Origin of the sequence: Cognaticolwellia beringensis, from assembly GCF_002076895.1 — a bacterium.
In the GTDB taxonomy this organism is placed as follows: Bacteria; Pseudomonadota; Gammaproteobacteria; order Enterobacterales; family Alteromonadaceae; genus Cognaticolwellia; species Cognaticolwellia beringensis.
The window spans coordinates 403,700-461,370 of sequence record NZ_CP020465.1; the positions used below are offsets into that span (position 1 = coordinate 403,700).

The 57,671-nt window shown below is 37.4% G+C and carries 52 protein-coding genes (1 of these 52 cut by a window edge); 47 read left to right on the top strand and 5 right to left on the bottom strand.

Going from position 1 to position 57,671, the window contains the following annotated elements:
* The 9 genes from B5D82_RS01705 to B5D82_RS01745 all read left to right on the top strand — a co-directional run.
* A protein-coding gene (locus B5D82_RS01705; protein WP_081148720.1) for a chemotaxis protein CheA crosses the window boundary here: on the top strand, positions 1-597 show its 3' end. 1,506 nt of this gene lie to the left of the window's left edge; only the last 597 of its 2,103 coding nucleotides appear in the window; its start codon lies beyond the left edge, outside the window; its stop codon occupies positions 595-597.
* 46 nt (positions 598-643) lie between these two features.
* Positions 644-1,765: a protein-glutamate methylesterase/protein-glutamine glutaminase gene (locus B5D82_RS01710; protein WP_081148722.1), complete on the top strand. Its 1,122-nt coding sequence runs from the start codon at positions 644-646 to the stop codon at positions 1,763-1,765.
* Entirely contained in the window at positions 1,758-2,504 is a 747-nt protein-coding gene (locus B5D82_RS01715; protein WP_081148724.1) for a flagellar motor protein, read from the top strand. Before B5D82_RS01710 ends, B5D82_RS01715 begins: the two co-directional genes overlap by 8 nt.
* Positions 2,501-3,499 (top strand): flagellar motor protein MotB, encoded by a 999-nt coding sequence (locus B5D82_RS01720; protein ID WP_081148725.1) that lies wholly within the window; start codon positions 2,501-2,503, stop codon positions 3,497-3,499. The genes B5D82_RS01715 and B5D82_RS01720 overlap by 4 nt, the downstream gene beginning before the upstream one ends.
* 9 nt (positions 3,500-3,508) lie before the next feature.
* The gene (locus tag B5D82_RS01725) at positions 3,509-4,285 is read left to right on the top strand and encodes a ParA family protein (RefSeq protein WP_081148727.1); all 777 of its coding nucleotides are present in this window, start codon (positions 3,509-3,511) and stop codon (positions 4,283-4,285) included.
* A gap of 4 nt (positions 4,286-4,289) precedes the next feature.
* Positions 4,290-5,171 carry a chemotaxis protein CheW gene (locus tag B5D82_RS01730; RefSeq protein WP_081148728.1) on the top strand — a complete coding sequence of 294 codons (882 nt, stop codon included), beginning with the start codon at positions 4,290-4,292 and terminating at the stop codon, positions 5,169-5,171.
* Between the two features lie 75 nt (positions 5,172-5,246).
* Positions 5,247-5,741: a chemotaxis protein CheW gene (locus tag B5D82_RS01735; protein WP_081148730.1), complete on the top strand. Its 495-nt coding sequence runs from the start codon at positions 5,247-5,249 to the stop codon at positions 5,739-5,741.
* A gap of 57 nt (positions 5,742-5,798) precedes the next feature.
* Positions 5,799-6,266 carry a DUF2802 domain-containing protein gene (locus B5D82_RS01740; RefSeq protein ID WP_081148731.1) on the top strand — a complete coding sequence of 156 codons (468 nt, stop codon included), beginning with the start codon at positions 5,799-5,801 and terminating at the stop codon, positions 6,264-6,266.
* Between the two features lie 177 nt (positions 6,267-6,443).
* Positions 6,444-7,244 (top strand): MlaA family lipoprotein, encoded by an 801-nt coding sequence (locus B5D82_RS01745; RefSeq protein WP_245807536.1) that lies wholly within the window; start codon positions 6,444-6,446, stop codon positions 7,242-7,244.
* A gap of 42 nt (positions 7,245-7,286) precedes the next feature.
* Here the strand turns inward: B5D82_RS01745 and B5D82_RS01750 are convergent, their stop codons facing one another.
* Positions 7,287-7,595: a DUF6170 family protein gene (locus tag B5D82_RS01750; protein WP_081148733.1), complete on the bottom strand. Its 309-nt coding sequence runs from the start codon at positions 7,593-7,595 to the stop codon at positions 7,287-7,289.
* A 760-nt stretch (positions 7,596-8,355) separates the two neighbouring features.
* Here B5D82_RS01750 and B5D82_RS01755 point away from each other — a divergent pair.
* From B5D82_RS01755 to B5D82_RS01775, 5 genes are all read left to right on the top strand, one after another.
* Positions 8,356-8,808: an REP-associated tyrosine transposase gene (locus B5D82_RS01755; RefSeq protein WP_081148734.1), complete on the top strand. Its 453-nt coding sequence runs from the start codon at positions 8,356-8,358 to the stop codon at positions 8,806-8,808.
* A gap of 298 nt (positions 8,809-9,106) precedes the next feature.
* The gene (gene ribH / locus B5D82_RS01760; protein ID WP_081154239.1) at positions 9,107-9,571 is read left to right on the top strand and encodes a 6,7-dimethyl-8-ribityllumazine synthase; all 465 of its coding nucleotides are present in this window, start codon (positions 9,107-9,109) and stop codon (positions 9,569-9,571) included.
* A 12-nt stretch (positions 9,572-9,583) separates the two neighbouring features.
* A complete protein-coding gene (gene nusB / locus B5D82_RS01765; protein ID WP_081148736.1) occupies positions 9,584-10,000 on the top strand; it encodes a transcription antitermination factor NusB in 417 nt (138 codons plus the stop codon).
* Between the two features lie 18 nt (positions 10,001-10,018).
* The gene (thiL, locus tag B5D82_RS01770) at positions 10,019-10,990 is read left to right on the top strand and encodes a thiamine-phosphate kinase (RefSeq protein ID WP_081148737.1); all 972 of its coding nucleotides are present in this window, start codon (positions 10,019-10,021) and stop codon (positions 10,988-10,990) included.
* 2 nt (positions 10,991-10,992) lie between these two features.
* Positions 10,993-11,466, top strand: coding sequence for a phosphatidylglycerophosphatase A family protein (locus B5D82_RS01775; RefSeq protein WP_081148739.1), 474 nt, complete (start codon positions 10,993-10,995; stop codon positions 11,464-11,466).
* A gap of 254 nt (positions 11,467-11,720) precedes the next feature.
* Here B5D82_RS01775 and serA read toward each other — a convergent pair whose 3' ends face one another.
* The 3 genes from serA to B5D82_RS01790 form a co-directional block, all read right to left on the bottom strand.
* Complete coding sequence (gene serA, locus B5D82_RS01780; protein ID WP_081148741.1) at positions 11,721-12,950, bottom strand: phosphoglycerate dehydrogenase; 1,230 nt, start codon at positions 12,948-12,950, stop codon at positions 11,721-11,723.
* A gap of 96 nt (positions 12,951-13,046) precedes the next feature.
* Positions 13,047-13,703: a ribose-5-phosphate isomerase RpiA gene (gene rpiA / locus B5D82_RS01785; RefSeq protein WP_081148742.1), complete on the bottom strand. Its 657-nt coding sequence runs from the start codon at positions 13,701-13,703 to the stop codon at positions 13,047-13,049.
* 171 nt (positions 13,704-13,874) lie between these two features.
* Complete coding sequence (locus tag B5D82_RS01790) at positions 13,875-14,510, bottom strand: 5-formyltetrahydrofolate cyclo-ligase (RefSeq protein WP_081148744.1); 636 nt, start codon at positions 14,508-14,510, stop codon at positions 13,875-13,877.
* A gap of 565 nt (positions 14,511-15,075) precedes the next feature.
* Between B5D82_RS01790 and B5D82_RS01795 the strand changes: the two genes are divergently transcribed.
* Positions 15,076-15,528, top strand: coding sequence for a hypothetical protein (locus B5D82_RS01795; RefSeq protein WP_081148746.1), 453 nt, complete (start codon positions 15,076-15,078; stop codon positions 15,526-15,528).
* Between the two features lie 72 nt (positions 15,529-15,600).
* Here the strand turns inward: B5D82_RS01795 and B5D82_RS01800 are convergent, their stop codons facing one another.
* On the bottom strand, positions 15,601-17,136 hold the full coding sequence (locus B5D82_RS01800; protein ID WP_081148747.1) for a peptide MFS transporter: 1,536 nt from the start codon (positions 17,134-17,136) through the stop codon (positions 15,601-15,603).
* 679 nt (positions 17,137-17,815) lie between these two features.
* Here B5D82_RS01800 and B5D82_RS01805 point away from each other — a divergent pair.
* The 32 genes from B5D82_RS01805 (at position 17,816) to B5D82_RS01960 (ending at position 57,577) form a co-directional block, all read left to right on the top strand.
* On the top strand, positions 17,816-20,539 hold the full coding sequence (locus B5D82_RS01805; RefSeq protein WP_081148749.1) for an SLBB domain-containing protein: 2,724 nt from the start codon (positions 17,816-17,818) through the stop codon (positions 20,537-20,539).
* Positions 20,540-21,066: 527 nt separating this feature from the next.
* Positions 21,067-22,347: a Vi polysaccharide biosynthesis UDP-N-acetylglucosamine C-6 dehydrogenase TviB gene (gene tviB, locus B5D82_RS01810; protein ID WP_081148750.1), complete on the top strand. Its 1,281-nt coding sequence runs from the start codon at positions 21,067-21,069 to the stop codon at positions 22,345-22,347.
* 701 nt (positions 22,348-23,048) lie between these two features.
* Positions 23,049-24,095: an NAD-dependent epimerase/dehydratase family protein gene (locus B5D82_RS01815; RefSeq protein WP_081148752.1), complete on the top strand. Its 1,047-nt coding sequence runs from the start codon at positions 23,049-23,051 to the stop codon at positions 24,093-24,095.
* A gap of 178 nt (positions 24,096-24,273) precedes the next feature.
* Positions 24,274-27,063 (top strand): SLBB domain-containing protein, encoded by a 2,790-nt coding sequence (locus tag B5D82_RS01820; RefSeq protein ID WP_081148753.1) that lies wholly within the window; start codon positions 24,274-24,276, stop codon positions 27,061-27,063.
* A gap of 371 nt (positions 27,064-27,434) precedes the next feature.
* Positions 27,435-28,472: a Wzz/FepE/Etk N-terminal domain-containing protein gene (locus B5D82_RS01825; RefSeq protein ID WP_081154240.1), complete on the top strand. Its 1,038-nt coding sequence runs from the start codon at positions 27,435-27,437 to the stop codon at positions 28,470-28,472.
* 12 nt (positions 28,473-28,484) lie between these two features.
* On the top strand, positions 28,485-29,522 hold the full coding sequence (gene wecA, locus B5D82_RS01830; protein ID WP_081148755.1) for a UDP-N-acetylglucosamine--undecaprenyl-phosphate N-acetylglucosaminephosphotransferase: 1,038 nt from the start codon (positions 28,485-28,487) through the stop codon (positions 29,520-29,522).
* Positions 29,523-29,606: 84 nt separating this feature from the next.
* Entirely contained in the window at positions 29,607-30,083 is a 477-nt protein-coding gene (locus B5D82_RS01835; RefSeq protein ID WP_081148757.1) for a GDP-mannose mannosyl hydrolase, read from the top strand.
* A 28-nt stretch (positions 30,084-30,111) separates the two neighbouring features.
* Positions 30,112-31,512: a mannose-1-phosphate guanylyltransferase/mannose-6-phosphate isomerase gene (locus B5D82_RS01840; RefSeq protein ID WP_081148759.1), complete on the top strand. Its 1,401-nt coding sequence runs from the start codon at positions 30,112-30,114 to the stop codon at positions 31,510-31,512.
* Positions 31,513-31,522: 10 nt separating this feature from the next.
* The gene (locus tag B5D82_RS01845; RefSeq protein ID WP_081148761.1) at positions 31,523-32,944 is read left to right on the top strand and encodes a phosphohexomutase domain-containing protein; all 1,422 of its coding nucleotides are present in this window, start codon (positions 31,523-31,525) and stop codon (positions 32,942-32,944) included.
* A gap of 29 nt (positions 32,945-32,973) precedes the next feature.
* The gene (gene gmd / locus B5D82_RS01850; protein ID WP_081148762.1) at positions 32,974-34,107 is read left to right on the top strand and encodes a GDP-mannose 4,6-dehydratase; all 1,134 of its coding nucleotides are present in this window, start codon (positions 32,974-32,976) and stop codon (positions 34,105-34,107) included.
* 4 nt (positions 34,108-34,111) lie between these two features.
* Positions 34,112-35,083 carry a GDP-L-fucose synthase gene (gene fcl / locus B5D82_RS01855; RefSeq protein ID WP_081148764.1) on the top strand — a complete coding sequence of 324 codons (972 nt, stop codon included), beginning with the start codon at positions 34,112-34,114 and terminating at the stop codon, positions 35,081-35,083.
* A gap of 51 nt (positions 35,084-35,134) precedes the next feature.
* A complete protein-coding gene (gene pseB / locus B5D82_RS01860; RefSeq protein ID WP_081148765.1) occupies positions 35,135-36,148 on the top strand; it encodes a UDP-N-acetylglucosamine 4,6-dehydratase (inverting) in 1,014 nt (337 codons plus the stop codon).
* Positions 36,149-36,246: 98 nt separating this feature from the next.
* Complete coding sequence (gene pseF, locus B5D82_RS01865; protein ID WP_081154242.1) at positions 36,247-36,945, top strand: pseudaminic acid cytidylyltransferase; 699 nt, start codon at positions 36,247-36,249, stop codon at positions 36,943-36,945.
* A 372-nt stretch (positions 36,946-37,317) separates the two neighbouring features.
* Positions 37,318-38,172: a dTDP-4-dehydrorhamnose reductase family protein gene (locus tag B5D82_RS01870; protein WP_157673822.1), complete on the top strand. Its 855-nt coding sequence runs from the start codon at positions 37,318-37,320 to the stop codon at positions 38,170-38,172.
* A complete protein-coding gene (locus B5D82_RS01875) occupies positions 38,162-39,238 on the top strand; it encodes an N-acetylneuraminate synthase family protein (protein WP_216629009.1) in 1,077 nt (358 codons plus the stop codon). Before B5D82_RS01870 ends, B5D82_RS01875 begins: the two co-directional genes overlap by 11 nt.
* Complete coding sequence (locus tag B5D82_RS01880; RefSeq protein WP_081148769.1) at positions 39,220-39,870, top strand: glycosyltransferase family 2 protein; 651 nt, start codon at positions 39,220-39,222, stop codon at positions 39,868-39,870. Before B5D82_RS01875 ends, B5D82_RS01880 begins: the two co-directional genes overlap by 19 nt.
* A gap of 308 nt (positions 39,871-40,178) precedes the next feature.
* Complete coding sequence (locus tag B5D82_RS01885; RefSeq protein WP_157673823.1) at positions 40,179-41,684, top strand: lipopolysaccharide biosynthesis protein; 1,506 nt, start codon at positions 40,179-40,181, stop codon at positions 41,682-41,684.
* Positions 41,685-41,733: 49 nt separating this feature from the next.
* Complete coding sequence (locus tag B5D82_RS01890) at positions 41,734-42,792, top strand: hypothetical protein (RefSeq protein ID WP_081148772.1); 1,059 nt, start codon at positions 41,734-41,736, stop codon at positions 42,790-42,792.
* A gap of 34 nt (positions 42,793-42,826) precedes the next feature.
* Positions 42,827-43,903 (top strand): glycoside hydrolase family 99-like domain-containing protein, encoded by a 1,077-nt coding sequence (locus tag B5D82_RS01895; protein ID WP_081148773.1) that lies wholly within the window; start codon positions 42,827-42,829, stop codon positions 43,901-43,903.
* Complete coding sequence (locus B5D82_RS01900; RefSeq protein ID WP_081148774.1) at positions 43,896-45,056, top strand: hypothetical protein; 1,161 nt, start codon at positions 43,896-43,898, stop codon at positions 45,054-45,056. Before B5D82_RS01895 ends, B5D82_RS01900 begins: the two co-directional genes overlap by 8 nt.
* Before the next feature lie 19 nt (positions 45,057-45,075).
* Positions 45,076-45,984 carry a glycosyltransferase family protein gene (locus B5D82_RS01905; RefSeq protein WP_081148776.1) on the top strand — a complete coding sequence of 303 codons (909 nt, stop codon included), beginning with the start codon at positions 45,076-45,078 and terminating at the stop codon, positions 45,982-45,984.
* Between the two features lie 150 nt (positions 45,985-46,134).
* The gene (locus tag B5D82_RS01910) at positions 46,135-47,241 is read left to right on the top strand and encodes a glycosyltransferase family 4 protein (RefSeq protein WP_081148777.1); all 1,107 of its coding nucleotides are present in this window, start codon (positions 46,135-46,137) and stop codon (positions 47,239-47,241) included.
* Position 47,242: 1 nt separating this feature from the next.
* Positions 47,243-47,980 (top strand): WecB/TagA/CpsF family glycosyltransferase, encoded by a 738-nt coding sequence (locus B5D82_RS01915; RefSeq protein WP_081148779.1) that lies wholly within the window; start codon positions 47,243-47,245, stop codon positions 47,978-47,980.
* A 22-nt stretch (positions 47,981-48,002) separates the two neighbouring features.
* Complete coding sequence (locus B5D82_RS01920; protein WP_081148781.1) at positions 48,003-49,169, top strand: nucleotide sugar dehydrogenase; 1,167 nt, start codon at positions 48,003-48,005, stop codon at positions 49,167-49,169.
* Between the two features lie 49 nt (positions 49,170-49,218).
* Positions 49,219-50,097 (top strand): glucose-1-phosphate thymidylyltransferase RfbA, encoded by an 879-nt coding sequence (rfbA, locus tag B5D82_RS01925; protein ID WP_081148782.1) that lies wholly within the window; start codon positions 49,219-49,221, stop codon positions 50,095-50,097.
* Positions 50,098-50,298: 201 nt separating this feature from the next.
* The gene (gene rfbC, locus B5D82_RS01930; protein ID WP_081148784.1) at positions 50,299-50,847 is read left to right on the top strand and encodes a dTDP-4-dehydrorhamnose 3,5-epimerase; all 549 of its coding nucleotides are present in this window, start codon (positions 50,299-50,301) and stop codon (positions 50,845-50,847) included.
* Between the two features lie 35 nt (positions 50,848-50,882).
* Positions 50,883-51,779, top strand: coding sequence for a dTDP-4-dehydrorhamnose reductase (gene rfbD, locus B5D82_RS01935; RefSeq protein ID WP_081148786.1), 897 nt, complete (start codon positions 50,883-50,885; stop codon positions 51,777-51,779).
* 29 nt (positions 51,780-51,808) lie between these two features.
* A complete protein-coding gene (gene rfbB / locus B5D82_RS01940; protein ID WP_081148787.1) occupies positions 51,809-52,909 on the top strand; it encodes a dTDP-glucose 4,6-dehydratase in 1,101 nt (366 codons plus the stop codon).
* 298 nt (positions 52,910-53,207) lie between these two features.
* Positions 53,208-54,110 carry a UTP--glucose-1-phosphate uridylyltransferase GalU gene (gene galU, locus B5D82_RS01945; protein ID WP_081148789.1) on the top strand — a complete coding sequence of 301 codons (903 nt, stop codon included), beginning with the start codon at positions 53,208-53,210 and terminating at the stop codon, positions 54,108-54,110.
* Between the two features lie 154 nt (positions 54,111-54,264).
* The gene (pgi, locus tag B5D82_RS01950) at positions 54,265-55,911 is read left to right on the top strand and encodes a glucose-6-phosphate isomerase (RefSeq protein ID WP_081148790.1); all 1,647 of its coding nucleotides are present in this window, start codon (positions 54,265-54,267) and stop codon (positions 55,909-55,911) included.
* A 134-nt stretch (positions 55,912-56,045) separates the two neighbouring features.
* Positions 56,046-56,945 carry a sulfate adenylyltransferase subunit CysD gene (cysD, locus tag B5D82_RS01955; RefSeq protein WP_081148791.1) on the top strand — a complete coding sequence of 300 codons (900 nt, stop codon included), beginning with the start codon at positions 56,046-56,048 and terminating at the stop codon, positions 56,943-56,945.
* Between the two features lie 296 nt (positions 56,946-57,241).
* On the top strand, positions 57,242-57,577 hold the full coding sequence (locus B5D82_RS01960) for a four helix bundle protein (RefSeq protein ID WP_081148792.1): 336 nt from the start codon (positions 57,242-57,244) through the stop codon (positions 57,575-57,577).
* Positions 57,578-57,671 lie beyond the last annotated feature (94 nt).

Below are 57,671 nucleotides of genomic sequence, written 5' to 3' on the forward strand. Positions count from 1 at the left end.
GGTTTTTCAACCAAAACTGAAATTTCAGAAGTATCAGGGCGTGGCGTTGGTATGGATGTGGTTAAAACAAAAATCACCCAGCTAAATGGTACTGTCAGCATCGACTCAGAAATGGGCGTAGGTACCATACTTGAAATTAAGGTACCGTTAACGTTAGCAATATTACCCACTTTAATGGTAGTGATTGGTAAGCAGACCTTTGCACTACCTTTAGCCGCTGTGAATGAAATATTCCACCTTGATTTGACTAAAACTAACCAAGTCGATGGACAGCTAACTATTATTGTCCGTCAAAAAGCTATCCCATTATTCTATCTTGATCAGTGGTTAGTGAGAGATTATGTAGAAAAGCCACGAGAACGCGGTCATGTGGTTATTGTCCAGCTAGGTAATCAACAAATTGGTTTTGTTGTTGATAGGTTAATTGGTCAAGAAGAAGTGGTGATTAAACCGTTAGACAGATTATTACATGGCACGCCAGGTATGGCGGGTGCAACAATAACAAGTGACGGTGGTATTGCCTTAATTATTGATGTCCCCAACATGCTGAAATTTTATGCTAAAAAATCGGTATTGAATAAAAAATTACGTTCATAATATTTAGGTGTAACAACACTTAATCAAGACAGGAAATAGATTGTAAATGTCCTTTAAAGTATTGGTGGTTGATGACTCCAGTTTTTTTCGACGCCGAGTAACGGATATTCTCAACAGCGATCCTGATCTCGAGGTAATCGATGTTGCTATTAATGGCATCGACGCGGTTGAAAAGGCCATTGCTTTAAAGCCAGATGTAATCACCATGGATATAGAAATGCCATTATTAAATGGCATTGACGCGGTTAAACAGATAATGGCAAAAGCACCAACTGCCATTATTATGTTCTCTTCTTTAACCCATTCCGGCGCCCAAGCCACACTAGAAGCATTAGATGCTGGGGCATTAGATTTTCTGCCGAAAAAATTTAATGAAATAGCCAAAACGACTGAAGACGCAGGCAGCTTATTACGTCAGCGGGTTAAGCTATTAGCGAGAAAAAAAGGTGCCACTTTACCTCGAATATCGACTTTTCGATCACGAGCTGTGGTTGAAGCGAAAGCTAAAGCAGGTGATTCAACTCGACCGAGGGCTGCATCAACAATTAGCGCGCGCAAAAGTGTAACGTTAAGAAAAAGTTCTGGTAAACAATACAAATTATTAGCAATAGGTACTTCAACAGGAGGGCCTGTTGCATTACAAAAGCTCTTAACCCAATTGCCTCAAGACTTCCCTCTGCCAATTATTATGGTGCAGCATATGCCAGCGACTTTTACCTTAGCCTTTGCTAACCGATTAGATAGCCTGTGTAAAATAAAGGTAAAACAAGCAAGTTCTGGTGACATTTTAAAACCTGGTCATGCTTATTTAGCACCTGGTGGTAAACAAATGCTAATTGATGGTACAGAAAATGCAGCAAAACTGAGAATACTGGAAGACAATTCTGAGCGGATTGCTTTCAAACCCAGTGTAGATATTAGTTTTGCTTCAGCGGCTAAAGTGTTTGGCGGCAATGTTTTAGGCATTATATTAACCGGAATGGGCGCTGATGGTCGTGAAGGTTCACGATTATTAAAAAGTAAGGGGGCAACTATTTGGGCGCAGGACGAAGAGTCTTGTGTTGTTTATGGTATGCCCCAAGCGGTAACGGTTGCTGGAATATCTGAATTATCACTGGCGCTTGAAAGCTTTCCATCTGCAATTCTTAAGGAAATACAGCATGGATAAACTAAGTATAACGGGATTATTTGTTGCCATTTTGGCAATTTATTTTGGTTTTATTATTGATGGAGGCTCAATATCTTCCTTATTAGAACTTCCGGCATTTATTATCGTTTTTGGTGGCACGCTCGGCGCGGTCATGTTGCAGTCGTCACAAAGCCAATTTTCACATGCAATGACCTTACTCAAATGGTTGTTTTTCCCGCCTAAATATAATATTGAATTAGGCATTGAGTCTATTGTGCTATGGGCTGAGAAAGCCCGTGAATCTGGTTTTTTGTCTCTAGAACATATTGCCGAAGAAGAAAATGACTTCTATGTTAACAAGGGGTTAAACCTACTTGTCGACGGTGTAGAGGTTGAAAACCTAAGAGTGTCACTAGAATTAGATTTAGATTTATATCGTGAACATAACTTACGCTCTGCCCATGTATTTGAGTCAATGGGAGGCTACAGTCCAACCATTGGTATTTTAGGGGCTGTACTGGGTTTAATACATGCCATGTCAAATTTAGCCGATCCGCAATTATTGGGGCAAGGCATTGCCACCGCATTTGTTGCGACTATTTACGGTGTTGGATTTGCCAATCTCATCTACTTACCCGTGGCCAATAAAATTAAAGCCATCGTTCATCAGCAAACAATGTATCGTGAAATGATGACGGAAGGGCTAGTTTCTATTGCCTTAGCAGAAAATCCACATGCCATTGAAAATAAACTATCGGCATTTCGGTTAGAGCAATGAACCGCTTACGCTCAAGACGCCATCAAGTAGAACATGAAAATGTTGAGCGTTGGTTAGTTTCTTATGCTGACTATATGACGTTGCTGTTCGCGCTTTTTGTCGTGTTATATGCCATGGCGATGATTGATGAAGAGCCTTTTGAAACGGCGACAGAATCAATTGGCCGTGTTTTTCAAGCAAATAACGAGAAAACAAAAAATCGTGGTCATGGTGATGACATTTTACCGGTTAATAGTTCCAAAACTAATAAGCGATTATTTGGTAATGGCATTTTGGAAGACGCCGGACCTGAACTTGTTTCAGGTGAAGTCACTTTATCTAATGTGTCAGATGCACAAGTTGGCACAACGTTAACATCTTTGGAAAAAGATCTTCATGAAGCATTATACGAACTCGTTGAGTCGGGATATGCACAACTGCAAATAGACGGCGACTGGTTGGAAATTGAATTAAATAGCGGTTTATTATTTCCAAGCGGTTCTTCGTCTCCCACTAATGCTGCAAAAGATATTTTGACGGTTATATATCAAATTATTGCCGATTCAAGTAATTACATTAGGGTGAGAGGTTATACCGATAATCAAGCGATCGATACTGAAATTTTTTCCTCTAATTGGGAGTTATCCGTTTTTAGAGCAACGGCAATTTTACGTGTGCTAGAAGGGTTAAACTTAAATCCTGCGCGTATGGCTATTGAAGGCTATGGCCAATATTATCCAAGTGCAGACAATGCTACGGCCACAGGGCGAGCCAAAAATCGGCGTGTTGTTATTGCGATTTCTAAATATGGTTTAGAAAAAGCCAATTTATTGGCAACACCAACTATTTCAGTAAAAGATGTTGAAGCGATTAAAAACATTAGCACTGAAAAAGAAGATGACGAAATTCGTATTATCCGACTTGATAATGGTGGTATTCGCATTACCACAAGGGCTGAGCCTAACGTTAATAACGAAGTTGCTAATCCGCTCGAAGAAAAAAATAATGAACAATAGGAATTTCACTTGGTAGTTTGGACAGTTGCAAATCAAAAAGGTGGCGTAGGAAAAACTACGTCAACTATTGCCTTGGCGGGTTTATTAGCCGAACAAGGTAATCGAGTCTTGCTGGTTGATACCGATCCTCATGCCTCACTAAGTTATTATTTTGGTATTGAATCTGAAGACTTAGAGCTGAGCGTATACGACTTATTTATGCAGGTAGCTAACAAAGAACAAATCATGCAAAGCTTATGCCCTTCAAGTTATGATAATATCGATATACTGCCGGCTACTATGGGTTTAGCAACACTGGATCGCTCACTGGGCAATAAAGGGGGGATGGGCTTAGTGTTAAAAAAGGCCTTGCGTGTAATTCAAGATGAATATGACTATGTACTGATTGATTGCCCGCCAGTTTTAGGGGTATTGATGGTTAACGCGTTAGCGGCCAGCGATAGAATTATTGTCCCGGTACAAACTGAATTTTTGGCACTTAAGGGTTTAGACCGCATGATGAAAACCTTAGAAATTATGCAAGGACAGCAACCAACAGCATTCAAATATACCATTGTCCCGACCATGTTTGATAAACGCACAAAAGCTTCAATATTGTCTTATCAAAAACTACAGGCACTTTACGATGAGTCAGTTTGGCCAGGGGTAATCCCCATTGATACTAACTTTCGTAATGCTAGTGACGCACAAAAGGTACCTTCAGACTTTGCTGCAAAGTCTCGTGGTATCATTGCTTATCGCAATTTACTAAAATATTTAGTTAACTTAAACACCAAGAGTAAGTAAATCCATGTCAAAATCTTTAGCGGCAAGTAAAGAATTAATGCAAAGCTATTTGTCAGAATTGCTTACGGAAGAGGTAGAGCAAAAACCCGCACTGCCCGTTAAAGAGAAGCAAACTCATCCGCTTGAAAAATTACTCAATAGTGCAACCTTCCCACAGTTGGCTGAACCAGACAATACCAAGCCATTGACTTCAGCAAAATCGGCGCATAAAAAAATAAAGCAAGCTGCAATAAGTAGTGAGCAGACGATAACTGAAGTGGCTGTTAAACCCATTCAGTCAAAAGCTGCGTCGAAACCTACGCTTAAAGCACCTGAGTTAAAGCCAGAATTAAAATCAGAGTTAAAATCAGAATTACAGCCGATTGAAGTTAACGTAAATGAAATTAAAACCCAAAAAAGTGCCGGCGGTTTTGCGGCGGTCAAGAAGCTAAGTTATCGAGAAGGCGACTTTCAGGCGATGTTTTTTGACGTGGCAGGGTTACAGATCGCCGTACCGCTGGTCGAACTAGGGGGTATCCATAATACGGATAAAACCACGCCATTGATGGGCAAACCTGAATGGTTTAAAGGCGTAATGCTGCACCGAGACGAAAAAGTTAATGTGGTTGACACCGCCCTCTGGGTAATGCCTGAAAAATGTGATGAAGCTTTAATGTCGGCGCTAAACTACCAATATATTATCATGTTAAGTGACTCACCATGGGGGTTAATGGCTGAGAAGTTAGTCGATACGGTAACGCTCAAACAAGAAGATGTTAAATGGATAGACAAAACAAACAAACGTCCTTGGCTTGCAGGGTTAGTAAAAAATCGCATGTGCGCACTGTTAGATATTGAATCCTTAATTAAGTTATTGGAAAAAGGCGCAAATATAAGACAAGAATAATTGATGATCTGAGACTTGCCAGTATACTTAGTGCATAAGTATTTTAAGAAACCGAAATTTAAAGAGGTCAGCAGTATGTCTGATGAAAGACGCAATGCAAGTGAACGGGTAGACATCAATGATGAGTTACTACAATGGGTAACGTTTAAACTCGACAGCGAAACCTATGGTATTAACGTGATGCAAGTACAAGAAGTCTTGCGCTACAGTGAGATAGCACCGGTTCCAGGTGCGCCAATCTATGTTATGGGTATTATCAATTTACGCGGTAATGTAGTTACCGTAATAGATACTCGCACAAGATTTGGCCTTGAGTCAGCTGAAATAACCGACAATACGCGTATTGTGATTATTGAAGCTGAAACGCAAGTTATTGGTATTCTGGTCGATAGTGTCGCTGAAGTGGTATATTTAAAAGCATCAGATATTGATGTTGCGCCAAATGTTGGTAACGACGAAAGTACTAAGTTTATCCAAGGTGTTTCAAACCGAGAAGGAGAATTACTCATTTTAGTAGATTTGAATAAATTACTCTCTGATGACGAGTGGGATGAATTAAAACAATTCTAACGTCAGCCAATAAGCCTGCAGGTGCAGGCTTTTATTCCCAGCGAACTTAATTATACTATGGAAAATATCCCTGCAAACTTAATCAGCTTAATCGCATTCGCCATTGTGATGCTTGTTGCCATGCTGTTATTGGCACTAAAAAATCGTTTTACGAAGCAAATAGAAGCGTTACAACAACAGGTAACTAGTCAAGAAATACAGCTGGTAGAATTACAGGATTTACTTGCCAATAGCCAATCTCAGTTAGAAAGCAACCAACAACAATGCAGTGAATCGCAAATAGAAAATGAACAAGTTAGCAAGCAGCTAGAGCATCGCATCAAAGTAGCTCAAGAACAGTTCAATAGCCAACTCCAAACCATCGAACAGCTTTTACACCAGCAACCAGAAGATAAACTCTATACACGCGCACAAAAATTGGTTGAGCTCGGCGCCGACATTGCTGAAATTATGCGTGAGTGCGATATACCAAGAGCCGAGGCCGAAATGTTGCTTTCTGTGCATCGGCAAAAAACTGCAGAATAATCATCGTTATCAATACCGTTCAACTTGCTGCGCCGCTGTATAATAATTTTATTTTAAAGTTACATTTTAAAATAAAATTATTATACAGCTCGTGGTAAACTGCACGACTGAAAAAAAACTATATTATTTTTAGCCGTTAGACAAAGCGTTAAACGGCTAGTAAACAAGGACCGAGCAGTGAACAGAATAAAAAACATTGCATTGAAAACTCAAGCAATATTTAGTCTAAAACTTATATTAACCGTAACGTTTTCGTTATTTCTAACGGCGTGTTCCACAACCCCTTCGTCAGAGCAAACTGTCTCTGATCCCAAAGATCCGTTAGAAGCTATTAACCGACCATTTTGGACTTTTACTTGGGACTATGCAGATAAATACGTATTCAGACCAGCATCTCAAGGTTATGTTGAATATATGCCGACCGACTTACGTACAGGTGTTCTTAACATGGCACTTAACTTAAACGAACCTTCAACAATCATTAACCATTTGTTACAAGCAAAATTCACTGATGCAGCAAAATCAACCGGACGTTTTGTTTTGAATTCAACGGTGGGTTTATTAGGCTTTTTTGACCCCGCAAGTGACTTTGGTTGGAGTCGACAAGAAGAAGAATTCGGAGAAGTACTCGGCAGTTATGGTGTTGGTGATGGCCCTTTCTTAGTTGTGCCTGCGCTTGGTCCTTCATCAGTGCGTGAAGAAGTAGGGGATTTTGTTGATAGTTATTACTGGCCACTTGCGGTGATCGATTTTTGGCCTAATTTATTACGTGCCGGTATTATCGGTTTAGAAGCGAGAGCGTCGTTTGCTGATCAAGAAGCCATTTTAAGGGATGCCATCGACCCTTATGAATTTGTCAAAAACGCCTATTTTCAAAATATGCAATACAAGGTTTATGACGGTAATCCACCGATCGAAGTTAACCAAGCAGAAGAAGAAAATATTGACGCCTACCTAGAAGAGCTAGAAGGAATGTAGCCTTAATACATTTGTCATCATAAGTAGGAATAAAAAAGCGAACTAATGTTCGCTTTTTTTATATTGGGCAATCGCTTTATCAAGATGTTTTTGTGCAAAATACAACATAATAGGTCTTAACAGTACGAAATAGGCAATCAACACCACCGCCACAGAAGCTGCCAAGGCAAAGCCTTGTAAATTCGCGATAAACAGAAATGGCGGTAACAGCAGCATTAACTTAATAATATTCAATATAAATTTTTCAGGCGCAGAAAGCTTAGCTTGTGCCAGAGTTAAAATCGCTTGCCGTTGATGTAAGCTAAATTCATGCAGAGCCGGTATTTTATTGGAAGAAAAATAAATAGTCATAAAATTTTAAGTAAATATACAGATAAACACTAGAGGACCCTATGATACAAAAATGGCGCTTAATGTGCCATGAGCAAATACATTAGTTTAATAGATGTTTTGTAGGTCGGCATTTATGCCGTCGTTTTTGCTTTTTATTTACCTTGATGGGCTAAAGCCCAACCTACAAAAACCAGCAAGTTCCACAGTAGAATTTGATGCATGTTTTGTAGGTCGGCATTTATGCCGTCGTTTGAGGTTTATATTTACCTTGATGGGCTAAAGCCCAACCTACAAAAACCAGCAAGCTCCACAGTAGAATTTGGTGCGTGTTTTGTAGGTCGGCATTTATGCCGTCGGTTTAGGTGGGTTTAGGTTTTTATGTACCTTGATGGGCTAAAGCCCAACCTACAAAGGCCTGCAAGCTCCACGGTAGAATTTTATGTATGTTTTGTAGGTCGGCATTTATGCCGTCGGTTTAGGTGGGTTTATATTTACCTTGATGGGCTAAAGCCCAACCTACAAAGGCCTGCAAGCTCCACGGTAGAATTTGATGCATGTTTTGTAGGTCGGCATTTATGCCGTCGGTTTTGGTTTATATGTACCTTGATGGGCTAAAGCCCAACCTACAAAAACCAGCAAGCTCCACAGTAGAATTTTATGTATGTTTTGTAGGTCGGCATTTATGCCGTCGTTTTAGGCGACAAATACCTCTAAAGGGACTAACTTAATATGATGCGCTAAACTTAACTTACAGGAAAATAAACAACAAGGAGGTTTTATGTCATGGAGTGATTTACGTAAAGGACGATATACTCAAGAGCATGGTGAATACTTTGTTACTTTCAATACCTACAATAAAATCCCACATTTTACAGATTTCAATTTAGCTTGTGTATTTTCTCAGCAAATAAACATTAATGAAGCTAAATACAGTTGCACTTGGATGAGTTGGGTTTTAATGCCTGATCATTTTCATGGTTTATTGCGATTAAATATCAAGGGTTCAACATTACCTAGAATAGTTGGAGCGCTTAAAGGAAATAGTAGCTTTATTATTAACAAAGAACGCGGACAGAAAGAGAGGTTTCGGCAGCCATCATTTTATGATCATGCTCTGAGAGTTGATGACAACAGAAAGAAATTAGCTAGGTACATTATTGCTAATCCATTAAGAAAGGGACTGGTTAATAATATTGGTGATTACCCTTTTTGGAATTCAATTTATTTGTAGGTCGGCATTTATGCCGTCGGTTTTGCTTTTTATTTACCTTGATGGGCTAAAGCCCAACCTACAAAAACCTGCAAGCTCCACGGTAGAATTTGATGGATGTTTTGTAGGTCGGCATTTATGCCGTCGGTTTTGGTTTATATTTACCTTGATGGGCTCAAGCCCAAGTTACTGCAAACGACAATAAATGTTAAATATTGACTTTCGAAGCCTAATTTCAGATAAATTTGTTAAAACGAGTTCCTCAGTGGCGTGCAATTTGCTAGAATTGCGGCAATTTTTATCAGTAGGTAATTTTGAAATGAATGTCATAGAAGCTAACTTTGATGCAACCGGTAAGAAATTCGCAATTGTTGTCTCTCGTTTTAATAGTTTTGTTGTTGAAAGTTTACTTGAAGGTGCTGTAGATGCACTTAAACGCCATGGTAATGTTGCCGATAACGACATTACAGTAATCCGTGTACCTGGTGCTTATGAGTTACCAGTTGCTGCTAAGAAAATTGCTGCGAAAGGTGGATACGATGGCATTATTGCTATTGGCGCCGTTATTCGTGGTGGAACGCCTCATTTTGATTTTGTTGCTGGCGAATGTAATAAAGGCTTAGCACAAGTGGCAATGGAGTATACTTTACCCGTGGCTTTTGGTGTTATCACCACCGACACTATTGAGCAAGCTATTGACCGTGCCGGCCTTAAAGTGGGCAATAAAGGCGCTGAAGCAGCATTAAGTGCTTTAGAAATGGTTAACGTGCTTGATAAGTTATAACAGGAAAAATTTGTGAAACCATCACCTAGAAGAAAAGCCAGAGAGTTGGCAGTACAAGCTGTCTACTCTTGGCAGTTAAGTCAAAACAATATTGCTGAAATTGAGCTGAATTTTTTGACTGAAAATAGCGCACGTCGTTTTGATATTCCTTATTTTCAGGAATTATTTCGTGGTGTTTCAGCACAGGTTAGCAGCATTGATGAGAAAATATCTCCGCATGTTGCTCGACCACTTAAAGATGTTGATCACGTTGAAAAAGCGATCCTACGCGTTGCGGTATTTGAATTAACTGAATCTCAAGACGTGCCTTATCGCGTTATCATTAACGAAGCCATTGAGTTAGCAAAATCATTTGGTGCCGATGATAGTCATAAGTTCGTTAACGGTGTTTTAGATAAAGTCGTTAAGCTAGTTCGTCCGAACGAATAGTCAAAATTTGGTTGTAATATGAAAGAGTTTGAATTGATCAAGCGCTTCTTTAGTGAGCAGGCGATTAAACGCAAGGATGTTGTACTTGGTATTGGTGATGACTGCGCTATCGTCAGCCCCTCTGAGCGTCAAAATATTGCAATAACTACAGATACCTTAGTCGCTGGCGTTCATTTTCCACATGAAACCAGCGCACGCGCAATTGGCCATAAATCAATTGCGGTGAATTTATCAGACCTAGCAGCTATGGGAGCCGAGCCAACCTGGATTTCTTTGGCGATAACCTTGCCAGAAGTTGATTTAAAATGGGTCGAAGAGTTTTGTCGTGGTGCCTTTGATTTGTGCGAGTTTTATAACGTGCAATTAATTGGTGGCGATACCACGCAAGGACCTTTAAGCATTACAGTTACAGCTCAAGGTTTAGTGCCGGTAGGTAAGCATCTTATGCGCACAGGCGCTAAGGCCGGTGATTGGATTTATGTTACCGGTGAAATAGGTGATGCAGCATTAGCCCTGAAACATATTTTCAAAGAGGTGGACGTTGCCCCAGAATATAGAGAAAGTGTTCAGCGTAGCTTAGACTTTCCAACACCAAGAATTCTTGCGGGACAAGCACTCCGAGGCTATGCAAGTTCGGCAATAGACCTGTCTGACGGTTTAATTGCAGATTTAGGTCATATTTGTACTGCATCTAAAGTCGGCGCTAATATCGTGCTAGATGATCTGCCAATTTCCAATGCATTGCGAGATACGGTTGGCTTAGAAAAAGCGTTTGAAATGACCTTAGCCGGTGGCGATGACTATGAATTGTTATTTACGGTATCTGAAGATAATAAAGTCGGTATGGAAACGTCTTTAGCCAATACAACAAACACGATTACTTGTATTGGGCAGATTAACCGCAGTGAAAAAATAACCACTACATTAAATAATAAGCCTGTCGCTATTCATGCTAAAAGTTTCGAACATTTTTCTAATAGAAAAGATTAAGCATGAAAAAATCTACAGCAAACTTTCGACTGTCAAATCCCATTCATTTTTTGGCATTAGGTTTTGGCAGTGGCTTAGCGCCTAAAGCGCCTGGCACCTTTGGTACCTTAGCCGCCATTCCATTATTGCTATTATTTGCACCACTCAGTAATGCCCTTTATCTGGCTGTATTGGTATTGATGAGCATTGCCGGTATCTACATTTGTGATAAAGCGGCAAAAGATGCTGGGGTACCCGATCATGGTGCAATAGTATGGGATGAGTTTGTTGGCTTTTTGATCACCATGTTCTTAATGCCAATCACTTGGCAAACAGTACTTGTCGGTTTCGCATTATTCAGATTTTTCGACATTCTAAAACCTTGGCCCATTTCTTATCTAGACAAAAACTGCCATGGCGGATTTGGTATTATGATAGACGATATTGTGGCAGGTATTGCCGCCTGGGCATGTATGTTTTTGATCTTTAAGTTTTAGAATCTTAACTGATAACAGATAGCTATCAGCTGTCAGTAAATAGAATTAGTTCTAAGTTCTAAGCTGTCAGTATGTTCAAAAGAAAAAACACGAGAAAGTGCTCGGTTTTAAACTGTAAGCTTGGTTTGGTTTGGTTTTTAACTGAAAGCTGACAGCTCAAAACTGAAAGTTATGTCTTTCTGACAGCTATGTCTTTCTGAAAACTAAAAGCTGACAGCGATCGATACACTGTCAGCTTTAGATACTTCTTTAAACTAGTTTAACAATCTAACGCGTATAGTAGCGTCAATCTGTTTTAGCTCTTTCAATGCGAGTTCACGGTTTTCCACTTCAATATCAATAACCACATAACCAATTTGATCGGCTGTTTGTAAATATTGCGCGGCAATGTTGATGTTATGATTGGCAAACATTTGGTTGATTTGTGTTAAAACTCCAGGCTGATTACGATGAATATGTAATAAACGGCTGGTGCCAATATGCCCAGGTAATGATACTTCTGGAAAGTTCACTGCTGATAAAGTAGAGCCATTATCTGAATACTTGGCAAGTTTACTGGCGACTTCAAGGCCAATGTTTTCTTGTGCTTCTTTAGTGCTACCACCAATATGGGGCGTTAAAATCACGTTGTCGAAGGCACGTAAAGGGCTAATAAACTCTTCATCGTTACTTTTTGGCTCAACTGGGAATACGTCGATAGCCGCACCGACAACTTTTTTACTGCTTAAGGCTTCTGCTAAGGCATCAATATCAACAACAGTGCCGCGTGAAGCATTAATAAAGATCACGCCGTCTTTCATTACTTCAAATTCTGCAGCGCCCATCATATTTTTCGTTTGAGGGGTTTCAGGGACGTGTAAGCTAATAACATCAGCTTCTTTCAACAATGTCGTCATGGTTGGAGCTTGGCTAGCGTTACCTAAAGGCAATTTAGTTTCAATATCGAAAAATCGAACTCTCATACCTAAAGTTTCAGCTAATATGCCTAGTTGCATACCAATATGGCCGTAACCAATAATACCTAAAGTTTTGCCTCTGGCTTCAACTGAACCTGCGGCAGATTTATTCCAAACACCACGGTGTGCTTGAGCACTTTTTTCAGGAATACCACGTAATAATAGTAAGGTTTCGCCTAAAACTAATTCAGCGACTGAACGGGTATTTGAGAACGGCGCGTTAAACACCGGAATACCTAAAGATTGTGCAGCAGCTTTATCTACTTGGTTGGTGCCAATACAGAAGCAACCAATAGCAACAAGCTTTTTAGCGTGGCTTAAAACATTCTTATTTAAGTCAGTACGAGAGCGAATACCAATAAAATGCACATTGGCAATTTTTTTAATTAGCTCTGCTTCTGAAAGTGAGGTTTTTAGATACTCTATATTTGAATAGCCTTTGTTTTTAAGCTCTTCAAGGGCACTTTGATGAACCCCCTCTAGAAGTAGTATCTTAATTTTGTCTTTCGCTAGTGAATTGTTGCTCATGATAGTTTATCTTCTCTCGATCAAACATTTACTTATTAATATAAGTTTAGATGGCTAGATATCTAAACTACCATATAGGGTATAAACTCTAAAGTGTTATTTTACTATTTTTGCACCATCAGCAGTGCCGATAATTAAGACATCTGCTGGACGATTAGCGAACAAGCCATTAGTAACAACTCCTGCAATAGCATTAATGCTATTTTCTAGTGCTTTAGGATCGAGTATTTCTAAATTATGCACATCAATAATAACATTACCATTGTCGGTAATAACGCCTTGTCGATAAGCAGGATCCCCGCCTAATTTCACCAGCTCTCTAGCAACATAACTACGTGCCATAGGTATCACTTCCACCGGCAATGGAAAACGTCCTAACATAGGCACTTGCTTAGTATCATCAGCAATACAAACAAAAGTTTTAGCAACGGCAGCAACAATTTTCTCGCGGGTAAGGGCGGCACCGCCACCTTTTATCATATGCATATGAGGATTGATCTCATCAGCGCCATCAACATATACATCAATGCCGTCAACATTATTAAGATCAAACACTTCAATGCCGTAAGACTTTAAACGTTCGGTTGAGCCATCAGAGCTTGAAACCGCACCAATAATTTTATCTTTGATAGTCGCAAGGGCATCGATAAAGTGATTCACCGTTGAGCCAGTACCGACACCAACAATAGTATCTGCTTTGATATAGTCGAGGGCTTTGATAGCCGCCGCTTTTTTCATGTCATCTTGAGTCATAAAAATCTCTTTAAGTGTTAAATTAGAAGCTGTTAGTAAATAGAATTAGTTCTAAGTTTTAAGCTGTCAGCTATCAGTAAGTGATGGTTAGTCTTTACTGAAAGCTTAAAACTGATAGCTTACAGCTATTCTTTCCTACTATTATAACAACAGTATTAACTAAATTAGCGTTTATTTATGTATGTTGAATTTATATTGCATAGTTGGAGTTACTATTTCAGGTAGTGGGATATCCCAGAGCTGAGAGGGTATTGCGGCTATTAATTGAATGTCATGCGCTAGACCTATAGGGTAAGGTTTAGTTAACTTTCTTTCATTAAAATTTTTCCCTTCATTCTCAAGGCGATATTGCGAATACCACGATGACAATGTCCTATCGTAAAACCCACCTCCCATGCCTAAACGATTGCCTGTTTGATCGAATGCGACCAAAGGCGTGAAAATTATATCTATTTCGTTAACTTTTTTTATCAGGCGTATATCGAGCTTAGGTTCTAAAATACCGTAGGTATTGGCTCTCATATCACTGTTTTCTTCATAATGAAGAAATAATAAGTGTCCTGGGCTAAAGGGATGAATAACCGGTAAATAGATGTTTTTTTTCTGCTGCCAACACCATTGTATAAATGGCATAGCGTCAAGCTCACTGTCGTTTGCTAAATAAATGGCAATGCTCTTCGCCGCTTGTACATCTGCCCTTGCGGTTAATTGGGAGAGTAAATCGTTCGAAAACTGCTGCTGCTCAATGTTAGTTAGACTCTGGCGTTTTGTTCTGATCAATTGTCTTATTTTATTTCGTGTGGGCATAATTAATGACGTTTTTTTCTTAAGGAAAATAATTTTAATGGCTAAATTATACTGTCATCCAAATGATGGCTAAAGCTCAACCTACAAGAAACTGACAAAAAAAGAAATAGCCATGTTCGAGTATATCTTTGTAGGTCGGAATTTATTCCGTCAGGTTAAATGAAATTTAGCTGTGTTTTGTGTTTTGTATTTTGTGCTGATTTTGTTTGGGTGAATTATTTGAAAATGTTTTATCTATAACGGGGATTGGCTTTGACGGCCTAAAGGCCGACCTACAAAAATGCGAACGCTATATTGTTGGGTGTATTTTTTGTAGGTCGGAATTTATTCCGTCAGGTTAAATGGAATTTAACTGTGTTTTGTGTTTTGTATTTTGTGCTGATTTTGTTTGGGTGAATTATTTGAAAATGTTTTATCTATTGTGGGGATTGGCTTTGACGGCCTAAAGGCCGACCTACAAAATGTGAACGCTATGTTGGGTGTGTTTTTTGTAGGTCGGAATTTATTCCGTCAGGTTAAATGAAATTTAACTGTTTTTGTGTTTTGTATTTTGTGCTGATTTTGTTTGGGTGAATTATTTGAAAATGTTTTATCTATAACGGGGATTGGCTTTGACGGCCTAAAGGCCGACCTACAAAAATGCGAAGGCTGTTTTGTTGGATTGGGGATTGGCTTTGACGGCCTAAAGGCCGACCTACAAAATGCGAACGCTATGTTGGAGGGTGTGTTTTTTGTAGGTCGGAATTTATTCCGTCAGGTTAAATGGAATTTAACTGTGTTTTGTGTTGATTTTGTTTGGGTGAATATCTTTGAAAATGTTTTATCTATTGTGGGGGTTGGCTTTGACGGCCTGAAGGCCGACCTACAAAAATTCGAAGGCTGTTTTGTTGGATTGGGGATTGGCTTTGACGGCCTGAAGGCCGACCTACAAAAATGCGAAGGCTGTTTTGTTGGATTGGGGTTTGGCTTTGACGGCCTAAAGGCCGACCTACAAAATGTGAAGGCTATTTTAGGTTGATGATGATTTTTTATAGGCAAAAAAATAGCCAACGTGTCGTTGGCTATTTTTAATATTTATTATATAAAATAATTATGCAGTAGATCTTGCGCTGCTAGTATCTTTCATTGGCGCTGCAGTGTCATCTTCTTCTGTTTTTAACGCTTCCCAGAATCTAGATTTCAAGCCAACCAGTAGAATAATAATACCAATACCAATACTAAATAAACTGATTTGAATATATAACGATGGAATTTGTTCAACGTTATTTGGATCATAATTACCAGCAAGTAAACCAGAAATAATATTACCAATTGAGTACGTTAAAACAAATATCCCCATCATTTGACCAGCAAATCTTCTTGGAGACAATTTACTTACCGCACTTAAGGCGATAGGGCTTAAACATAACTCACCAACTGTATGAAGGAAGTAAGTGGTAATTAACCAACCCGGCGCAACTTGTAAGCCCGTTGCTGCATATTGTGCGGCAAAAAACATCACAATAAAGCCACTTGCCATAATAATTAAACCGGCAGCACATTTAATACCGTACGCAGGTGTCACCATTCTTTGACCTAATTTAATCCAAAATGCGGCGAAAAAAGGTGAAAGCAGAATAATAAACATAGAATTTGAGAACTGAAACCATGCCGTTGGAATTTCAAAAGAACCTATCATACGGTCAGTATAATCACGTGCGAATAAGTTTAATGAAGAACCCGCTTGTTCAAAGCCAGACCAGAAACAAGCCGAGGCAATACAAATAAGTAATAGTGCCCACAATTTTTTCTTTTCATTACCGGTTAAATCGCTGAAAAAATAAATAATGGCGTAATAAACCACGAAAATTAAGGTAAATGCCATGGCAACATATTGTGCAGTGGCAATAGGGTCTATAACCACAATACCTTCAAACGTTAATACGGTGATTATCGCAATTGCAATTAACGTTGCCGAAATAATTAACCAACTATTACGCTGACCTTTTGCAGATAAAGGTGCTACAGGCTTAGCGCCTACGCCTTCTAATTTTGGTGTGGTCAATCTATATTGAATAAGACCTGCTGCCATACCGATTGCAGCAGCACCAAAGGCATAATGCCAACCAAAATCTGAAGCTAAATAACCACAAACTAAATAACCAATGAAAGAACCTAAGTTAATGCCCATGTAATAAATGGCGTAGCCACTATCACGGCGCTTATCGTTTTCACTGTATAATTGGCCAACCATAGCGCCAATATTTGGTTTTAATAAACCCGTACCTAAAATAACTAAAATTAAACCGATAAAGAATGTTTTGTCATTTGGAATGGCTAATACTATGTGGCCGAACATGATGATAATACCACCATACCAAACCGCTTTTTGACCACCCAGTAATCTATCAGCTATCCAACCGCCAGGTAGACCCATGAAATACACGGTACCGGTATATAAACCATAAATAGCAGTTGCCGACGCAATTGTTATCGCTAAACCACCATCTTGTAACGACGCGGTCATAAAAAGAACCAGTAATGCGCGCATGCCGTAATAGCTCATACGTTCCCACATTTCTGTGACGAAAAGTGTTTTCAACCCCCCCGGATGGCCAAAAAATGCCTCTGAATTATGGGTACTCATATAATATCCTCGATAGGTAAGACCAAACACGGCTTAAAATTGTTTTTGTTTCAACATGAATATATACCCGTTCCACTGCAATATGCAATTTCAGCGCTAAGCGGGTATATATCGGGTTGATTGTGTTTAGGTAAATTAGAAATTTTATTAATCAGCCCGTTTTATACCTTTGCTAGCCTCGAAAGGCAAGTCTGACAGGTTAATCTTTTGTTAATGACGGTTAACTGCTCAATTTTTGTTATGTTAAATCATTACTTTCCGTTATCGCTAAAGACCTCACAGAAAAAATAAGCAATTAACTCAATATATTATTGTTGCCGTTAACGAAGAAATTCTAGGTTGTTGCAAGTTTAGTGCGGTTGATGGTGCTAAGGTTTATATTAACTTTTAAGTTAAATTTGTTACCAAAAGCAAGATATTGTAAACAAAGTTATCCGTTGCCAGCAGCTTATAATGCAGAATGTTATTAAAAGTACCTGATTGAAAGTAAATGTTAATTATTTTTTAACATAATTTTAGCGATTAAAGCACAAAGTCTTATACATTTAACCAAGCTTTATCATGATGATGCTGTTAATAAAAAGTTACTTTAATCAAAGTACACTTACTGGTAAACTCCATGCTGTTTTACTTTTAAATCTAAGTACTATCCCCCGTATATAGGAAGAAATACGCGCCAATGATTCACTTTATTCGTTTACTGATCAGCCTTTTTATTGTTTTTACATGCTCTTTTAGTTCATTCGCGGCGCAAATTAGCCAACAGCAAATTGAGCAATTTAAAAACTTGCCAAAAGCACAGCAACAGCTTCTAGCGCAAAGCATGGGAGTTGACTTAGATACCGTCCTGGGGCAAATATCGGACAATAATAATCAACAAACAAAGTTGTCATCTACGCAGGTCATGCCAAGACCACAGGCTGAAAGTGACGAAGAAAAACAAGAAGACGCCATTGTATTTGAAAACGATACAGAATTATTAAAACCGCTTGAAAGGTTTGGTATGGACGTTTTTGCTAATGCGCCAAGTACCTTCTCCCCTACCATGGATATCGCTATTCCGAAACACTATATATTAGGGGTTGGCGATCAATTATCGATACAAATATACGGTAAAGAAAATGCTGAATACGTACTGCCAATATCACGAGAAGGCAATATATTAATTCCTAATGTTGGACCCATAAAAATTGTGGGTCTAGCGTTTGAAGAAATGAAACAGTTTCTTGCTGAAAAAATTCAACAACGCATTATAGGTGTTAATGTTGTTGTTAGCTTAGCTGAATTGCGTTCTATGCGTATTTTTGTCTTGGGTGACGCATACAAACCAGGTCCTTACACCTTAAGTTCACTTTCAAGTGTTACCCACGCTATATTTGCCGCCGGTGGTGTTAGCGATATTGGTTCATTACGTAATATTGAAGTAAAGCGTGCGGGTAAAGTCGTACAAAAGGTTGACCTATACGACTTGTTAATAAGCGGCGATTCCTCAAGTGATATTTTATTGCAATCGGGCGATGTTGTGTTTATTCCAACACAAAGTCAAAGTGTTTCAATATTAGGTGAAGTAAGACGACCAGCGATATACGAACTAAAAGCCGGAGATAACTTCAATAATATTATAGAAATGGCGGGTGGCCTATTACCGTCAGCTTATCCACAATCAACCATGGTTGAACGTTACAACGAGCAAAGTTTACGTAACATCATCAATGTTGATTTAACCGATAGCAAAGCGCGTGCAAAATTACTGAAAAGTGGTGACTATATTCGCGTACTAAAAAGTTCGGGGATGTACGAACAATCAATTACGGTTATTGGCGCGGTTTCACGCCCAGGTAAATATCAATGGCAGCAAGGCCTTAAAATAGCTGATTTATTACCGAGTTTAGATACGCATATATTACCTTCGGCAGATTTAAGCTATGGCTTAATTGTGCGTCAAAAAGATAAAGCCAGAAACATTGAAGTATTACAATTTAATTTAGCGAAAGCGCTGAATAAATCAACATCAGACCCAGTTGAAAACTTAACACTATTGCCGAACGACAAACTACTCATCTTTTCTAACGTCACTAAATCAGTCGATGAAAAAATATCGCTAGACGAACTCGCTTATACCCAAGAGCAACTTTTTGCCAAAGAGCGTCAACAAGCGAAAGTATCATTTAAAGAAAAATCATTTTGGCAACAATACGGCGGTAATGCATCTCAGCTTTCAGCCGACACTAATGCAACAGAAGAAGCAGAACGATTAGTTAATCAATCTTTAGTGCAAATAACGAGTGGCGCTTTAGACGGCGAAATTGATATTCGTGAAATGGGCCTGTTTTCTCGACCGCGTTTATTAGCCCCCGTGTTAAGAAAACTTCGTCAACAAGGTGCTTCTGGCCAACCCATTCAATTGGTTGAAGTCGATGGCCAAGTTAAGTTTCCGGGTATTTATCCGTTAGCAAAAAATGCAAAAATCAGTGATTTATTATCAGCCGCTGGTGGTGTGAAAGAGTCGGCTTATTTAGCGCGAGCAGAAATTACTCGTAATGCCCTAACGGTAGAAGGTGCAACAAAAATATCATTAGATGTCGATTTAGGCTTAGCCTTAAAAGAAAATAAAGACTTTAATATAGCGTTGCAAAGTAAAGACCGATTGAATGTGCACAAAATTCCAGCCTGGAGCGAAAATCATGTGGTTGAACTACGTGGCGAATTTGTATTTCCGGGTAAATATACCATTCGACGCGGCGAAACCTTGGCTGATTTAGTCATTAAAGCCGGTGGTTTAACTGAATATGCTCACCCTGATGCCTCAGTATTTACTCGTCAAAAGTTAAAAGAATTAGAGCAGAAAAACCTCATCAAACTGGCCAGTGACCTACGTATTGAAATGGCGTCTAAATCGTTAACCGAAAAAGGCACTTCAGCATCCTACGACGATGCCCAAAAACTACTGGCTGATATTACTAATGTAGAACCTATCGGCCGTTTAGTGATTGACCTACCTCATTTAATGGCAGCAAATAATACGGAAGTATTGCTCGAAGGCGGCGACGTGCTTTTTGTGCCAACGAAGAAAAATTCAATTAATGTTATTGGTCAAGTACAAGTAGGCTCATCGCATTTATATAACAGCGCCATGTCAGCTGAAGACTATATTTTACAAAGTGGTGGCATTAAAAAACGTGCTGACGCTGAGCGTATTTACGTTATTTCAGCCGGTGGTAGCATTAAAATGGTAGAAAATAATAACTGGTTTGCAGGCACCGCAGACAACTCATTAAAACCAGGCGACACCATAGTAGTACCTCTAGACTCTGAATATATGAGTGACTTAACATTATGGTCGACAGCAACACAAATTATTTATAATTCAGCTGTAGCCGTCGCAGCAATAAACGGTATTTAGCAAGGTTAATAACTGTAGGTCGGGCTTCAAGCCCGTCAAAAGAACAAATTTAAAACCTGTATTGTAGGTCGGCCTTTAGGCCGTCAAACGAACAAAATTTAAAACCTATATTGTAGGTCGGCCTTTAGGCCGTCAAAAGAACAAAATTTTAAAACCTGTATTGTAGGTCGGCCTTTAGGCCGTCAAAAGAACATATTAAACCTGATGGACTAAAGTCCAACCTACAAGGGCAAAAGCAATACAATGTAGGTCGGGCTTCAGCCCGTCAAACGAACAAAATTTAAAATCTGTATTGTAGGTCGGGCTTTAGCCCGTCAGCAGTTAAGCAGGCATTTACCTTGATGGACTAAAGCCCAGCCTACAGATGACAGATGAGAAAGGATAGAATTTAAATATTGGTCATTTAAGTTGGCATATATACCCACAAAACGATGGGCTAAAGCCCAACCTACAATGTGATCAACGTATATTGAATAGATAAATAACATAAAAATATAATCGGCTAATATAGGTAAAGGATTCGCAAAATGATACGTGACTTAAAAAATGTAAAAATTGCCATCATCGGCTTAGGCTATGTTGGTTTACCCTTAGCAGTAGAATTTGGCAAAAAATATCAAACCTTAGGTTTCGATATCAATCAAGCACGTATTGCGGAATTAAATAATGGCACCGACAGTACGCTTGAAGTTAGCGATGAAGAGTTAGCCGAAACAACAAACCTGACTTACTCTTGCCAACCAGAAGACTTAAAAAACTCTAACGTTTATATTGTTACTGTCCCAACGCCTATCGACGATCATAAGCAACCTGATTTAACACCTTTGATCAAAGCCAGCGAAATGCTAGGTAAAGTGGTAAGTAAAGACGATATTATTATTTATGAATCTACAGTTTACCCAGGTGCAACGGAAGAAGCTTGTATCCCTGTAGTCGAAAAAGTATCAGGTTTAGTGTTCAATAAAGACTTTTACGCAGGTTATTCACCTGAACGAATTAACCCGGGCGATAAAGAACACCGTGTCACCAATATTTTAAAAGTTACTTCGGGTTCAACGCCAGAAATAGCCACCATAGTTGATGACTTATATCGCTCTATCATTATTGCCGGTACCCACAAGGCCAGTTCAATTAAAGTGGCCGAAGCTGCAAAAGTTATTGAAAACACGCAACGCGACGTTAATATTGCCTTAATTAACGAATTATCGATTATATTTAACAAACTCAATATCGACACCTTAGAAGTGTTAGAAGCTGCCGGCACAAAATGGAACTTTTTACCATTCCGTCCAGGTTTAGTAGGCGGTCACTGCATAGGGGTTGATCCTTACTACTTAACACACAAAGCTCAGTCAGTAGGTTATCACCCTGAAATGATACTCGCCGGCCGTCGTTTAAATGACGGCATGGGCGCTTATGTAGTCTCTCAATTAGTAAAACATATGCTACATAAACGTATTCAGGTGGAAGACGCCAACGTGTTGATTATGGGCCTTACCTTTAAAGAAAACTGCCCTGATTTACGCAATACCAAAATTGTTGATATTGTTAGCGAACTTAAAGAATATAATATCAATGTTGATATTACCGACCCTTGGTGTTCAAGCGCACAAGCCGAGCATGAATATAATTTAAGCCTGACAGAAAAGCCACAAGCAGGCCATTACGACGCAATTATTCTTGCCGTAGCTCACAATGAATTTAAGAGCCTAGGTGTAGATGAAATTCGCAAACTTGGTAAAAAACATCACGTGCTATATGATTTAAAGTATATATTGCCGAAAGAGTCAGTAGATATGCGTTTATAACGCAGATTTAAAATCTGTATTGTAGGTCGGGCTTCAGCCCGTCAAACGAACAAATGTAAAACCTGATGGACTAAAGTCCAACCTACAAGGGCAAAGGCAAAGGCAAAAGCAATACAATGTAGGTCGGCCTTCAGGCCGTCAAACGAACAAATTTAAAACCTGATGGACTAAAGTCCAACCTACAAGGGCAAAAGCAAAGGCAAAAGCAATACAATGTAGGTCGGCCTTTAGGCCGTCAAAAGAACAAAATTTAAAACCTGATGGACTAAAGTCCAACCTACAAAAGGCAAAAGCAATACAATGTAGGTCGGCCTTTAGGCCGTCAAATGAACAGAATTTAAAACCTGTATTGTAGGTCGGGCTTCAGCCCGTCAAAAGAACAAATTTAAAACCTGATGGACTAAAGTCCAACCTACAAAAGGCAAAAGCAGCATATTGTAGGTCGGCCTTCAGGCCGTCAAAAGAACAAAATTTAAAACCTGATGGACTAAAGTCCAACCTACAAGGGCAAAGGCAATACACTGTAGGTCGGGCTTCAGCCCGTCAAATAAAAAGACATCACCGAACAAAACGGTCAAAACCGAAACAAAAAATATGAAAGCTGTATTTAACTATTAACTAACAGCTCTCTAAAAAACTGTAACCTGTGCGAACGGCACAGACCAGTCTATAAAAAATTAAACAGCTAAACGGATGTACTAATGTCAAAGTATGATGAAATAAAAAAACAGCTTATACAATCACCAAAAACTTGGCTTGTTACCGGTGTCGCCGGTTTTATTGGTTCAAACCTACTAGAAACATTATTACTCTTAAACCAAAAAGTTATAGGTTTAGACAACTTTGCTACCGGCCATCAACATAATTTAGACGAAGTAAAATCTGAAGTATCAACACAGCAATGGCAAAACTTTACATTCATTAAAGGCGATATTCGAAATTTTGAAGACTGTCAGCAAGCCTTAACACTTGAAAACCTAAATGTAGACTACATTTTACACCAAGCCGCACTTGGCTCTGTGCCTCGCTCAATCGCTGATCCTATATTAACTAACTCGACTAATATTTCCGGTTTCCTTAATATGTTAACGGCAGCAAAAGACGCTAAAGTAGCCACTTTTGTTTATGCGGCATCAAGCTCAACGTATGGCGATCACCCGGCATTGCCGAAAGTAGAAGATACTATTGGTAAACCATTATCACCTTATGCAGTGACTAAATACGTTAATGAGCTTTATGCTGATGTATTTAATAAAACCTATGGCTTAAATGCCACAGGTTTACGCTATTTTAACGTGTTTGGTAAGCGCCAAGACCCAGATGGTGCCTACGCCGCTGTAATCCCTAAATGGACCGCAGCAATGATAGAAAACCAAGACTTATTTATAAATGGCGATGGTGAAACCAGCCGTGATTTTTGTTTTGTCGAAAATGCTGTACAAGCGAATATATTAGCGGCGACAGCAGAAGATAGCGGTAAAAACCAAGTCTATAATGTTGCCCTTGGCGATAGAACAACATTGAATGAACTTTTTAACAGTCTAGTAACAGCTTTAGCGACTAATGAAGTGAGCTATGCCAAAACAGCAAATTATCAAGATTTTAGAGCCGGCGATGTTCGACACTCACAGGCGGACATCTCAAAAGCTGAAGAAATGCTTGGCTACCAGCCAGAATATCGCATTCAACAAGGTATCGATAAAGCCATGCCTTGGTATATCAAATATTTGACTAAACCAAATAACTAATTTATTCTCGGTGCTTATTTTTAGCAAGGTCATGACTTACTATAGAGCAAGCTCCGCGAAATTATAAGGATATAATCAAGCAAATAAAAGACTCCTTATAACGAAAGCCAAAAACTGACAGCTGACAGCTTAATACTGACAGCTAATAATAAGTTGTTAATAATTAGAAGTTAATTAAATGAAGTTTTATACTGTAAAAGTCACCTTAATATCTCTACTTTTCACCACCGCTTTTAGTACTTTTTCTGCTGAGATCAGTCAAGCGAAAATTGAACAATTTAAACAGCTCTCTCCTAGCCAACAAAAAGCTTTAGCAAAAAGTATGGGGGTTGATTTATCTTCGCTAGGCGGCTTGGGAACTTCTGGAAACAAAGCAAGCGCACAAGCATCTCCTACGCTTACAGAGCTAGTACCGGTGCGAGATAACACGACCATGGCTCAAGTACAGCCGCAACTTAATCCCACTCAAAGCAGTGTTGACACTAACAGCCTGCAGTTTAGCGCCAGTGTAGGCAACTTAAAGCTCGAAGCGTTCGGATATGAGCTTTTTGCTGGCGAACCGTCAACTTTTGCACCAGTGTCAGATGTGCCTATCCCATCTGAATACGTGTTAGGTCCCGGTGATAGCTTATCCATTCAACTTTACGGTAAAGAAACCGTTTCATATAACTTAACCGTTAACCGTCAAGGTAATATCGATATCCCACAATTAGGACCGGTTAATGTCGCAGGGCAAAGTTTTAGTGAAGCGAAAAACTTACTCGCCAGCATAATTGACGAGCGAAAAATAGGCGTTAAAAGTAATATATCTATGGGCGAATTACGCTCTATTCGCGTATTTGTGCTTGGCGAGGCTTATCGTGCTGCATCATACACCTTAAGCTCGTTAGCAACGGTTACCCAAGCAATATATGCTGCGGGTGGTATTAACGACATTGGCTCATTACGAAACATTCAAGTAAAACGCCGTGGCAAAGTCATTGCCGAATTAGATTTATATCAATTGCTATTAGCAGGTGATACTTCTGGTGATATCAGTTTAATGGCCGGCGATGTGGTGTTTATACCAACAGTCGGTTCAACAGTGGGAATTAAAGGCGAAATCAACCGTCCGGCAATTTATGAGCTTAAAAATGAGCAAAGCATTGGTGAGGTTATTAAGCTAGCAGGGGGCGTAAAAGCGACTGCTTACGAAAAAGTAGGAAAAATTGGCCGTATCAACAACAGCGGTTTACGCTCAGTGATCAGTGTTAATTTATTAACGGGCCAAAACAGTAAAGTAAAAAATGGTGATGTAATTGAAGTAGGCTCGGTATTATCAGCGCTCGAGCAAAGTATTACCGTTAAAGGCCATGTGCAGCGCCCAGGTGTTTATGGCTGGCATAACAAGCTTAAATTAAGCGATATTCTTGCCAATATTAATGACTTTAAAGCTCAACCAGATCTTGAGTATATTTTAATCACCCGTAAAAACCCAATTACCGGTAAATTAAGCAGTTATAGTGTTAATTATGCCGATTATATTAAACAGCAAACACCAGCTTCAGACTTTAGCTTACAAGCAGAAGATACGGTTTACGTGTTCAACAAACAGCGTAACCGCAGCGAAAGTTTAACTCCGTTACTTACCGTATTAAAAGCGCAAACCGAATTAGCAGAAGCGGCCAATATTGTGAGTATTGAAGGTGCGGTACGTAACCCTGGACAGTATCCGTTAACTGAGCAAGCAAATGTTAAAGACTTGCTCAATGCCGGCATGGGCTATACGCAAAACGCTGAATTGCAATATGCGTTGCTGGCAAGGAAAAATCGGCAATTAAATACTCAGGTGTTGTATATTGACTTAAGCGACGATAAGGCGCTGAACTTGCCGCTATCAGCGCTAGATAGGTTGTTTCTATTTAACCGTAATGAATCGCGCGAGCCGCTACTAACAGAGCTTATTACTGAGTTACGTCAACAGGCTGATAAAAGCTTAGCGCAAAACGTGGTGACTATTACTGGCGATGTGCACTTTCCTGGCCAATATCCTTATGTTGTTAATATGACCAGTAGCGAATTAATCAATTTAGCCGGTGGCTTAAACGAGTCAAGTTATTTACTAGACGCAGATTTAGTCAGGTTTAGTCATGACGGCAGAGAAAACGCTGAAATAACTCACCAAAATATAACTCTTGCTGGCGATTTTTTATTACAATCACTTGATACTTTACATGTTAAACGTATACCTGAATGGCAAGATAAACGCGAAATTAAACTCGCTGGCGAAGTGGTTTTCCCCGGTAGCTATGTATTACAAAAAGGTGAAACTTTAAGCAGTGTTATTGCACGCGCGGGTGGTTTAACATCAGAAGCTGACGCTTCAGCGGCTATTTTTACTCGTCAGGCGTTAAAAAAACAAGAAGCAGAAAAAATAGCGCAACTACAAGCTCAGTTAGAAAGTGAAAGCGCACAAATACAATTAACTGATAAAGACCGTAATGGTGCTGCACTTGTAGAGTCTAAAACTTTGATAAGTAAACTAAACGTAGCTGAAGCCGTTGGCCGTTTAGTAATCGATTTACCACGGATATTAACCGATAGTAAAGTAGGTGATATTCGCTTGGACGATGGTGACGCTCTGTATATTCCGAAAACTCGCGAGTCAATTAGTGTGATCGGTGAAGTGCAATTTGCGACATCAAATCTCTATAATACCGGTTTTGCACTCGACGACTATATTGCACGTTCAGGTGGATTAAAACCCCGTGCTGATCAAGAGCGTATTTATATTATTAAAGCCGATGGCTCAGTACAACTTGCCAGTAATGACAACTGGTTTTCTCTTAACAGTGATAGCTTATCGCCAGGAGATACCATCGTTATTCCGCTTGATTTAGAATATAAAGACGGCTTAACCTTGTGGTCAGCCGTAACACAAATTATTTACAATTCAGCGGTAGCCGTAGCAGCTATAGGGAGTTTGTAAGTTTTTAGCTGACAGTTTTTAGCTGTCAGTCATAGAAGCTAATTATTTAGGCTGGTTAAATAAAGTAAGCTTGCTTAACATTTTAGCTTAAATATCAAAGTTATATGTAAATTTGACTTAACAGTGACGCTTTTAGTAAAGATAACGTTGTAGATAGTTAAAAACGAAGATAATACGTTGTGATTACTCAATAATAAATTAAGAAAGCACTTTTAAAAAACATCAGTATCTTGTTATAATGCGCCCTCACTTGGGCATGAATTAAGTGTCAAACTAAATGCCTAGAGGAATAGTTATTAAAATGAACTTAAATGTGAGCTATTGTGAATAGTAAAAAATTGCAAGGAAGTACTTCAGATGAAGTCAAAGCAATGAATTCAAACGAATTTTATCAGCAACATCACCTCCCCGAAGACGACGAAATTGACCTAGCAGAGCTGTGGCAAGCTATCTGGTCAGGTAAGCTGTTGATTATTGCTATCAGTGGCTTATTTGCTATTTCGTCAATACTGTATGCGATTAATCAACCTAATATATATCAAGCGACTACCTTATTATCACCAACCAGTGAGCAAAGTGGCGCGGGTGGTTTAGCCAAAATGGCTGGGCAGTTCGGCGGTTTAGCAAGCTTAGCTGGTATTAATTTAGGCGGCGGTGGCACCGACAAAACCGGCCTTGCGCTCGAAGTGTTAAAGTCTAGAGTGTTTCTAGAAAAATTCATTAATAATCACCAGTTATTAGTGCCTTTAATGGCAGCCAAAAATTGGGATCTAAACGCCAATACCTTGATAATTGATGATGAAATTTATAACGAAACAACTAAAACATGGGTAAGAGAAGTAAAAGCAACTAGAAAACCTGAGCCATCGCCTTGGCAGGCTTATAAAGCATTCAAAGAGATTTTATCAATAACCCCAGATAAAGAAACAGGCATGATAACGCTAGCTATTGAGCATTATTCACCTGAAATTGCCACGCAGTGGCTACTATGGTTGGTGAGTGATATTAACGAGGCAATGCGTGAGCAAGATAAAGCCGAAGCACAACGTAGCATCAATTATTTAACGGCAAAACTGAAAGAAACACAGTTAGCCGATATGCAAACGATATTTTATCAGCTAATTGAACAACAAACTAAAACCATCATGTTAGCAGAAGTGTCGCTAGAGTATGTGTTAAAAACGATTGATCCCGCCAATGCACCTGAAGAAAAAGCTAAACCTAAACGAGCTTTAATTGTTGTGTTAGGTACTATGCTAGGTGGAATTTTATCCGTGCTAATTGTACTAATACGTTACTTTACTAATAAAGGAGCGACTACTAAGCTGAGTAACAGTTCATCAATTAGTAATAAAAATGAATCTGATTCAGTTCAGCCAACCCAATCAAGCCAAGTGCTAGGTAAATAGGAGTATATTTAGATGATAATAACTGCCTTAACCGCCTTAAGCGCTTTTTGTTTTGCTTTTTTGGCGATTAAATTATTCAAGCCCATTGCAGTAGATGTTGGTTTAGTTGATAAACCCAATGCAAGAAAGCATCACGAAGGGCAAATTCCTCTTATCGGTGGCATTTCTATATTTGCTGCAGTGTTAGCAGCAAGCTTGCTATGGCTGCCTAATACCTTAGAACTGCGAATGTACTTAATTGCCTCAGCGATGATGGTGTTTATTGGCGCACTTGACGATAAATTTGACCTTAAAGTACGTATTCGTATTGTTGGGCAAATTATTATCGCCAGTTTAATGATCTACGGTGTTGGCGGTTATATTGCCAGCTTAGGTAACTTGTTTGGCTTAGGTAATATCGAGTTAGGGCCATTAGGTATAATATTTACCTACTTTGCCATAATTGTAGTTATAAATGCTTATAACATGGTAGATGGTATCGACGGTTTAGTGGGTAGTTTAAGCCTGAATACTTTCACCGCTATTGCAGTATTATTTTTAATGAGTGGTAATAGTGGTTATTTAACCTATCCGTTAATTTTAGCCACAGCAACCTTGCCTTATTTAATGTTTAATCTGGGCTATTTTAAAAAATATACCAAAAAAATATTCATGGGCGATGCTGGTAGCATGTTTATCGGCCTAAGCGTTATTTGGTTATTAACCATTGGCACGCAAGGTGAAAACGCCTCATTTAGACCAGTAACCGCTTTATGGATATGTGCAATACCGTTAATGGATATGCTAGCAATAGTTATGCGACGTTACCGAAAAGGTAAATCCCCTTTTAAACCAGATCGTGATCATTTACACCACATATTGCAACGTGCTGGCTTGTCATCACGTCAAACATTATTGGTCATTTCAATAGCTTCAGTCGTTATGTCATTGATCGGAGTGTTAGGTGAATATTTCCAAGTGCCCGAAAGTATAGAGCTGGCTTTGTTTGTGCTGATGTTTATTCTTTATAATAAATATGCTCGACACTTTAGTTGGAAGTATGACGAGTAATGAGACTCAAACTGATTATCAAATGAGTTCAATGTAATACGTTTCAACACTTATTATTTTAAAAATTAATTTTTGTGTAAATTTATGAAATTATCCCCAACAGATTTTAAAAAAATAGTTGAATCTACACCTTTAGTATCAATTGACTTAGTTGTTCGAAACGACCAAGGAAACGTATTACTAGGTAAACGCACAAATAAACCTGCGCAAAATAATTGGTTTGTTCCTGGCGGAAGAATTTTGAAAGATGAAACCATTGAAACTGCATTCAAAAGATTGATAAAAGAAGAATTAGGGCTTAGCAGCGCAAACACAAACTTTTTAGGTCTTTATCAGCATTTTTATGACGATAACTTCTCAGATGACGATTTTTCAACGCATTACATTGTGCTTGCCTATGAAATAATGTTTGAAGGTGAATTAGCTTTGCTACCCCTTGAACAGCACTCGAAATACAAATGGTTTTATCAACAAGAGCTGTTAGAAGATGAAAGCGTACATAATCATAGTAAGTGGTATTTTCAAGAGAATAAACGCGCTGATGCATTCTTAAATAGTTAATTGACATTATTTTAAACGGAAATTACATATGATCACACCTGTTATCATGGCTGGTGGCTCAGGCTCTCGATTATGGCCATTAAGTCGCTCGTTATACCCGAAACAGTTTCTAGCGTTAAATGGCGATGAAACCATGCTTCAGCAAACCTTAAATAGGCTTTCGGGTTTGTCGGTTGAAAGTTCGGTCGTAATCTGTAATGAAGAACATCGTTTTATCGTTGCAGAACAACTACGATGCATAAATCAATCAGGTGCTATTGTTTTAGAGCCAGTTGGCAGAAACACGGCTCCTGCTATAGCCTTAGCTGCAAATATTGTTATGCAATCAAAAGATAATTTAATTTTAGTATTAGCAGCAGATCATGTTATCGAAAATGAAGCAGCGTTTATTGCAGCTGTCAATAAAGCGATTCCTTTAGCTGAAAAGGGTAAATTAGTTACCTTTGGTATAGTGCCGACAGAAGCACATACCGGCTACGGTTATATTAAACGTGGTACAGAAATTGATAACGATGGTTACCAAGTAGATGCATTCGTCGAAAAGCCTTGTACAGAATTAGCAACTCAATATTTTGAAGGTAAAGAGCATTACTGGAATAGCGGCATGTTTTTAATGAAAGCAAGTCGATATTTAGAAGAGTTAAAGCAGTTTAGACCCGATATTTATCAAGCATGTGAAAATGCTTTAGCAAATACCTCAAATGATGCTGACTTTATCCGAATTGATCAAGTAGAGTTCGAAAAATGTCCCGATGAATCAGTAGATTATGCCGTGATGGAAAAAACAGCAGATGCCGTTGTAGTAACATTAGATGCGGGATGGAGTGATATTGGCTCTTGGTCTGCATTATGGGATGTAAATAACAAAGATACTAACGGTAACGCTATTTCTGGCGACAGTATAAATCATGAAACGACTAACACTTTAATTCAAGGTGGCGAAAGGCTAATTGCAACGGTTGGCATTGATAACTTAGTGATAGTCGACACCAAGGATGCATTACTTGTTGCGACAAAAGATAAAGTGCAAGACGTTAAGAAAATTGTTGAGCAATTAAAGGCAGAAGGTCGAACTGAGTTTAAAAATCATCGCGAAGTTTATCGCCCTTGGGGTAAATATGACTCTATTGATAATGGTAGTCGTTATCAAGTTAAACGGATAACGGTTAAACCAGGTGAAAAGCTTTCTATTCAAATGCATCACCATAGAGCTGAACACTGGATAGTGGTATCAGGTACGGCAAAAGTAACAAATGGCGATAACACCTTCCTAGTAACAGAGAATGAATCTACTTACATACCTATTGGTGTGGTTCATGCTTTGGAAAACCCCGGTCAATTACCCTTGGAAATAATAGAAGTTCAATCAGGTTCATATCTTGGCGAAGATGACATAGTGCGCTTTGAAGACCGATACGGCCGAGCATAAGGAGATTAACATGACTGAACTTAGTTGTTTTAAAGCATACGATATTCGTGGAGAGTTAGGTGTTGAGCTTAATGAAGATATAGCCTATCGAATCGGACGTGCTTATGCTTTATACCTTAAGCCTAAAAGGGTCGTGATAGGTGGCGATATTCGCTTAACAACAAAGGCATTAAAACTAGCATTTTCTGATGGGCTACGTGATGAAGGTGTTGATGTTTTTGATATTGGCATGACAGGCACTGAAGAGATTTATTTTGCCACTAAAAATTTGGCTATGTGTGGTGGTGTGGAAGTAACTGCCAGTCATAACCCGATGAACTACAATGGTATGAAATTGGTTAGAGAAGATTCTAAGCCGATTAGTGGTGATACTGGCTTAAATGCAATTAAAGCACTGGCCGAAAGTCTGCCCTGGAAAGATAACGGTGCAACTAAGCAAGTAAGCCCAAGAGGGCAATATCAAAAAATTTCTAATTTAGATGCCTATGTTGAGCATTTGCTGACCTATATAACGCCAAGTAATATCACGCCACTTAAATTAGTGGTTAACTCTGGTAATGGTGCTGCAGGACATGTTGTTGATGCATTAGAGATAGCCTTTAATAAATTCAATATACCTATTGAATTTATTAAAGTGCATCATGATGCCGATGGTAATTTCCCTAATGGTATTCCGAACCCATTACTAATAGAAAATAGAGAAGATACCGCTAAAGCAGTTCGTGAGCACGGCGCGGATATGGGCATAGCATGGGATGGGGATTTCGACAGGTGCTTCCTTTTTGATGAAACAGGTGAATTCATTGAAGGTTATTATATTGTTGGTTTATTAGCTGAAGCGTTTTTGAAAAAAGATACTAGTGGTAATTCAAGACGTCAAAAAATAATTTACGATCCACGTTTAACCTGGAATACAGAGCAAATTATTAAAGAGAATAATGGCGAAGCTATTATGTCTAAAACTGGCCATGCCTTTATTAAAGAACGCATGCGTGAAGAAGATGCGGTTTATGGTGGCGAAATGAGCGCTCATCATTATTTTCGTGACTTTGCTTATTGCGACAGTGGCATGATCCCTTGGTTATTGGTCGCCGAATTATTATCAGTAAAAAAACAAGCATTATCTGAAATGGTGAAAAACCGTATTGCAGCTTTTCCTAGTTCAGGCGAAATAAATTCAAAACTCGAAAACCCTAAGTTAGCGATTGAACGAGTTTTAAATCACTATAGTGAACAGGCAGTTGATATTGATTATACCGACGGTATAGGGCTAGCATTTAACACTGTAAATGACAGTGGAAGTTTTGAATGGCGTTTTAACTTAAGAAGCTCAAATACCGAGCCTGTTGTTAGGCTTAATGTAGAATCGAAAGGCAATATTGCTTTAATGCAAGAAAAAACCAATGAATTATTAGAGTTGTTAAGAAAATAACAACTTTACACCAGAATTAGGAATTAGAAATGACACAAGCAAAAGTAGCTTTAATAACAGGTGTTACAGGACAAGATGGCTCATACCTCGCAGAGCTTTTATTAGAAAAAGGTTATGAAGTACATGGTATTAAGCGTAGAGCTTCATCATTAAATACTGAACGCGTAGACCATATTTATCAAGATAATCATGAAAAAAACCAAAAGTTTTTTTTGCATTATGGTGACTTAACTGATTCTTCAAATTTAACGCGTATTTTAAAAGATGTTCAGCCTGATGAAGTATATAACCTAGGCGCTCAGTCGCACGTTGCTGTTTCATTCGAATGTCCTGAATATACTGCTGATGTAGATGCCATGGGCACACTTCGTTTATTAGAAGCAATTCGGTTTTTAGGCATGGAAAAAACAACTAAATTTTACCAAGCGTCTACTTCAGAGCTTTATGGTGAAGTACAAGAAATACCACAAAAAGAAACTACCCCTTTTCATCCTCGTTCACCTTATGCAGTAGCAAAAATGTATGCCTACTGGATTGTAGTTAACTATCGTGAATCATATGGTATGTATGCGTGTAATGGTATTTTGTTCAATCACGAGTCGCCTCGCCGTGGTGAAACGTTCGTAACAAGAAAAATTACCCGTGCCATTGCTAATATTTCACAAGGATTAGAGAGTTGCTTATACCTTGGTAATATGGATGCATTACGTGATTGGGGCCATGCAAAAGACTATGTTCGTATGCAATGGATGATGTTGCAACAAGATGTTGCAGATGATTTTGTTATCGCCACAGGTAAACAAATTAGTGTACGTGAGTTTGTTAGTTTGTCAGCTAAAGAAGCGGGTGTTGAATTAGAATTTACAGGTGAAGGTCTTGAAGAAGTAGCAATAATTAAGTCTATCACTGGTGATAACGCACAAGCATTAAATGTTGGCGATGTTATTGTGCGTGTTGACCCTCGTTATTTCCGGCCAGCTGAAGTTGAAACGTTACTCGGTGACCCGTCAAAAGCAAAAGAAAAGTTAGGTTGGGTACCACAAATAACAGTAGAAGAAATGTGTGCTGAAATGGTGCAGAATGATTTAAGTAAAGCAAAACAACATGCATTACTTAAAGCACATGGCCATAGTGTTGCTATGTCCATTGAAAATCAAGGTTAACAGTATGACAGCGTTAAATTCCAAAATATTTGTCGCGGGTAACCGCGGCATGGTGGGCTCAGCTATTGTTCGTCAGCTTGAAACTAGTGGACATACTAATATTATTACCCGTACGCGAACTGAATTAGACTTAACGAATCAGCAAGCAGTGCTTGAATTTTTTCAAACAGAAAAAATAGACCAAGTTTACTTAGCCGCCGCTAAAGTAGGGGGGATTGTTGCAAATAACACTTACCCTGCTGACTTCATTTACGAAAACCTAATGATTCAGTGCAATATAATCCACAGTGCACACTTGGCTAATATCCAGCAGTTGTTGTTTTTAGGTTCTTCTTGTATTTACCCTAAACTCGCTGAGCAACCAATGAAAGAGTCCGCTCTTTTAACCGGTACACTTGAAGAAACCAATGAACCCTATGCTATTGCTAAAATAGCAGGAATCAAGCTGTGTGAAAGTTATAACCGTCAGTATGGTCGTGATTATCGCAGTGTAATGCCAACTAATCTTTATGGCGCTCATGATAACTTTCACCCTGAAAATAGCCATGTTATCCCTGCATTACTGCGTCGTTTTCATGAAGCTAAATTAAATAACGATAAAGAAGTTATTGCATGGGGCAGTGGTAAACCTATGCGTGAATTTTTATATGTTGATGATATGGCTGCTGCCTCGGTTCATGTCATGAATTTAGATAAAGTCACTTACGATGAAAATACAGATCCAATGCTTAGCCATATCAATGTAGGGACAGGTGTAGACTGTACCATTCGAGAATTAGTTGAAACTGTTGCCAAAGTAGTTGGTTTTAAAGGTCAAATTAAGTTTGATAAAACAAAACCTGATGGTGCGCCACGTAAGTTAATGGATGTAGGCAGACTTAAGTCTTTAGGTTGGCAATATTCGGTTGTGTTAGAAGACGGTTTGAGATTGGCTTATCAATGGTTTGTCGATAATCAAAATGAATTTAGAAGTTAATCAAGTGTATAATTAAACTAACAAAAAATTTTAGATAAGGTATAAGTTAAAATGTTAAATAATAAAGTTGTTTTGATCACGGGCGGTACCGGCTCTTTTGGTAAAAAGTTCATTGAGACTATCTTAGACCGATATCCAGATGTTAAAAAAATAATTATCTATTCACGCGATGAATTAAAACAATCGGTGATCAAACAAAAATATCCAGGATTTGATTTTCCTCAATTACGATTTTTTATTGGTGATGTCCGTGATAAAGACCGTATGACACAAGCCTGTGAAGGTGTCGATGTTATTATTCATGCCGCAGCTATCAAACAAGTTGATACAGCGGAATACAATCCTACGGAATGTATTCGTACCAATATTGACGGTGCAGAAAATGTTATTCATGCAGCACTTGCTTGTGGCGTAAAAGATGTTGTAGCTTTATCAACTGATAAAGCTTGTGCGCCAATTAATTTATACGGCGCGACTAAGTTAGCTTCTGATAAATTATTTGCTGCTGCCAATAATATCCGTGGATCAAAGGATATTAAATTCAGTGTTGTGCGTTACGGCAACGTAATGGGCTCTCGTGGTTCAGTGATTCCTTTTTTCATCGATAAAAAGAAAGAGGGCATGTTACCTATTACTCATGAAGAAATGACGCGTTTTAATATTTCGCTGCAAGATGGTGTAAATATGGTGATGTACGCTATTGGAAATCATATTGGTGGAGAAATATTTGTCCCGAAAATTCCATCTTATAAAATCGCTGATATTGCAACAGCTATAGCACCAGAATGTAAAACTCGTATAGTTGGAATTCGTCCAGGCGAAAAGCTACACGAAGAAATGATCACAGACAGTGACTCGTTAAATACGATTGATTTAGGTAAATATTATGCAATATTACCTTCAGTTTCGTTCACATATGAAGAAGAAGATTATCTTAAGCATCATAAAGCCGTAAAAGTTCCTTTTGGTTTCAAATATAATTCTGGAACGAATACTGAGTGGGAAACAGTCGAATCTTTAAGGGATTTAATTGTTGAACATGTAGATCCTAACTTCGAAGTTTAATTAATCAAGTCTTGTTCAGAATATCAGGTAATTATTTTGATTTGTCATGTGACTTACCTCGCTACTATTACTCTTTAAACCAAATATAAATGATGACCATGAATAAAAAAACACTTGTTATTATACCTGCCAGAGGTGGTAGTAAACGTATACCTCGTAAAAACATTAAACAGTTTTTAAGTAAAGCGATAATTGGCTATCCGATTGAAGCCGCACTTAATTCTAATGTGTTTGATAGGGTGGTGGTGTCGACTGATGACCAGGAAATAGCTGATGTAGCACTGAACTTTGGTGCAGATATCCCTTTTTTGAGAACTACAAAAAACTCTGATGATTTCGCAACAACTTATGATGTTATTCAAGAGGTGTTAGAGCAGTTAGACGAGGTTTATGATTACGTTTGTTGTATTTATCCAACTTCTGTTTTTGTTAATGCAGTTATTCTTAAAGATGCGTTGGATATTCTAGAGAAAACAAAAGATGCTACGAGTATTGTGTCAGTATTATCCTATTCACATCCGATTCAACGGGCGCTGAGTCTTCCTGGTAAGTATTTGAGCTCCATTTCACCTGAGTTTTATAATACGAGAACTCAAGACTTAGAAACCCATTATCATGATGCGGGACAGTTTTATATTTTTAAGCCATTTTTTGTTGAACATGAAAAAAAGTTAGTCACAAATAAAGCTATCCCATATCTACTTCCTGAATCTAGAGCTCATGATATCGATAGTATCGAAGATTGGGAAGTGTCTGAAATAAAATATAAACGCCTATCTGGTAAAACAAGCGATTAAGATAAATTTTTGGTTTTGCCCTAATCCAAGGGTTTAGAAAAGTTAAAAGTTACGATTTTTGAGGTGCTAATAATTTATCATAAACATCTTGTAGAAAGAGTATGTTAAATAGTTCCTCTTTTTCGTGGTTTTGCAATATAGATTTTGTAAAAATAACGTGATAGAAGCTTGTTTGTTCAAAATGAATATCAGATATTGTGTGTGCTGAATATATTTCATGTACTAGGTACTCATGCGTTTGATAAAAGAGGGGCTGTTTGTATTCTGTTACTCAGGTTTTTGTCGAAATAAAAATGATATTATAACTCTCAATAAACTGATTAAATAATATGATGGTATTCCTCTCATATGAGACTTGAAGAGAACAATTTGATGACTAAAAATATTTTAATTTGTGGTGGTACTGGGCTCTTAGGACCTATCGCTGGAAATGTCCTTTCTGGGCAGTTTTCCGTACGAATTCATGGAAAAAGCAAAAAGGCAGATTGCCAGGGGAATTTAATTTCTTATGCTGAGACTGAAGCTTTATTAAATAAAGAAATGCCAGATGTTATATTAAATTTAGTGGCTTTGACCAATGTTGACACTTGTGAAGAAGATCTGCAGCTAGCCTATAACTTAAATGTGGAAATACCTAAAAATTTAGCATTGTGGTGTAAAAAAAATAAATCACTACTTATCCAAATATCTACAGACCATATTTATAATTCAGCCTACGCTTCTGAAGAAGATGTTAATTTAGTTAATAATTATGCGCTTACAAAATTAGCTGGAGAAGCATCTGTTTTGATGGTTGATGGTATGGTTTTAAGAACGAATTTTTTTGGGAGAAGTCAAACAGAAGGCCGCGTATCCTTTAGTGATTGGGTTTTAAAATCTCTGAAAGCTAGAGAGCCTGTCAACTTATTTAAAGATGTATTTTTTAACCCTCTAAGTATGAAAACTTTAAGCGAATTATTAGCGGTAGTAATAAATTCACCTCATCCAGGAGTCTATAATTTAGGTTCGCGTGAGGGGTTAAGTAAAGAAGATTTTGCGCGTACTTTAGGTGATATGGCTGGTTTACAGCATCATTTCGCTAAGTCTGTATCTTTTGCAGATTTAGATTTAAAAGCGGCAAGACCTTTAGATATGAGAATGAATGTTGAAAAATTTGAACTGACTTTTGAAGTCACTTTACCCACTCTTAAATCAGAAATTGAAGGAATATTAACAAGTGAAATTTAATTCAAAAATAAAAATCGGGAATACTAATGTTGGTTTGAACGAACCAACCTTTTTCATTGCTGATATAGGGGCCAATCACGACGGTGATTTAAATAAAGCGAAAGAGTTGATTCATATGTGTGCCGAGGCTGGTGCTGATGTGGCAAAGTTTCAGCATTTTAAAGCACAATCTATTGTTAGTGACACTGGTTTTAAAAACCTAGGAAAACAGAGTACACACCAAGCGAAATGGAAAAAAAGTGTTTATGAAGTTTATCAAGGGGCTTCTATTAACCTCGAATGGACAGATGAATTAGTCAAAACGTGTAAAGAAGCGAATGTTCAATTTATGACATCTCCTTATTCGGCGGAATTAATCGATCATATTGATCCATTTGTGTCTGCATATAAAGTTGGTTCTGGTGATATTAATTGGGACTTGCTTGTCTCTCAAATGGCTGAAAAAGGTAAACCAATGCTATTGGCTAGTGGAGCCTCTAGTTGTGATGATGTTTACAACGCGATAAACGCATTAAGTAGTTACACCCAAGATATAGTACTTATGCAGTGCAATACAAACTATACGGCGAGTTTGGAGAATTTTAAATACATTCAGCTAAATGTTTTAAAAACCTATGCAAATATGTTTCCAAATTTGATTCTAGGGCTGAGCGATCATACACCCGGACACACAACTGTTTTGGGTGCTGTCGCTTTAGGGGCAAGAATCATCGAAAAGCATTTTACTGATAATAATGACCATGATGGACCAGATCATAAATTTGCCATGAATCCTAAAGATTGGAAAGAGATGGTGGTTCGCACTCGCGAGTTGGAATTTGCGCTTGGAAATGGCATTAAGAAAATCGAAGAAAATGAAATGCAAACGGCCGTTCTGCAGCGCAGAAGTCTTCATTTGACTCGAGATATTAAAGCCGGTGAAATTATTAAAGAAAGCGATTTAGAAATATTGAGACCATCTCCTGAAGGGGCTCTACAACCAAATGACTTTAAATATGCGATAGGGAAAAAAGCACAAATTGATTTAGCCAAAGGAGGCAATCTCAAGTGGATGGATTTGAGGTAGCAGCAGTTATTCCTGCTTTTAATGAAGAAAAATCTATTGCAATGGTAGTAGAGTCACTATTGCCTTACGCTAAAGTTATTGTTGTCAATGATCTTTCATCCGATAGCACAGCTAAATATGCTTTAGCAGCCGGTGCTGATGTGGTCAATCATAAAGTAAATCAAGGTTATGACGGAGCTCTTAATTCAGGGTTTTTAAGAGCTAAAGAATTGGGATTTAAGAAAGTGTTCACTTTTGATGCCGATGGGCAGCATCCAGTTGAGCAGGTAACTGAATTTATTAAAAAACTTGATAGCTATGATGTTGTTTTAGGTGTTAGACCCAAGGCTGCTCGATTTGCTGAGGGTGTTTTTGCTAGATTTGGGGCTGTTTTATGGGGGATCAATGATCCCCTATGTGGATTTAAGGCTTATAATATGAAGGTATATGATATGAATGGTGGTTTTGATAGTTGTAACTCTATCGGAACAGAGTTGGCCATTCAAAGCTTTAGACGCGGCTTTTCTTTAATTAATATCCCTATTCCCATAAGTGAACGAGAGTTTGGAAAACCTAGGTTTGGCAAACTATTTAAGGCTAATTCGGTTATTTTTAAAGCCATGCTGAAAATGATATTTACCAAAAAAGTGTAAGGTTTAGTAAGTAGATAACTGTATATTTTGCACTGTAAATATAGGCCAATTGAATAAACAGAATATAAAAAAGTTAGATATTATTAGAGAGCGAGAAGATTACCCAAGATACGGCAACTTTTATTCTGCAAATTCAAAGAAACTAACTAGCTTCTTCAGAACATTAAAGATTATACAGTTTTACCAACGTTAGCTACTCTTTTTAAAGACCTATATTTTTTATTTTTAGCTAATTGGTATGTTTCACAATTGACTGTACAGTGTTGTTTTCTTTCAACTTTATTATTACAAAAAAAAGGGTGAGTTTTTTGGCATTATTTGACAGGTACCTTTCTAGTGTTGTAGGAAGTGTTTTACGTATGTTTCTTACTATGGCTTTAGGTTTTTTATTTGCTAGTCATCTAGGACCGGTTAAGTTTGGTGATTATAGTTATTTAGTTGTAATATTTACCTCTTTGATACGCTTTGTTGATCTAAGCGTATCAAAGGCCTATTTTACTTTTCTTTCTGCAAATAACACTAATAATAAGAATTTAGTCGAATTTATAGTTTTTGCAATTGGTCAGTTAGTGCTATTTTTGTTGGTAATAATTTTTATTCCTAATTCATATTTAATTGAATTAGGTGTAGGGGATGACCGAATTCTTCTTGCGGTGGTTGTAACTTCCTTGTTTATTCAACAGCGACTTTGGAACTTCTTTAGTTATATTATTGAATATATAAGAGCAACTTTTGTTTTCCAAAAAATATCAACAAAGATCACAATGTTACATTTTGTTGTTATATGTTTGTTGTATTATGCAGAATACCTTAATATCTTCACAATATTTCTTTCAATATTATTTAGTTGGTCATTAGGTATATTTGTTTTTTTAAGTAATAAAGTCAGAATAAATGAAATTTCAAAATGTCTGAAAGGTAATCCATACACAAAAATAGCTGACTATAAAGAGTATTGCTTTCCACTTATACCTTACTCTATATTAGTCTTGATATATGATGTATCTGACCGCTGGTTACTGCAAAAAATAAGTACGGCTGGTGAACAAGGCTACTTTGCATTATCAAAACAAATTTCTATCGTATCATTAATCGCGACTACATCAATTTTAAATGTATTTTGGCGAGAACTAAGTGCGAGTAAAAACGACCTCATTAAAATTAATGAACTTGCCCAAAATACAACCATAAGTTTATTTCTATTCGCGTCATTTTTATCTTGCTTTGTTATACCATGGTCATCTGATTTATTACTCTATTTCTTTGGGGAAGAATATCTTAAAGCTAATTTAACATTTATGATCATGATGATTTTTCCTATCCACCAAGTGGTTGGTCAAATATCAAGTGTTATACTTTTGGCTCTAGGAAAAACGAAACTACAAATGATATTAGGTATCGTTTCTATTATTTTTAATTTGTCAGTATCAATTGCTTTGTTCTTATTCGTCGATTACCGTATACTTGATACAGTCAGTTCAGAAGTGATTGCATTTAAATTGGTGGTAATACAGTTAGTTAGCACAAATTTGTTCCTGTTTTTTTTGCGAAAGTCACATGGAATCAATGTTATAGGTTTTAGTCAGTTTACTATTCCTATTTTACTTCTTTTTATTAGCTACCTTTGCCAAATTATAATTCAACAATTCGGAGTCAGTGGTTTCCTTTTCAATATATCTTTATGTGGATTTCTATATTTTGGAGTGTTTACTCTTCTATTAATTAAGTTTCCAAGTCTATTAGGTATATCAGTTAAACAGGAAGATTTTCTAAGGGGAATGTTAATTAAGTGTAGGAAGTTACTGTCATTTTAGAATTATCCTGCTTCATACTTTAATATAAATTTTTAATAACGGTAATTTAATGAATAATAAATTTTGGCCCGAAAAATTAAGCGAGTATAGCTCTGGTTTATCTGATGACGAGCTTGAATTAATGATTGATAGAACCTTTCTTAAAGGCCTCGACAATACAATTGGTTACAAAAGTATTCCTTGGTTTTTCTGGGTAACAGAGATATATAGTTTTGGGAAATGCTACCGAGAAATATTTAATTGGCCTTGGTATTTACCGATCCCTTTATATGGTGATCATGGTGTATGTTTACTCTCATATTTTGAACCACATGAAGAAAAAAATGGAGCGTCCTATCATTTTAGTTGGTTTACTAAAAGAGTTTCTTCATTAAAAAATAATGAGGGGAATAAGTCGATTATACATATAACGCACCCCTGGGTTCTTTATCGTAGAAAGAAAGAATTAAATTTAGAAGACAAGTCTGAGGGAACTATTGTTTTCTATACTCACACGAATGATGGGATTGAGTTAGACAATTTTGATGATGATAAATATTTTAACGAGTTAAGCGCATTACCAGCAGAGTTTCATCCGATCAGGATTTGTTTACATCAACATGACATTAATAAAGGCTATCATAAGCGATTAAGAAAATATGGTTTTCCAATTTTGACTTTTGGGCTAACAACTTCTCCATTCTTTGTTGATCGTTTTTATGATGTTCTGACAAAAACGAAATATGCAACTTCTGCCCATGGCGGAAGTGATTTATTTTATTGCCACGAACTTGGCGTAAAGTATTTTATTTTGGGAAAAGAACCAAAGTTAACCAATATTGGTCATAAAGAAAAACCTTTAGGGGAACTTTATACAAGTTCATGTAATTTATATAGATCAACAGAGGATATAAAAAGAAAGTTATTTTCAGTTTCTGAGATTAATAATATTGAGTTAGATCAAGACAGAGACAAATTTGTAAGAGAGGTTTTAGGGTTGGATTTATATAACAAAGACAATGATTATTTGGATATTCGGAAAATTTTATTCAAAGAAGTTTTTTCCAAAGCACACTTGTATTTATGGGTTCTTGTTAAAAAAACAGTTCAAAAAGTATTTAAAAATTAATAGAATTTAAATTTTAAAATTAGAAGAAATCATTATGAAGTATATTGCATTTTATTTACCACAATTCCACGAAGAACCTCTCAATGAGGCTATTTGGGGAAAAAAGTTCACTGACTGGACGACAAGTCAAAACTCCAAGCCTTTATATATTGGTCACAGCCAACCTAAAGTTCCTGCATTTGAGCAGTACGATTTAGATGATAAAAGTCAAACAATAAGGGAGCAAGTAATTAAAGCTAAAGAAATCGGTATAGATGCGTTTAGTTTTTATTTTTATTCTTTTGATGAGCGAACCACTGCGCTTAGGAAACCAGTTAAAGACTTTTTACATTCAGATATAGATTTCCCTTTTATTCTTACGTGGGCTAATCACTCATGGACTAAGGCTTGGGTCGGAGATCATAAAACAGTAATTGCAGAGCAAAAATTTGATAATGACCAAGTAGATGTTTTTATAAAAGATAGCTTAGAGTATTTATTAGATAGTAGGTATGAGACCATTGATGGTAGACCAGTTATATGTATATTAAACATAGAGAATTTAGATGTTAGTTATCTTAAGAAAACACTTGGTCAAGAAATAAACAAAGTAAAAGGTGTTTATATTGAGCCGTATATCGTGACAACATATTCAGAGAAAAATAACGTTACAGGTGTAGATCTCTTTATTGGGTGGCCACCTGGGGATGTTGGCTTACTTGGTATGCAAAAACTACCAAAGATTAAAAGAGTACTAAGGGGAACCCTATCCTCAATTGAGTCTTCATTTGTTTTTAAACATTTAAACCGAGGTTGTGAAAGGTTACTCCTGAGAAAACAGCAGTCTCTAGCTACTAACAATACTGATAACAATATATTTTTCTCACAAACTATATTAACAGGCTGGGATAATTCACCTAGATATTCATATAAAGCTTATGAAGTGATGCCCTGTAAAGAAGATCATTATATAAAGCATGTAAGCGATATCATGATTAGTAACAAAGGTCGAAATGTACCTTTTACTTTTATAAAGGCTTGGAACGAATGGGCTGAAGGTAATGTAATGGAAAAGTCTTTAAATGGAGTTGATTATGGGGAATTGATAAGGAAATGTATATCAGATGACTAACAGAACGCTTAACAATATCTGTGTGGTATTGTTAATGTTATCTCTAATATCTGCTCTTCAATACCAACAACAGTTCTTATTGTATGATGTATTAGGTGGTGGAGTAATTGGCATTGTTCTTATATTCTTATTAGCTTCTATTGGCTTAGCATTATTTTCTAATTTTATTAATAGTAAAGATATTTTTCAAATTTTAATTGTTGTTATTGTTTTTATGCTACCGGTGTTTTTTAACTCAATAATGTATATTGATAGGGTTCCTTTAGGTGTCGTCGTTGGCACTTTATCATCTATATTTCATGCTAAAATAATATGTAGTGAAAAAAAATATAACGATAAATTACTATTATTACCTTTTGTTTTTTATAGTGCGTATGTAATATCCCGGCTTTTAATAGATCCTAACCCAAATGAGGTATTTATTAACTCTAAAAATTGGATATCCTTTTTTTTAGTGTTGACAGTTTTCCCTTATTACTGTAGTAGGTTTGTTGCGAAGGGGAGTGTTTCATATATACCTGCCTTTATATTGTTAATTTTATCGTTATATTCGTTATCACGCGCAGGAATAATTGCCTCGTTATTGGTATTATCAGCAATTGTTATTTATAAAAAATATCCCAAGATTATAATTATAATCATCGTAGCTGTGTTTTTCTTACTCCTTAGCTCTTTATTCATCTATTTCAGAGAGTTTATTTTCTCTAACGAGCTTTCGGCTATGAATCGTTTTAGTGTTGACGGTTTTTTTAAAGATGCTAGAAGTACCATATTTAAAGAATATGTGGACGCCTTAGGTGCTTTTAATTTTATTTTTGGTTTTGAGCAAAGGGAAATGTATTTTGAAATAATACAGTCTACTAACCCTCATAATTCTTTTTTGAAAGCAATAATAGGGGGAGGTGTTTTTTTTCTATGTCTTATTGTATATTGCGCTCTCATAAGCATATTTATTTTTAGAAAAGAAATACCTATATTATTGCTTATTTTAGCTTGTGCTTTTAGAATTTCAACAGATGCTGGTTCACTTATTACCTTTAATGATTCATTTCTATTTATCGGTCTTTTGTTTGCTCACTTTCATAAACAAAAAACGCATTTTACTCAAATAAACTTCGAGTCAACCCCCCTTGCGTTGACTCGAAGTTTATAATTATTAAGGAACCTTTTAGATGTTAGCAGACGTTATTATATTTGGTTTTAATCGTTCAGATTTAATTGAACAACTCCTGTCCAACCTAGTTAAATGTACTTTAGCTAATGAATCTAATGTTCACATATTTATTGATGGCCCGAGAAATACTTCAGATGAAAATGAACGTGATAAAATAAGAGCTTTTCTTGAAAGAACGAACTTTCCATTCAAGTCTACTAACATTAACTATTCACCTGTAAATAAAGGGTTAGCTAAATCTCTTACTGAAGGTATTAGCAGTGTTTTTTTGAATACCGATAAGGTTATTGTACTTGAGGATGATTTAATTATTGCCTCAGATTTTCTTCTTTATATGAACAAGTCTTTAGATTTTTATGATGAGAATAAACGTGTAGGCTCAATTTCTGGTTATTCAATAAATATCAACTACCCCACAGAGAAAGATAATTTTTTTCACCCTCGCCCATGCTCATGGGGATGGGCAACTTGGAAAGACAGATGGCAAGAGTGTGATTGGAATTATGATGTTGGTGGTGTAATCGGTAGGTTGCTTTTATGGATAAAAACAAGAAAGGCAGGCCAGGATGTATACAGGATGTATCGTCATAATGAGTTAGGTAAAATTAATAGTTGGGCTATTTTATGGACCATCTCGAACATTAATAGTAACCTACTTACTTCATACCCAACTAAATCTAGAGTGATAAACTCTGGTTTTAATGAAAATGCGACACATTGTAAATCAGATAACCCATTCCCATCTAAACTTTATAGTGAAACTTCAGTTAAATTAGATTTTTGCAACAAAACTAAGCTTGACCCCAAAATATTAAAAAAATATAATTTCTATTTTAGCAATATATACAAAGTTTTATTTAGGCTCAAACTTCCGCCTTTTTTGAGTAAACTAATTAATTATCCTTAGTTTCTTATAGCTCAGATTTATTCAAGTTTCTTTATATACTGTTCTTTTAACTCGTATTATCTTAAAATAAAAATCTGTTCATTATATAGCACTTAATAGATTGTGCTATTTTATTAAGTTAACGTATTTATTTGTATCACAAGGTTCTTAATGAAAAAACTACTGTGTATATTACACCGTTCACCACCCATGCATGGTGCAGCCAAAGTCGGTGATTTTATAGAAGCAAGTGAAAAGTTGAAATCAAATTATGATTGTAAATTTATCACAATAAAATCATCTGACAGCATCGCTGATATTGGTAATTTAAGTTTTAAGAAGATTTATTACATTATCGAATTATATTTTAAGGTGTTTATTGCGTTATTACTGTTTAGACCTGATAAAATATATTTTACTGCGTCAGTGAAAGGTTTGGCGTTTTACCGGGATCTTTTATTATCTTCATTGTGGAAGTTGTATCACTTAATGACAGCTGTTGATATCTATTATCATTATCATACAAAGGGGGTTGATGAATTTGTCTCTAGTTGCGATAGAAACTTAAAATTAACAAATTATTTTCTCAAGGGGGCTAATCTTATTCTATTAACCCCGATGCTAAAGAGTGATTTTGATAAGACCGATTCTTTTAATAACATATTCTTTTTGCCAAATGGAGTAGGGAACCCTTTTGATGACACAGAATTTGAAACTTTTTTACAGGATAAATTTAGCAAAACACGAGGCCTAAATTTTTTGTATTTGTCTAATATGATAAAATCGAAAGGATATAATCACGTACTGGAGTTAGCAAAAACAATGAAATCACAGCCCGTCCAGTTTCATTTTGCTGGTGGTTGGCAAAGCCAGAAAGAGGAAGAGCTATTTACTGACTTTATTGATGAAAATAATCTTTCTGCTAATGTTGTTTTTCATGGTTTTGTTAATGGTTCAGAAAAAGAAGAGCTGTTAAGGCTGGCAGATTTATTAATTTTTCCTACACGATATAAGTCTGAATCATTTGGGTTGGTTATCATTGAAGCTTTTTCTTATGGTGTTCCTGTTCTCGCTACGGATGAAGGTTCAATACCTTATATTATAGATAATAAATGTGGTGTGATTATTGACAACACGGATAAGCTATTTGGAGGTTTAGAACAGGCGAAATCTAACCTACTTAATAAAGAAACAGCTGAGTATTGTCGACAGCGTTATTTAAATAACTTTAGTTTAGAGCAATTTGAAATTAATTTAGTTGAGGTTTTCAATAACTAAAATGTATAAAACAATAAACTTAATGGGGTATGATGTTTTTAACGATGACATATCATTGATTGATATAGGAAAATCACAAGGGTTAATAGTAAATACTATTAACCCTCATTCCTACGTAACAGCAAAATCAGATACCTTATTTAAAGAGGCTTTACTGTCATCTGATACTCTTATTGCTGATGGGAGCGGTATTGTACTAGCGGCTCAAAAAATTCATAATATATCTATGAAAAAAATTGCAGGAGCTGATTTACACCACTATTTATTATTAGAATTAAATAAAACCAATGGTACTGTATTTTATATGGGGGCAGCGCCTAGTACTTTAGTTAAAATCCATGAAAAAACCTCAGTTGAATTTCCTAATATTACCGTAGAGTCATATTCACCACCTTTCAAATCCGACTTTTCTACTGTTGATAACGAAATAATTATTAATAAAATAAATACGTTCAATCCAGATGTTTTGTTTATTGGTATGACAGCACCTAAACAAGAAAAATGGCTTTATCAACATAAAGGCAAGCTAAATTTTAAGGTGGCATCTTCTATTGGAGCTGTTTTTGATTTTTATGCTGGTACCGTTGATAGGCCCTCACCGTTTTGGATAAAAATACATTTAGAGTGGTTACCAAGATTATTGAAAGAGCCTAGGCGACTATGGCGAAGGAACTTCATTTCAACGCCTATTTTTTTATTTGATATGTTCCTTTATAAATTTGGCTATAAAAAAAATTAACTCAAACTACTGGTCCACTAAAATGAAGATTACAATTGTTGGAACTGGCTACGTTGGCCTATCAAATGCTGTATTACTAGGACAAAACAATGAAGTTATCGCACTTGATATAGATGAAGAACGGGTTTCGTTAATTAATATTAAACAATCGACAGTTGCTGATGCTGAAATTGAATATTATTTATCGAATCGGCATTTAAACCTAAAAGCTACTTTAGATAAAGTGGAAGCTTACATAGAAGCGGATTATATAGTCATAGCAACACCTACTGATTATGATCCTGAAACAAATTATTTTAATACTTCTTCTGTAGAAGCTGTTATTAAAGATGTAATGGATATTAACCCTTCAGCCGTAATGGTTATAAAATCTACTGTGCCTGTAGGTTATACTGAAAGTATTAAAGCTAAGTTAAATTCTAATAATATCATTTTTTCTCCTGAGTTCCTTCGTGAAGGTAAGGCGCTTTATGATAACTTATATCCTTCAAGAATAATTCTAGGTGAACAGTCAGAACGAGCTAAAGTCTTTGCTAATCTATTAGCTGAAGGCGCAATAAAAAAAAATATTGAGATATTGTTTACAAATTCAACAGAAGCAGAAGCAGTTAAACTTTTTTCAAATACATATTTAGCGATGCGAGTGGCTTATTTTAATGAGTTAGATACCTACGCTGAAACTCATGGTTTAGATAGTAAACATATTATCGAAGGGGTTGGTCTAGATCCTCGTATTGGTGTCCATTATAATAATCCTTCTTTTGGTTATGGTGGTTATTGCTTACCAAAAGATACCAAACAGTTACGTGCAAATTATAAAGATGTGCCTAATTCACTTATCAGCGCTATTGTCGATGCCAATACTACCCGTAAAGATCATGTTGCAGCGTCTATTGTTAAGCGTAATCCAAAAATTGTTGGGGTGTATCGTTTAATAATGAAAAGTGGTTCTGATAACTTTAGAGCATCGAGTATTCAAGGAATTATGAAGCGTATTAAAGCTAAAGGCATTGAAGTTGTTGTTTATGAACCTGAGCTTAATGAGTCTGAGTTTTTTCATTCTCGGGTGATTTCCAGTTTAGATGAGTTTAAAAATATGTCTGACGTTATAGTTTCTAATCGTATGGCAGATGATATAAGTGATGTGGCTGATAAGGTTTATACTCGAGATCTGTTTGGCAGTGATTAGTTGTACTTAATTATTCGAATCTAAAATTATTATAAGGTAGATTATATAAATGAGAAAAGGAATTATTTTAGCAGGCGGTAGTGGAACTCGCCTCTACCCATTAACTAAAGTTGTTAGTAAGCAACTAATGCCTGTTTACGATAAACCTATGGTTTATTATCCTCTTGCAACATTGATGCAAGCGGGCATTCAAGAAATTCTCGTGATTTCTACACCAGACGAAATTCACCGCTTTGAGAATCTGTTAGGTGATGGCAGTAATTTTGGTATTTCCATCTCTTACAAAGAACAAACTAGCCCTGATGGGTTAGCGCAAGCTTTTATATTAGCTGAAGATTTTTTAGCGGGCAGTTCAGCGGTACTAGTACTTGGCGATAATATGTTTTACGGGCATGATTTAACCAAGTCGTTGCAAAATGCTAATGCTCAACAATTTGGTGGAACCGTTTTTGGTTATCATGTGTCGAATCCTCGCTCTTATGGCGTAGTTGAATTCGATCATGCAGGTACAGCTATTTCCATTGAAGAAAAACCCAAAGAACCAAAATCTAATTACGCAGTGCCAGGTTTGTATTTTTTTGATAAAAGCGTGGTTGAATACGCAAAAAATGTTAAGCCATCGGCTCGTGGTGAATTAGAAATTACAGATGTAATTGACCAATATTTAAAAGCAGGTGAATTAAAAGTTGAGATTATGGGCCGTGGTACTGCCTGGCTTGATACTGGAACTCATGATGATTTACTAGCGGCTGCCAATTTCATTTCTACTATAGAGAAACGACAAGGATTAAAAGTTAATTGTCCTGAAGAAGTGGCTTTTCGTAATGGTTGGTTAAGTGCTGATAACTTACGTGAAATTGCTCAGCCGCTTCGTAAAAGTGGTTATGGTGAGTATTTGTTGAAGTTAATTGATGAACGAGTTTTTTAGGTGCTTGCTTTACAGGGAGGACAGAAGGAGAAGTGAAAGAGGTTTTTAATAAAAGAGCTTTTGGTTTTTCTTTTATCTCCTTTTTTTTTTTATCTCCTTGTAGGGGCGACTTTAGTCGCTTTTTGGATTTATGATTAGGTTTTGCCACGGCGAATGAATTCGCCCCTACATAAGTTTATTTTAAAGTTTAGATGGAATTTTATGAATTATATAGATACTGCTATTGCGGATGTTAAAATAATAGAACCGAAAGTGTTTGGTGATGAGCGTGGTTTTTTCATGGAAACCTTTCGTGTTGACGAGTTTACTGAGTACTGTTCAAAGCAAACCTTTGTGCAAGACAACCACAGCAAATCAAGTCACGGAATTTTACGCGGCTTGCATTATCAGCTGAAAAATACACAGGGCAAATTAGTCAGGGTAACATCAGGCGAAGTTTATGATGTTGCGGTTGATATGCGTAAATCATCACCCACGTATGGCCAGCATGTTGGCGTGGTACTTTCTGGCGAAAATAAGCGTCAATTATGGGTGCCAGAAGGTTTTGCGCATGGCTTTTATGTCATGAGCGACTCTGCAGAGTTCGTTTATAAATGCACTGACTATTATGCCCCAGAGCATGAAGTGTCGTTATTATGGAACGATCCGGCGTTAAATATTCAGTGGCCACTACGCGATGGCAATAAACCTTCGTTATCTGCAAAAGATGAAGTTGGGCTGTTGTTCAAAGATGCGCCTACTTTTAAATAAATACTTAGCTACATACTTAGCGAATTAGATAGATAATGACAGATCACAACACAATGAAAATAATCGTTATTGGAAAGTCTGGCCAACTTGCTTGGGAATTAAGTCAACTGTCGACACCTGAGCAAGAAGTTATTTGTTTAGGGCGTGACGATGTTGATTTGCAAGATGATTCAGCATTAGTAAGCTGTTTTAAGCAGTATAACGCCGATGGTGTTATTAATGCCTCAGCTTACACCGCAGTTGATAACGCTGAAGGTGATGTTGAAAGTGCCTTTGCGCTAAATGCCACGGCTGTGGGGAATTTAGCACAAGCGTGCAAAGCACTGTCATTGCCATTCGTACATATTTCAACAGACTTTGTTTTTCATGGTGATAAAGGTTCGCCTTATTTACCCGGTGATGAAATAAACCCGTTAGGTGTTTATGGCGCCAGTAAAGCGCAAGGTGAACAGTTAATTGCCAATATTTACCCTGAGCATAGTGTGATTATTCGCACGTCTTGGGTGTATTCAACGCACGGTAATAACTTTGTAAAAACGATGCTGAATTTAATGGCATCTAAACCTGAACTGGGTGTGATTAGTGACCAAATTGGTACACCAACATACGCTAAAGGTTTGGCGCAAGCTTGTATCGCCAGTTTACATAGCCACGTTGTTGGTGTTCATCATTATACTGATACTGGTGTCGCTAGTTGGTATGATTTTGCTGTAGCAATTCAAAACATTGGTTTAGAACTGGGTTTATTAGATAAAAAAATTCCGATAAAACCTATTACAACAGCGCAATACCCAACCCCTGCCCAACGCCCGCATTACAGTGTGTTAGACAAAGCGAGTTTAGTTAAGGCTTTGCCTGAACTTTCGTTAATGCATTGGCAAGAACAGTTAACACATATGATGACAGCGTTAAAAAATGAGCGCGAAGCATAGTTAAATAATATTATTAATTTGAGATTTTTATGAAAAAATTATTAGTTACAGGTGGTGCAGGTTTTATTGGCGCTAATTTTGTCCATTATTGGATGGAAAAATATTCAGCCGATAAAGTTGTGGTACTTGACGCACTAACTTACGCGGGTAATATCGCTAACTTAGACAGTGTAAAGGACCATGCTAACTTTACTTTTGTGCACGGTAATATTTGTGACCAAGCGCTAATTGAAAGATTACTGGTTGAACATGGTATTGATACCTTAGTGCATTTTGCAGCTGAGTCGCATGTTGACCGTTCAATTACTGGTCCTGATGCGTTTATTGAAACTAATATCATGGGTACTTATAGCTTACTTAAAGCGGCTAAAAAAGTGTGGTTAGACGGCGAGAGTATTGTTGAAGGGCATAGGTTTCATCATGTTTCTACAGATGAAGTGTATGGTACGCTTTCACCTACCGACCCTGCTTTTACTGAAGATACAGCTTACGCGCCTAATTCTCCTTATTCGGCGAGTAAAGCGGCTAGTGATCATTTAGTGCGTGCTTATCACCATACTTATGGTTTAAATGTTACCACCAGTAATTGTTCAAATAACTATGGGCCGTTTCATTTTCCAGAAAAGCTTATTCCTTTAGTTATTACTAATATTTTGCATGATAAAGCCTTGCCAATATACGGTGATGGTCAACAAATTCGTGACTGGTTATACGTTGAAGACCATGCTTACGGCATTGACTTAGTATTACAAAATGGCCGCGTGGGTGAAAATTACAATATTGGTGGCGACAATGAATGGGCAAATATTGATATTGTTAAAACTATTTCAAAATTGGTTGAACAAGAATTTGTTAAAAACAAAGCTTTAGCTACGCGTTTTCCTGCGGCTAAAGCGGCAATGGCGCAAAACACTGAGTCACTTATTACGTACGTGAAAGACCGACTTGGTCACGACCGTCGTTATGCCATTGACGCGACTAAAACTAACAATGAGTTAAACTATAAACCTAAAGAGTCATTTGAAACGGGCATTGCTAAAACCGTTGCTTGGTATTTGAATAATGAAGATTGGTGGCAAAGTGTAATGGATGGTTCATACCAAAATTGGATAGCTGAGCAATATTCATAAATATTACCCGTAGCTAAAAATATCTGAAATATATATAATTGTTACCATTAAAGGTCGGATTTCCGGCCTTTTTTACATTAAATTATAGTGCTGTTTTGACAAGCTTTGTTGATTGAAAATAGTGAGATGTTCTAGTTTGAGTTTAGGCCACATCTTATGTAATCATTTGAAGGAGACTTTAAACGCTGTAATGATTTTATATCTAGACAATACGGCTTAAAATTTTTCACCTATAAATGTCATGACAAGCACTGAAACAACCCATACAATAAATACAAAGTTGCAAATAAGGATAAAAATGCCAAACAAGATCACAAAAGCGGTAATACCAGTCGCGGGTTTAGGAACACGGATGTTGCCAGCAACAAAAGCAATACCAAAAGAAATGTTACCTATTGTTGATAAACCTCTTATTCAATACATTGTTAATGAATGCATTTCTGCCGGTATTAAAGAAATTGTGTTAGTTACGCATTCTTCTAAAAACGCCATTGAAAACCATTTTGATAAGTCGTTTGAACTTGAAACAACGTTAGAAAAGCGTGTTAAACGCCAGTTACTTGATGAAATTCAAGCAATATGCCCGAAAGACGTGACCATCTTGCATGTTCGCCAAGGCGAAGCAAAAGGTTTGGGCCATGCAGTATTAAAAGCGCGACCTATTATTGGTAAGGAACCGTTTGTCGTTGTACTACCTGATGTTATTTTAGATGATGCTACGGCAGATTTAAAAACTGAAAATTTAGCGGCGATGTTGGCGCGTTATAACGAAGTAGGTGGTTATAGCCAAATTATGGTTGAGCCTGTGCCTATGGAGCAAGTTAGTAGTTACGGTGTGGTTGATTGCGGTGGTGTTGAACTGGCACCTGGCGAGTCACAACCCATGACGGCTATTGTTGAAAAACCAGCGGTTGAAGACGCGCCGTCAAATTTAGCTGTGGTTGGTCGTTATGTGTTATCTGAGAAAATTTGGGATTTGTTAAAACTAACACCACCTGGTGCGGGTGATGAAATTCAATTAACTGATGCTATTGCGATGCTAATGGAAAAAGAAACCGTTGAAGCATTTCACATGACAGGTAAATCACATGATTGTGGTTCTAAGTTAGGTTATATGAAAGCCAATGTTGAATATGGTTTACGTCACCCTGAGTTAGCTGTTGAGTTTAGAACATATTTAAATGAATTAATGAATAGTTAAGTTAAGTTCAGCTATCAGTTTTAAGCTTTCAGTTTAAAGAAAAAAAAAGAATAGCAGACAGCTAAAAACTGAAAGCTATTTTTTGGTTTTTACTGACAGCTGACAGCTTTAAACTTAAAGCTATTATTTGCTTTTTTATTGGAAACATAGGTATATGGACGTAACTAATTTATCGCAGTTTACTGAACTGGCATTAACGCGCAATATTTTCTCATTGTTTGCAGACCGTGAACGCAGTGAAAATTATTCGGTTTCGGCAGCGGGTTTATTTTTAGATTATGCTAAGCAAAATATTGTTGATAGTGAGTTTACACCGCTATTCGCATTAGCTGAGCAAGTTGATCTTGCCGGTAAAATAGCGGCTCAGTTTGCTGGAGAGGAATTGAACTCTACCGAGCAACGCGCTGTATTGCATACGGTATTGCGCGCGCCTGATGCTATGAAAGTTGATGTATTAGGTGCTGAGGCTCAAGAGGTTATCGATACTGAAGCTAAAATGGCTAAGATTGTTGATGATGTGCAATCAGGCCATGTGCGCTCGATTACGGGTGAAAAGTTTACCGATATTCTCGCTATTGGCATTGGCGGCTCTTACTACGGCGTAAAAGTGGCTTTATCAGCACTGGTTCCTTATCATCAAAAAGGTTTGAAAGCCCATGTGCTAGCGAATGTTGATGGTGATGCTGCACAAGAAAAGTTTGCCAAACTTAATGCCTCAACCACACTCGTTGTGGTTATTTCTAAAACTTTTTCTACGCAAGAAACGCTACTGAATGCCACTATTGTTAAAGCTTGGATGCTCAACGCTTTAGCTGATACCCATAGTTCACCAGCTGACATTATTGCTCAACATTGGTATGCGGTTAGTACGAATATTGCGGCTGCTACCAAGTTTGGACTTAACGCGGAAAACATTCTGCCAATGTGGGATTGGGTCGGTGGCCGATTCTCTTTATGGTCAGCTGTTGGTTTGCCGCTAGCATTGATTATTGGTAATACGCACTTTAACGCTTTAAAAGCCGGTGCCCATGCAATGGACGAGCATTTTAAACATGCCGAGTTCGAGCAAAATATGCCGGTTATTATGGCCTTGTTGGGTATTTGGAATCGAAATGGCTTAGGTTACCCAAGCTTAGCTATTTTACCTTATAACCATGCGCTTAGAGCTTTACCTGGTTATTTGCAGCAAACGGATATGGAGAGTAACGGTAAATCGGTTTCTGTTGACGGTAAAGCGCTTAATTATTTAACTGCGCCGGTGGTTTTTGGTCAAGAAGGTACGAATGGCCAACATGCTTTTATGCAGTTAATGCATCAAAGTGCCGATATTATTCCTACTGATTTTATTCTTTCCCTTGCACCAACGAGCGAGCATTTAGCGAATCATGACGCTTTAGTGGCGAATTGTTTTGCCCAGAGTGAAGCGCTTATGCAGGGTAAAACGCTGGCACAAGCGAAAGCTGAGTTAATTAATGCTGGCGCAAGTGAGGCCGAAGCGAATAGATTAGCCGCGCATAAAACCATGAAAGGTAATACCCCAAGTAATACTATTTTGATGGAACGCTTAGACCCTCATTCCCTTGGTGCTTTATTAGCCCTTTACGAGCATAAAATTTTTGTTCAAGGCGTTATTTGGCAAGTTAATTCATACGACCAGTGGGGCGTAGAATTAGGCAAACAACTGGGTAATGAAGTATTGAATGTGATGGCACAGCCCATGGCTGATATTGACAGTGAAAAGCTTTCTGCTTCGTCGCTAGCGTTGATCCGTCGTTACAAGAATAACTTAACTCAACTTTAGTTATGACAGGAAATCTTACCCTTTTATTTTTTTATACCTTTTTGGTATAACCAAGCTTTTACTTATATGGATAATGATTTATCGCTGTGGCATGATGTTAGCCAATAATATCATGCTACCAATAGTGAACAGCAATGCATTTAACCCATTTACAAAAGCTAGAAGCCGAATCTATTCACATTATTCGAGAAGTTGCCGCAGAATTTGATAATCCTGTGATGCTTTACTCGGTTGGGAAAGACTCTGCCGTTCTTCTTCATCTTGCCCGAAAAGCCTTTGCACCTGGAAAAATCCCTTTTCCGCTTTTACATGTTGATACCAATTGGAAATTCAAAGAAATGATTGAATTTCGTGATCAAATGGCGAAGGAATATGGTTTTGACCTACTGGTACATAAGAACCCAGAAGGTATAGCCATGAATATTAGTCCTTTTGAACACGGTAGTGCTAAGCATACCGATGTGATGAAAACCCAAGGATTAAAACAAGCCCTTGATCAATATGGTTTTGACGCTGCATTTGGTGGCGCACGTCGTGACGAAGAAAAGTCTCGCGCGAAAGAGCGTGTGTATTCATTTCGTGATAAAAACCATCGTTGGGACCCTAAAAGTCAACGTCCAGAATTGTGGAATATTTATAACGGCAAAGTTAATAAAGGCGAAAGTATTCGCGTATTTCCATTGTCGAATTGGACCGAGCTTGATATTTGGCAATATATCTATTTAGAAGGCATTAAAATTGTGCCGCTTTATTTAGCTGAAAAACGTCCTGTAGTTGAACGCGATGGCAGTTTAATTATGGTTGACGACGAGCGTATGCCAATTGGTAAAGATGAAGTGGTACAAATGAAAAGTGTGCGCTTTAGAACTTTAGGTTGTTACCCGTTAACTGGTGCAGTTGAGTCAACAGCAACGACGTTACCTGAAATTATTCAAGAAATGCTATTAACAAAAACCTCTGAACGCCAAGGCCGTGTTATTGATCACGATTCGTCTGGCTCAATGGAGAAGAAAAAAATGGAAGGTTATTTTTAAAGCGAGATGTAAAAAGTTTTAAGTTTGAAGCTTTCAGCTTTCAGTTAAAGCAAGAAAATAAGCTATCAGTATTAAGCTAACAGCTTTCAGTTAAAAGACTAAAGACAAGAGGTCAGTTGGGCATTTTGGCTTTGTGTTTAGTGAAAGCTTCTAACTGACAGCTTACAGCTGTGTTGATGGGTAGTTTAATTGAAGTTTTGAGCTCATAGTTAAATCAAGTGCCATACTGATGGTTTTAGATTTTGCTGATAGCTTTAAACTGACAGCTTACAGCTATATCTTAACAGGGATTTGTTATGAACTTTGAAAAGCTAGATGTTTGGAAAAGAGCTGCTCGGTTATCTGCTGATATTTATAAACAGACGAGTTCTTTACGTGATTTTGGGTTTCGGGATCAAATAACGCGTTCTGGTTTGTCAGTGCCAAGTAATATCGCAGAAGGTATGACACGCGAGACGCCAAAAGATAAAAGGCATTTTATAACCATAGCTAGATCATCTTTGGCGGAGCTTCGAACACAAATTTATATTGGTATAGATATTGGCTATTTACCTAAAGATAAAAGCCAATACTGGATTAAAGAAACAGAAGAGTTATCAGCAATGTTAACAGGGCTGAGGAATTCGATTTAAGTAGATAAGCTGTTAGTAAGAAAAATAGCTATCAGATTTAAGCTTTCAGCTATCAGAAAGAAACTGGTTTAGTATTTTAGGTTTTACTGAAAGC

What these genes read in the sequence shown, in the direction of transcription:
- B5D82_RS01710 (WP_081148722.1), top strand. Translation starts at nt 644, where the DNA reads ATGTCCTTTAAAGTATTGGTGGTTGATGACTCCAGTTTTTTTCGACGC.
- B5D82_RS01715 (WP_081148724.1), top strand. Translation starts at nt 1,758, where the DNA reads ATGGATAAACTAAGTATAACGGGATTATTTGTTGCCATTTTGGCAATT.
- B5D82_RS01720 (WP_081148725.1), top strand. Translation starts at nt 2,501, where the DNA reads ATGAACCGCTTACGCTCAAGACGCCATCAAGTAGAACATGAAAATGTT.
- B5D82_RS01730 (WP_081148728.1), top strand. Translation starts at nt 4,290, where the DNA reads ATGTCAAAATCTTTAGCGGCAAGTAAAGAATTAATGCAAAGCTATTTG.
- B5D82_RS01735 (WP_081148730.1), top strand. Translation starts at nt 5,247, where the DNA reads ATGTCTGATGAAAGACGCAATGCAAGTGAACGGGTAGACATCAATGAT.
- B5D82_RS01740 (WP_081148731.1), top strand. Translation starts at nt 5,799, where the DNA reads ATGGAAAATATCCCTGCAAACTTAATCAGCTTAATCGCATTCGCCATT.
- B5D82_RS01750 (WP_081148733.1), bottom strand. Translation starts at nt 7,595, where the DNA reads ATGACTATTTATTTTTCTTCCAATAAAATACCGGCTCTGCATGAATTT.
- B5D82_RS01755 (WP_081148734.1), top strand. Translation starts at nt 8,356, where the DNA reads ATGTCATGGAGTGATTTACGTAAAGGACGATATACTCAAGAGCATGGT.
- ribH (WP_081154239.1), top strand. Translation starts at nt 9,107, where the DNA reads ATGAATGTCATAGAAGCTAACTTTGATGCAACCGGTAAGAAATTCGCA.
- thiL (WP_081148737.1), top strand. Translation starts at nt 10,019, where the DNA reads ATGAAAGAGTTTGAATTGATCAAGCGCTTCTTTAGTGAGCAGGCGATT.
- B5D82_RS01775 (WP_081148739.1), top strand. Translation starts at nt 10,993, where the DNA reads ATGAAAAAATCTACAGCAAACTTTCGACTGTCAAATCCCATTCATTTT.
- serA (WP_081148741.1), bottom strand. Translation starts at nt 12,950, where the DNA reads ATGAGCAACAATTCACTAGCGAAAGACAAAATTAAGATACTACTTCTA.
- rpiA (WP_081148742.1), bottom strand. Translation starts at nt 13,703, where the DNA reads ATGACTCAAGATGACATGAAAAAAGCGGCGGCTATCAAAGCCCTCGAC.
- B5D82_RS01790 (WP_081148744.1), bottom strand. Translation starts at nt 14,510, where the DNA reads ATGCCCACACGAAATAAAATAAGACAATTGATCAGAACAAAACGCCAG.
- B5D82_RS01800 (WP_081148747.1), bottom strand. Translation starts at nt 17,136, where the DNA reads ATGAGTACCCATAATTCAGAGGCATTTTTTGGCCATCCGGGGGGGTTG.
- B5D82_RS01805 (WP_081148749.1), top strand. Translation starts at nt 17,816, where the DNA reads ATGATTCACTTTATTCGTTTACTGATCAGCCTTTTTATTGTTTTTACA.
- tviB (WP_081148750.1), top strand. Translation starts at nt 21,067, where the DNA reads ATGATACGTGACTTAAAAAATGTAAAAATTGCCATCATCGGCTTAGGC.
- B5D82_RS01815 (WP_081148752.1), top strand. Translation starts at nt 23,049, where the DNA reads ATGTCAAAGTATGATGAAATAAAAAAACAGCTTATACAATCACCAAAA.
- B5D82_RS01820 (WP_081148753.1), top strand. Translation starts at nt 24,274, where the DNA reads ATGAAGTTTTATACTGTAAAAGTCACCTTAATATCTCTACTTTTCACC.
- B5D82_RS01825 (WP_081154240.1), top strand. Translation starts at nt 27,435, where the DNA reads ATGAATTCAAACGAATTTTATCAGCAACATCACCTCCCCGAAGACGAC.
- wecA (WP_081148755.1), top strand. Translation starts at nt 28,485, where the DNA reads ATGATAATAACTGCCTTAACCGCCTTAAGCGCTTTTTGTTTTGCTTTT.
- B5D82_RS01835 (WP_081148757.1), top strand. Translation starts at nt 29,607, where the DNA reads ATGAAATTATCCCCAACAGATTTTAAAAAAATAGTTGAATCTACACCT.
- B5D82_RS01840 (WP_081148759.1), top strand. Translation starts at nt 30,112, where the DNA reads ATGATCACACCTGTTATCATGGCTGGTGGCTCAGGCTCTCGATTATGG.
- B5D82_RS01845 (WP_081148761.1), top strand. Translation starts at nt 31,523, where the DNA reads ATGACTGAACTTAGTTGTTTTAAAGCATACGATATTCGTGGAGAGTTA.
- gmd (WP_081148762.1), top strand. Translation starts at nt 32,974, where the DNA reads ATGACACAAGCAAAAGTAGCTTTAATAACAGGTGTTACAGGACAAGAT.
- fcl (WP_081148764.1), top strand. Translation starts at nt 34,112, where the DNA reads ATGACAGCGTTAAATTCCAAAATATTTGTCGCGGGTAACCGCGGCATG.
- pseB (WP_081148765.1), top strand. Translation starts at nt 35,135, where the DNA reads ATGTTAAATAATAAAGTTGTTTTGATCACGGGCGGTACCGGCTCTTTT.
- pseF (WP_081154242.1), top strand. Translation starts at nt 36,247, where the DNA reads ATGAATAAAAAAACACTTGTTATTATACCTGCCAGAGGTGGTAGTAAA.
- B5D82_RS01870 (WP_157673822.1), top strand. Translation starts at nt 37,318, where the DNA reads ATGACTAAAAATATTTTAATTTGTGGTGGTACTGGGCTCTTAGGACCT.
- B5D82_RS01890 (WP_081148772.1), top strand. Translation starts at nt 41,734, where the DNA reads ATGAATAATAAATTTTGGCCCGAAAAATTAAGCGAGTATAGCTCTGGT.
- B5D82_RS01895 (WP_081148773.1), top strand. Translation starts at nt 42,827, where the DNA reads ATGAAGTATATTGCATTTTATTTACCACAATTCCACGAAGAACCTCTC.
- B5D82_RS01900 (WP_081148774.1), top strand. Translation starts at nt 43,896, where the DNA reads ATGACTAACAGAACGCTTAACAATATCTGTGTGGTATTGTTAATGTTA.
- B5D82_RS01905 (WP_081148776.1), top strand. Translation starts at nt 45,076, where the DNA reads ATGTTAGCAGACGTTATTATATTTGGTTTTAATCGTTCAGATTTAATT.
- B5D82_RS01910 (WP_081148777.1), top strand. Translation starts at nt 46,135, where the DNA reads ATGAAAAAACTACTGTGTATATTACACCGTTCACCACCCATGCATGGT.
- B5D82_RS01915 (WP_081148779.1), top strand. Translation starts at nt 47,243, where the DNA reads ATGTATAAAACAATAAACTTAATGGGGTATGATGTTTTTAACGATGAC.
- B5D82_RS01920 (WP_081148781.1), top strand. Translation starts at nt 48,003, where the DNA reads ATGAAGATTACAATTGTTGGAACTGGCTACGTTGGCCTATCAAATGCT.
- rfbA (WP_081148782.1), top strand. Translation starts at nt 49,219, where the DNA reads ATGAGAAAAGGAATTATTTTAGCAGGCGGTAGTGGAACTCGCCTCTAC.
- rfbC (WP_081148784.1), top strand. Translation starts at nt 50,299, where the DNA reads ATGAATTATATAGATACTGCTATTGCGGATGTTAAAATAATAGAACCG.
- rfbD (WP_081148786.1), top strand. Translation starts at nt 50,883, where the DNA reads ATGACAGATCACAACACAATGAAAATAATCGTTATTGGAAAGTCTGGC.
- rfbB (WP_081148787.1), top strand. Translation starts at nt 51,809, where the DNA reads ATGAAAAAATTATTAGTTACAGGTGGTGCAGGTTTTATTGGCGCTAAT.
- galU (WP_081148789.1), top strand. Translation starts at nt 53,208, where the DNA reads ATGCCAAACAAGATCACAAAAGCGGTAATACCAGTCGCGGGTTTAGGA.
- pgi (WP_081148790.1), top strand. Translation starts at nt 54,265, where the DNA reads ATGGACGTAACTAATTTATCGCAGTTTACTGAACTGGCATTAACGCGC.
- cysD (WP_081148791.1), top strand. Translation starts at nt 56,046, where the DNA reads ATGCATTTAACCCATTTACAAAAGCTAGAAGCCGAATCTATTCACATT.
- B5D82_RS01960 (WP_081148792.1), top strand. Translation starts at nt 57,242, where the DNA reads ATGAACTTTGAAAAGCTAGATGTTTGGAAAAGAGCTGCTCGGTTATCT.